The following is a 57,671-nucleotide window of genomic DNA, read 5'->3' on the forward strand; positions in this document are numbered from 1 at the left end:
CGGGATCCTCCGATGACCGCACTTGTCGAAACGGCGACGATGCCGATGCGGCGCCATCTGCGCTTCAATCACACCACGCGCTATTGGTTGCTGATCGCTCCGGCTTTGCTGCTCATGATCGTGTTTTACCTCTATCCAATCGGCCGCGTGCTGTGGATGAGCGTCACCGTGCCCGCGCCAGGCCTCGACAATTACGCGCTGCTTGCCACAAGCGCCTCGATTCAAAAGATGCTCTGGACGACCGCGCGGATCAGCGTCGTGACCACGGCCATCACCCTTATCCTCGCCTATGTGGTGTCCTACGCCCTCGTTCATGCTTCGCCGCGCACACAACGCTGGATGTTTCTCGGCGTCCTCATTCCGCTCTGGATTTCCGTCCTTGTCCGCGCTTTTGCGTGGTTCGTGCTGCTGCGGCGCGAGGGACTGATCAACACGACCCTGCACGCCTCCGGTGTCATCGACACGCCGCTCAACCTGATCTGGAATGAGGTCGGAGTCATGATCGGCATGGTCCATTACATGCTGCCCTTCGGCATTCTGCCGATCTTCGCCAACATGCGCGATATCGACCAGCGCTGCATCGCGGCTGCGCGCGGTTTGGGAGCAAAGCGGTTCGAGGCGTTCTGGCGCATCTTTCTGCCGCTTTCCCTGCCGGGCGTCGTCGGCGCCAGCATCCTGGTCTTCATCTTCTCGCTCGGTTTCTTCGTCACGCCCGCGCTGCTGGGAGGCGGCAAGACGTTGATGATCGCCGAGTACATCAAAGTCCAGATTCTCGAAGTCGTGCGCTGGGGGGTCGGGACGATGCTGGCTGCTACTCTTCTGGTGGTGATCGGCGGCCTGCTCGCCGGCCTCAGTCGCGTGGTGGACTTGCGCAAGCTTTTTGGAGCGGGTTGATCCATGACCCAGAGCGGCCTCGGCAATATCTCGATCATGACGCGATCGCTCGCGTGGGCGATCATCTGTTTCCTCGTCCTTCCCATCACGGTGGTGTTCGCGGTCTCGGTGACGGACCGGCATTATCTCTCGCTGCCTGAGAACGGAATCTCCTTTCAGTACTACCGCAACCTTCTCACCAGCGGTCCTTGGCTCACTAGCATCCTGCAAAGCTTCATTATCGCCTGTGTTTCCACCGCGATTGCAGGTGTGGCCGGAACGCTTTGCGCCATCGGCTGCTGGAGGCTCAGCAACAAGGCCAGCAATTTCATTCGCCTGCTGATGCTGGCGCCGATCATGGTGCCAACGATCGTCTACGCGCTCGGCATCTATCAGTTCTGGATCGATCTGCGGCTCATCGACTCGTATACCGGCGTCATCATCGCCCATGCGGTGACGGGGATCCCCTATGTCGTCATCACGGTCTCGACCGCGCTTGCCGGCTTCGATCCCCGGCTCGAACAGGCATCGCTCAATCTCGGCGCCAACATGGCGCAGACGCTCCGGCTGGTCATCATCCCGAACATCATGCCGGGCGTCGTCTCCGGCCTGATCTTCGCCTTCATTCACAGCTGGGACGAATTGGTCATCGTGCTCTTCATCGCGGGACGCGGGGTATTCACGCTTCCCCGCCGCATGTGGGACGGCATCAACGAAGCACTCGATCCCACCATGGCCGCCGTGGCGGCCGTGCTGATCCTCCTGACGATCTGCCTCTTGGTCGTCGACATCTACGCCCGGTCGCGGCGCGCGAGCTAAAACGCAAAGGAACCTTCACATGTCGCAAAGCAGCGAATTCGGCGCCGAGAAGAAGAGCGCGCTCGCGTGGATTGACGAGAATACCGCGCGCCTGTCGGAGGATCACCGCACGATCTGGGATCTGCACGAACCATCCTGGCGCGAGTACAAGTCCGCGGCATGGTATGTTGAACGCCTGCGCGCCGAAGGCTTCACGGTGGAAGACGGCTCGGGCAACATGCCCACGGCTTTTTGCGCCGAATGGTCGAACGGCGACGGACCGACCATCGGCGGCTATGCGGAATACGATGCGGTGCCGGGTACCTCGCAGGAGCCGGTCCCCTATCGCAAACCGCGCGAGGGCGTGAGCCGACATGCGGCCGGTCACACCGACCCGCATTCCGCCCTCGGGATGGGTTCCTTTGCGGGGTTTCTCGCCGCCAAGCACGCGATGGAACGTCATGGCATCAAAGGTCGGCTGAAGTTCTTCGGCGAGCCGGCCGAAAAGATGTGCGGTTCGAAACCGGTCCACGCCGCCAAGGGTTACTACGACGATCTCGACGCGGCGATCAGTTTTCACCCGCATTCCTTCCCGGCGCTGGCGAATAGCTGTTTCTGGGACACGCACAGCGCGCCCTATTGGAGCCGGATCTACACCTTCGAGTGCAACAATCCTGAAACTTGGCAGCAAACGGGCGCGTTCGCTGGCGTCGCGCACAGCCACTCCACGGCGCGTGCCCCTGGCGCCATCGACGCCGTCTGCCTCATGTATACCTCGTCTAAGTACATGAAGGAGGCGATGCTGCCGCATCATGGTAGCTGGAGCCTCAACGAATTCATCCTGCAGGCGGGGCAGGCTGCCGCGGACAATCTCGCGCCGGGCCTGGCGCAGATCCAATACTCGCTGCGCGCCCCGACACTCGACATGTGCGAGCGTGTGTTCGAGGTGCTGGACCGGAACGCGGAGCATTGTGCGGCCATGACCCACTGCACCTCCACCGCAAGCTGGGTGACGCGGACGCGCGCCGGCCTACCCAACCATGCGATGGCCGAAACGGCATGGCGGAATTTCGAAGCGATCGGCGCACCGAAATGGAGCGAAGAAGCGCGAGTCTTCGGTCGCGAGATCCAGAAGAACCTCGGCCTCGAGCCCATGGGCGACCCGTTCATGCCGGAGATCCAGAAGCTCACAGCCCCGTGGGACGGCGAGCAGGCGTTCCGCGCGCAGCTGCCGTCGTGGCAGAAGAACCTCGCTGCTGACGATTATGTCGACTACACGTGGCACGCACCGACCGTGCGTCTCTATGTCGGCCGGCCGACGCTCAAGGCGCCGCCCGGATATCGTTATCCCGAATGGACGCGTTACGCGATGGGCGGAATGGCCGCTTGCATCGATCCGATGTGGACGACCGCCAGCAAGGTGATCGCCGCGACGATCGTCGACCTCCTCACGGATGGGACTTCCCTCGCAAGAGCGCAGGCCGAGTTCAAGGATCGCACCGGCGGCGGCATTGGCGGCGAAAAATGGGTGGCGCCGCTCCTGCCTTCCGATTTCGAGCCACCTGTCCATTACCGCTGGCCGGAATACGTCACGACGGAGCGCGGTCGCGAATGGACGATCCCGACTGCAGCGCGCTGACGCGTCATTCAAAAGAACCACGACGACACGCCTAGGAGGAAACATGTCGATCATTTCGGAAAACGAATACCGCTACAACATGCTGATCAAGACGTTCGCATCCCGGCCGGAACCCGCTTTCCATGCCGAGCCGGAGCAGGTTGAGGTGTGGGGGCGGCATTGGGGCTGTAACAACGATGTGGGTCAGATCCGATTGGTCCTGATGCATCGTCCCGGCAATGAGCTCAACATCGTCGATCCCTCGAAACGACTGCCCGATATCGGCGCCTTCGGCGATCCCGACAAAGGGTGGTACTGGCGCGGCGATTCCGTGCCCGATCTGGTCTCCCAGCAGGAGCAGCACGACGGTCTCGCAGCGGCGCTGCGAGAGGAGGGTGCCGAAGTCGTCTATGTGGACGAATGCGCGCCCGGCAAGATGAAAACCGTCTATACGCGCGACAGTGTCATCGCCGTCGATGGCGGGGCGATCGTGACCCGCATGGGTCCGCCGATCCGGCGCGGCGAGGAACTGCCGGTCACCCGCACGCTCGGCAAGCTCGGCATGCCGATCTTGCGCACGATCAGCGGCACCGGCCTGTTGGAAGGCGGCAGCTTCGCGTTCATCACGCCGAAAGTGGCCGTCGTCGCGTTGTCGAGCCGCGGGAACGAGGAAGGTGCACGACAACTCGAGGACGTGCTGCGCACTCAGGGCGTCGAACTTCTCCGGGTCGAGTTAACCGGCTACCGGCTTCACATCGACGGCATGTTCGTCATGGTGGATGCGGAAACCGCCTTCGTGAATCCGACCCTGCTGCCGTTCTGGTTCCTGGAAAAGCTGAAGGCGCTCGGCATCCGGCAGATCGAGGTCTGCCCCGATGATCAACCTTGGGTCATCAACTGCCTCGCGGTCCGTCCAGGTCGTGTTCTCATGGCTGGCGGACTTTCCGACAGGACGATGACGAAATTCGACAAAGCCGGAATCTCGGTCCGCGTCGTGCCATACGATAAGGTCTCGTTGGGCGGCGGAGGCATCCATTGCTCGACCTCGCCACTGATCCGCGATCCTCTCTGACCCCTCGCAAAAGACCCGGATTTGCACGCGAGTCCGGGTCTTCTCCTTTACGCGCGTGTGACGCCATTGAAGGAACAATGACATGAACGGCGCCGAGAGCCTGGTCCGAACGCTGATCGCGGGCGGGATCGATACCTGCTTTGCAAATCCCGGCACCTCGGAGATGCATTTCGTCGCCGCGCTCGATCGAGTTGCGGGAATGCGCTGCATCCTCGGCTTGTTCGAAGGCGTCGTATCCGGTGCAGCCGACGGTTACGGACGAATGGCGGATAAACCCGCAGCGACGTTGCTGCATCTGGGCCCCGGCCTCGGCAATGCACTCGCCAATCTTCACAATGCTCGTAAGGCCTGCACGCCGATGGTCAACATCGTGGGCGATCACGCCACCCATCATCGCCAATATGATGCGCCGCTGACGGCGGACGTCGAAGGCGTGGCGCGCCCGATGTCGGATTGGGTGAAGACGTCCATGAGCGCGCGCGATGTCGCCCGTGACGGCGCGGAAGCGATCGCGGCCGCGCTCGCCGGCCCCGGACAGGTGGCAACCTTGATCCTGCCCGCCGACACCGCGTGGGGCGAGGCGAACGGGCCTGCGCCGTCCGTCGTGCCGCCTTCTCGCCGCAAGGTTCCGGATGAGGCCATCACGGAAGCGGTCGCGGCGCTGAGATCCGGCGAACGGACCCTCATTCTGATCGGCGGTCGGGCGTTGCGCGCCAAGCCGATCGAGATCGCCAGCCGGATCGCAAAGGCAACGAACGCCGGCCTGCTGGCGCCGACATCGAATGCCCGCATCGAACGCGGTGCCGGTCGCGTGATCCTGGATCGGATCTTCTACCCTCTCGATCAGGCACTGGAACAACTGCGCGGCTACAAACGCGTGATCCTTGTCGGCGCGGCGAATCCGGTCGCCTTTTTTGCCTACCCGGGCAAGCCAAGCCTCGTGCTGCCACCCGATTGCAAGATCCATGTTCTGGCCGAGCCCCAGGACGATCTGGGGGATGCGTTGGAACGACTCGCCGCGGAAGTTGGAGCCGACGCCCACAAGCCCCTCACGCAGAATGCCTTGCGCCCCACCCTGCCGAAGGGCGCGCTGACGGCGGAAACGATCGCCGCGGTCGTCGGCGCGCTGCTCCCCGAAAATGCCATCGTGGTGGATGAGAGCATCAATGCGGGCGGTTGGGTCTATCCCCTGACGGCGGGATCGCCGGCTCACGATTGGCTGCAACTCACCGGCGGCTCCATCGGGATCGGCCTCCCCCTTGCCACTGGCGCGGCGGTCGCGTGTCCGGATCGTCGTGTCGTTGCCCTGCAGGCCGACGGGAGCGGCATGTACACGCTGCAGGCGTTGTGGACTCAGGCCCGCGAAAAACTCAACGTCACCAACATCATCTTTTCCAACCGCGCGTATGCCAGCCTGGAAACGGAGCTGAGAAATGTGGGTGCGCTCAATCCCGGCCGCATTGCGCTCGACATGCTCGATCTCAGTCGGCCCGACCTCGACTGGGTGAAGCTTGCCGAAGGAATGGGCGTCGAAGCCGCTCGCGCGGACACGATCGAGAAGCTCATCGACCTGTTCCAGACCAGCACGCGCCGACCGGGCCCGTTCCTGATCGAAGTTCCCTGTTAGGCGATCACCATGAACCGGATGAACAACCTCGCGGTCAACGCCGATCGGCTCTGGTCCGATCTCATGGAAACCGCGCAGATCGGCGGCACGCAAAAGGGCGGTATCCGCCGGCTGACTCTAAGCGATGAGGACCGTCAGGTGCGCGACTGGTTCCGCGCCCAATGCGAGACGCTTGGATGCACGGTCGAAGTGGACGAAGTCGGCAACATGTTCGCAACCCGGCCAGGTCGCCGCGGTGACCTGCCGCCGATCGCGATGGGGAGCCATCTGGATACGCAGCCGACCGGCGGGAAATTCGACGGAGTGCTGGGCGTACTCGCAGGACTCGAATGTCTGCGGACACTTCATGATGCCGCCTACCAGACCAACGCGCCCCTCATGCTCGTCAACTGGACAAACGAGGAAGGCTCCCGTTTCGCGCCCGCCATGCTGGGATCGGGCGTCCATGCGGGCGTGTTCGATCCCGCCTTCGCGGATACGCGGGAGGATTCAGAGCATAACACCTTCGGCAGCGCGCTGGATTCAATCGGCTATCGCGGACCACTGAAGGCTGGCAGCCTTTCGATCGGCGCGATGTTCGAACTTCATATCGAGCAAGGGCCGATCCTTGAAGCCGAGGGCGACACGATCGGCATCGTCAAGGGTGTGCAGGGGATGCGGTGGTATGATGTGGAGATCACCGGGCGCGAATCCCATGCCGGATCGACGCCGATGCATCTGCGGCGGGACGCCTTGACGAGCAGCGCCGAGTTCATCTGTGCCATCGATCGTATCGCACGCGAGATGAAAGACGCGGTGGCGACAGTCGGCACAATCGCGACGCATCCCAACTCGCGCAACGTCATCCCCGGTCGCACCGTCCTGAGCATCGATTTGCGTCATCCCGACAAAGGATCGCTGGATTCGATCGAGGCCCAATTGGACGCGGCCCTCGCAGATATTGCCCGAGCGCACGGCGTCACCGCCACCATGGTGCGGATCTGGGACTCGCCGCCCGTCCCGTTCGCAGAAACCTGCCTGCAATCCATTCGTCAGGCGGCGCGCCAATGCGGCTATCGGAGCCGCGAGATGATCTCGGGAGCCGGCCACGATGCCGCCTATATCGCGCGCGTCGCTCCGACCGCCATGATCTTCGTGCCCTGTGCTGGCGGATTGAGTCATAACGAGGAGGAGGATGCCTCTTTCGAGGACTGCAAGGCTGGCGCGCAGGTTCTTCTACAGGCCGTATTGGACTATGATCGCCGGTTCGGAGATCCTGGCATCGAAACAACAGAGGCCGGCACAGGCCGCTTGAACGACAAGCAAGCGGCCAGTTCCTCATGAGGTGATGCGCGGGCCGGCAACTTCTGGCATTGAAGCTCGCCCCCGTGGCGCGGACCGCCTTCGGCCGGCTTTTGCTGGCAGGAGCGTGCGCGGCACCCGCGAAAGTAGCGTGTTGCGGAGGTGAATGGCGAGCATGGCAGCAATCATCGATAATGCCAACGTGCACCATGGTGGTTCCTATAGTGAGAAACCGCCATCGATGATGTGGATAGCTCCAGTGGTGTACTTCGACTCGTCCGACGCGAGATAAACCGCCATTGCCGCAATCTCTTTTGCGCTGCCCAGCCTCCCGAGGGGCTGGCGATCCACAAAAACCTGACGAATTTCAGCAACGCTCCTGTTCGTTGCAGCCGCCTGGGCAGCGATTCGTGCATCGAGCGACGGCGAATCGATGGTGCCGGGACAGATGACATTTGCGCGGATTCCGGCGCGAATGAAGTCGGCGGCGATCGCCTTCGTGAGACCGATCACCGCCGCTTTGCTAGCACCATAGACATAGCGGTTGGGAGCGCCGCGAATGGACGACACTGCGGACGCGACGTTGATGATGGATCCATTGCCGCGTTCCAGCATTCCTGGCAGGAAAGCGCGAACAGTGCGGTGCATCGACTTCACGTTTACGTCGAAGCTGAGATCCCAGTCCCCTTCTGCGCAATCGAGCACACTGCCATGATGAACATAGCCAGCCGCGTTCACGAGTACGTCGATGCCACCTATCTCGCGGGCCAGCGTATCAATCGCCTCGGTGGAACGAACGTCGAGCGCGCGCGCTGTTGCCGGATCGAGTCCGATCAGCTTGGTTGCATCGAGGTCGGTACTCCAGACGATTGCGCCCTCCGCGACGAAACATTCCGCGATGGCGCGACCGATACCCTGGCCGGCAGCGGTGATGAAGCAAACCTTCCCGTTTAGACGACTTGTCATGTTTAGTTTCTCCAAAGTGAAGTGCTGTTCGATGGGGGAATTCGGAGAGCGCCACGTCTGATGTAACTGAGGTCAAAGAGTTTTCGCGCTACGTCCCACGCGAACATGCGCCGGAACAGACACTCGATCGGAAGATCGTGCTCTGCTGCCGGGCTGCCCTGCCGGTTGCTGCGTCCTGGCAGGACGCTCGCCCTTCTATGAGCGCCCCCCCTTGACAGGCGTTCGATTTTGCCTTGATTTAACGATAAACCAGTTATCGAATTTGAAAAGCAGAAACAGAATGAGCGCAGTTGCTTCCATCCCAGAGCGATCCCAAACCATCACGATGTCGGACATGCGGGAGCGGTTCTTTACTGCTTTGCTCTCCGACGTGCTGGACGGGCTTGGCTGCGTCAACCAAGCGATGGCTTCCACCATCCGCCCGCTCGACGATGCGCTGGTGATGGTCGGGCGGGCGCGGACGGCCCTCTACCTCGAGGTCTTTGAGGCTCCGGAGCCCGGTGAGAACCCCTATGAGCTGGAAATTGAGCTGGTGGACAGCCTCACAGCCGATCAGATCCCAATTTTTTGCTGCGGGAAGTCAGGGCGAATTGCGCCTTGGGGAGGCCTCCTGAGCACGGCTGCGAAATTCAGGGGAGCGGCCGGTGCGGTCATGGATGGCTTCGTGCGTGACACTCGGGAAATCCGTCGCATCGAATTCCCGGTGTTCCATGGAGGCATTGCACCCTTGGACAGCAAGGGTCGTGGAAAGATTGTCGCCATCGACGTCGGTATCGAGTGCGCGGGGGTAAAGGTCCGCTCCGGGGACCTCGTGTTTGGCGATGCGGACGGTGTCATCGTCGTGCCCCAAGAAATCGAACACCAGGTCATCGTAGCCGCGCTGGAAAAATTGAAGGGTGAACGCAAGACCATGCACGCTCTCGAATCGGGGCAGTCGCTCGCGGCGGTGTTTGCGGAGTTCGGAATTCTCTAGCGTCCAAGCTTCGCGAAAGGGAGGAACTTTCCGAAGTTGACGTCGGTGTTGCGTAGGACTTTTAGGCGAAGCATCAAACAAGAGGGAACAGAGATGTTATTGTGGAGCAGAAGAATCTTCCAGCTCGCGGCTGTGGCTACCGGCGCGCTCTACGCCAATGGAGCGCTGGCGGATAGCAAAATTTGCGGGCAGAAGGGTGGCGACCTGATATTCGGCATGGAGGCTAAATTCAGCACGCTCGACCAGCATGCGAACGCAGCCCACTCGACGCGCAACATCGCCATGAATGTCTTCGAGACGTTGATGACTCGCGACGAGAATATGAGCCCGATCCTTGATCTCGCTGAATCTCTCGATATCAGCGCCGACAAAAAGACGTACACGTTCAAGCTCCGCCCCAATGTCCTCTTCCACAATGGAAAACCTTTGACATCGGCGGATGTCGCCGCTTCATTTGAGCGGTACAAGCGCGTTGGCGTCGACCGTTCGGCCCTGGATGGCATTGCTCGCTGGGAAACCCCGGATCCCCAGACCTTCACGATCGTACTCACTGCGCCGAGGGCAACGTTCCTGGAGAGCATTTCCGCCTCCACCGTCCCCATCGTCATCGTGCCTGTCGAGGAAGCCTCTGCGGCTGCCACCCACCTCAAGCCAATCGGGACAGGCCCGTTCGAGCTCGTCGAGCTCGTCCCCGACAGCCACGTCAAGCTGAAGCGCTTCGACAAATATGTGCCGAACGCGAAGCACAAGGAGATATCCGGTTTTGCCGGCCACAAGGAGGCCTGCCTCGATACGGTCACCTTCAAGGCCCTGCCAGAGCCTGGTGCACGTACAGCTGCGCTTGAAGTGGGTGAAATTCATGCTGTCGAGGACGTCCCCACGCTTTCCCAGAAGCGGCTTGCGGAGAACAAGGACATAAAACTTGTTCGGCTGAAGAATGCGGCACTGAACGTCACTTATCCAAATCAATCGGCATCCCCGACCGACAATGTCAAGGTAAGGCAGGCGATCCTTGCGGCCCTCGACATGGAAGAGATTATGGAGGCCGCAACCGATGGGGCCTTCGATCTCAACCCGTCGTTTCAGTTCCCTGGACAGGCCTATTACACGGAGGCTGGCAAAGAGCTTTACAACCAGCGCAATCCTGAGAAGTCCAAGAAGCTCCTGGCCGAGGCTGGATATAAGGGCGAGAAGGTGACCTTGCTGACGACGCGTGACATTCCGCGCGCCTACACCACCGCTTTTGTCATGTCCGAACAGATGAAGGCCGCCGGAATAAACGCCGAACTGCTGGTGCTCGATTGGCCGACGGCCTTAAGCATAAGCATGAATGAAACCAAGGGCTGGAACTTCTTCTTCACTGGCTGGATCACAGTGACCGCGCAGGGTGGGGCTCAATCCCTTCGCAATCTCGCCGATCCCTCCAATGTCCACAAGCCGAAGGATAACAAATCCGACCCCATATTCATGGAGGCGTTCCAGCGCATTGCAAACGGAGAGACCCTGGAGGAACGGAAGAAGGCGTTCGCCGATGCGCAGGCAAGGGCGCTCGATCAAGTGATGGCCTTTCCCTTTGGATCTGTACCGAAAATTCAGGCGACGCGGGCCAATGTCGAAGGATACAAACCCTTCTTCAACACCCGTGTGTCGAATGTTTGGATCAAACGCTAGAACGACAAAAATGCGGCCCGACTCGGGCCGCATTTCCCACCGACGGGGACGGCGATGAGAGCCTATGCGATAAAACGAATACTCCAGGCCATTCCGATCTTGATGCTGGTGAGTCTCATCTCATTTGGAATCATGCAACTGGTCCCCGGAGATCCGGCAAGCCTTCTCGCCGGACCCAATGCCACGCCTGCGGAGCTCGAGCAGGTGCGCATCAACCTCGGTCTCGACAAGCCGTTCCTGACTCAGCTCTTTATCTTCTACGGCAATCTCCTCAAAGGGGATCTCGGTCACTCGCTCCTGCTCGGAAAGCCGGTAACGGAGGCTGTTTTCGAGCGCTCTCCGGTCAGTATCTCGATCGCGCTATATTCCTTGGTCCTGACGGTTATTTTCGGCCTCGCAATCGGAGTCCTGGCCGCCATACGACACAATACGTGGGTCGATCAGATCGCCACCAGTTTCGCGTTGATTGGTGTGTCCCTTCCGAACTTCTGGCTTGGGTTAGTCATGATCGTGGTTTTCTCGGTGCATCTCGGCCTGCTTCCGACGGGAGGGTATGTGCCGTTCACGAGGGATCCCATGGGCTGGCTTGTCGCGGCGACGATGCCCGCCGTCTCCCTCGCCTTGATGCAGATTGGTCTGCTCGCGCGTCTGACGCGATCGACAATGCTTGAAGTGCTGAGCCAGGACTACATCCGCACAGCGCGTGCGAAAGGACTTTCGGAGATCCGTGTCATCGCCAAGCATGCATTGGCCAATGTCATGATCCCAGTCGTCACAGTACTAGGAATGATCCTTTCCGTGCTCATGTCGGGATCGGTGATTGTTGAGACCGTTTTTGCCATTCCGGGAATTGGCTCGCTGCTTGGAAACGCCATCCTCGGACGTGATTACCCCATGATCCAGGGTGGCCTTCTGTTCGTCGCGGCGGTCTTGCTGACACTCAATATCGTCGTGGACCTGTTGTATGCCTATCTCGATCCGCGGGTCCGTGTCAGATGAGTTCCAGGACAGTCTCCGAGACGCCGGCCGGTGTTGTCGCACGCAAGTATTTTTGGCGCGGACGAATTGCCCGCCGGTTGATGAAACACCGGTCATTCGTCATCGGCGCCGTGCTCTGTACGCTGGTGCTGCTCGTAGCGATCTTTGCGCCTTTGATTGCGCCGACCGATCCGAACCGGATGGCCATCCGGTTCCGGTTCCAGCCGCCGTCATGGGATTTTCCGCTTGGCACCGACAATCTCGGCCGTAATCTTGTCAGTAGGGTTGCGTACGGAGCACGGCTCAGCCTGATGATCGGGCTCGGGGTTGTCCTCCTCAATGCTGCTTTTGGCGTTCTGCTGGGTGCCCTCGCGGGCTATTTCGAGCGGCTCGACGGCTTTCTCATGCGCTTGTCCGATGCGCTGATGGCCTTTCCGTCCATTCTTCTCGCGATCGGGATCGCAGCGGCGCTCGGAGCTTCAGCGACCACGGCGGTGATCGCACTCGCCGTCGTATACATCCCCAGAACCGCTCGAATTCTTAGGGCATCAGTTCTCGTGGTCAAAGAACAGGAATTCGTCCAAGCCTCGCAAGCTGCAGGGGCAAGCCACGGCCGGATCCTTTTCCGCCGTATCCTGCCCAACTGCATGGCTCCTCTTATCGTTCAGCTCAGCTTCGTTTTTGCTTACGCTGTGCTCTCCGAAGCGGTCCTCAGCTTCCTCGGCCTCGGCGCCCCACCGACAACGCCCAGTTGGGGCATCTTGATCTCCGAGGGGCGCAGTTACATTCGTGAAGCCCCCTGGCTGACCATCGTTCCAGGGGGAGCGATAGCCGTCACCGTGCTTGGGCTGAACCTTCTGGGCGACGGGTTGCGCGATGTTCTTGATCCGCGCGTAAAGATGGACGGAGCCTGATGAGCCAGACGCCATTACTCAGTCTCCGCAATCTTCGCACGATGTTTACAGGAGAGAACGGCGAGGTCGTCGCCGTCGACAATGTCAGCTTCGACGTCAACGCGGGCGAGATCGTCGGTGTTGTCGGCGAGAGCGGCTCTGGGAAGAGTGTTACTGCGCTGTCGATCATGGGTCTTCTCCCAAAAACGGGGGCACGCATAAGTGGGGGAGAGATCCTGTTCCGTGGAAGGGATCTGCTCAAGCTCTCATCGCGCGAAATGCGCGGCTTGAGGGGGCGCGAGATCGGAATGATCTTTCAGGAGCCGATGAGTTCTCTCAATCCTGTGTTTCCGATCGGTGACCAGATTGTCGAGACTATCATCGCGCATGAGCGCATCGGTCACCGGGCGGCTTCCGCCCGCGCGGCCGACCTTTTGAATCGCGTGGGCATTTCATCTCCGGCGCGCCGGATGCTGGACTACCCACACCAGCTCTCAGGCGGCATGCGGCAACGGGTGATGATCGCGATCGCGCTTGCTTGCTCGCCCAAGCTCCTTCTTGCTGATGAGCCGACGACGGCGCTTGATGTGACCATCCAAGCGCAGCTCCTGGATCTCCTCAGGGACATCCAGGATGAGACGGGCATGGCCATCGTTCTCATCACCCACAATATGGGTGTGATCGCCGAATGTGCGGACCGCGTTGTTGTGATGTATGCCGGCCGCGTCGCAGAGGAAGCGCCTGTCGACCGGATTTTTGATGCGCCGAACCATCCCTATACGGTCGGGTTGCTGGGAAGCACGCCGGATATCACGCGCGACGAACGGCGACTCTGGACGATTCCCGGCTCGTTGCCGCGTATTGAAGCGCCGCCGAGTGGCTGTCGCTTCGCGCCTCGTTGCCAGCTCGCCATCGCGGATTGCGAGCGCGGACAGCCGCAAGCTGTCCAGATCGGCGCAGCTCACTGGGCGGCATGCTTGCGAACTCAGGACGCGTCGAGCCTCGGGAGAAAGACGTGACACAGCCATTGCTCACGGTGAAGAACCTCAGCAAGAGCTTCGCGGCGCGGGGTGCCGCGTCGGCTAAGGACAGTCGTACAATCTATGCTGTCGACGATGTTGGCTTTCACGTTGAACACGGGGAAACGCTCGGGTTGGTTGGTGAAAGCGGTTGCGGGAAATCGACGACGGGCCGCCTTATCATGAGGTTGATCGAGCCGAGCGAAGGCTCAGTCCAGTTCGAAGGGCAGGATGTCCTTTCGCTCAAGGGAACAGATCTCAAGCGGCTTCGAAAAGCCATGCAAATCGTCTTCCAGGATCCCTTCAGCTCCCTCAATCCCCGCATGTCGGTCGAAGATATCATTATCGAACCTCTCGTCGTTCAGGGCGACATGAACGGCACCGACATGAGACGGAGGGCGCGCCAGCTTCTCGACAAAGTCGGTCTTTCGTCGGCCCATGCAGGTCGATATCCGCACGAGTTTTCGGGAGGACAACGTCAACGGGTCGGGATTGCTCGCGCGTTGGCGCCCAACCCCAAATTCATCGTCTGCGACGAGGCCGTGTCAGCGCTTGACGTATCGGTTCAGGCTCAGGTGATCAATCTCCTGCAAGATCTGCAGGAGGAGTTTGGCCTGTCCTATCTTTTCATTTCCCACGATCTTTCTGTGGTTAGGCACATCTCGACGCGTGTTGCAGTGATGTACTTGGGAAAGATCGTCGAGATTGCGGATAAGAAGACACTCTATGCGTCGCCCCGTCATCCCTATACGCAAGCGCTGTTGGCATCTATTCCCGTGCCTCATCCCAGTCTTCGGCGGCAGCGTGCGAGGATTGGGGGCGAGGTCGCCAGTGCACTTGCGCCGCCCTCGGGTTGCCGGTTCAGCCAGCGCTGCCCGATGGCGGAGGATCTTTGCCGGCGGGAGGCGCCCGCCATGCGCCACCTGGCAGCAAGTCACGAGGTAGCCTGCCACTTTGCCGAGAGAAGCGGCACACGTGCGGCAAGCCCGAAAGCGCGCGCGGTCGGCTAGGCAGGCCGCATCACTTCGTGCCGTGTGGCGCCAGGCGCGGCACGGCACGACGTGAATCAGGACCTGTTGATATCGAGAACCAGAGCGCAGGCGGCGTCGCGGAACACTGCTTCGGCCTTTGGCGATACGTAGGAAGCGAGCTCGGCCTCGTAGCCGCCCTCGTCAAAGGTTTCGCGCAGGGGAAGATAGCCCTCCGTGCCGTTCGTATAGCCGCCGACGAATGTGACGGCGAAAGACGAGGCTTGCCGGATGGCTTTTCCGGTCGCGGCAAACAATTCCATTGGTGCCGTAACGAAGACCGCATCACCAATGCGGATAGCACGGATCTCGATCGGGACGGAGACCGTCCCTTGTGCACGTTTTGCCATCCCGAGGAGCATGTCGGCGCGGCGGGCGCGGAAGTGGAGATCCGCAAAGTGTTCGGGGGTCGACGTGCCACGATCGAGGCCAAGAAACTCGGAGCGTGTCTGCGCGGCCTTGCGCTCAAGGCTCTCAATCGGTTCAAAGGCTCGAACCGGCAGCGCGACAGTTACCGCACGAACCGCGACCCTGACCGGGCTGTCGGGGAGATACGTCCTGTTCCAGAGTCCCAGTGGCGCTCCGGATTCGACCACATGGCTGAAGCTTTCCTCATAGGGAGCGGGTTCGAGGGCGAGAAGCGTGCTGGCGGCATCGGCGGCAAGGCGACGCCCGATCTTCTCTGCAACCCGGACATCACCTGTCAACGCGTCGTAGGGAATTTGATCGCCTGCACATCCTTGCAGGAAGATACAGGTTCCCCCGACGAGGCTCTCAATGGAGTGTTTGAGAACTCCCGGAAAGTCGGAGCTGATCGATGAGTTCTGGTGAGCAAGCACGATAGGATGCGTACCGTATCCTACAATCGACGCGATGGTCTCGCCGTCGAGGTCGTCAAAACGCACAAGGGAGAGCGTCGTGTCTCTCTCGCCGCCTTCGTTCTTGCTGACGACCACTCTGCCCTCCGCCGTCCGATAGCGCCGATGCATCGTCACTTCGCTTTTCCCATAGGCGGCCGCCATCCGAGCGGGACGCAACGCCGAATGGGCCTTTATCGCCGCTTCTCGCACCGCATCTCGCACGCGGTTCCGGTACGCCGGCATCAGGTGCATGCCCGGTAGGTCTGCCGATGCACCGTTCGAGGTCTCGGCGTTCCAGACCGGGGCGCTGTGCGTATGGGTCGCGGCGATGCTTATATGAGTTGGCGTGATCCCTGTCGCGGATGCGATCTCAGCACGGAACTCATCAGCCACGGGTGTCGGAAAGCCGGTTACATCGACATCGACGATCATGACGGTTTGGCCGTCGCTCTCCAAGCAAAGGGCGGTTGCGAAGAGCGGAAGGTGAATGCGGTCGGCAACCTCGTGTGTCCGGGCGCCCCACAATGTATGGGCAATCCCCACCGGCGGTGTGAATTCCTCGCGGCCTGTGCCAACTCTCAGCATATCAATTTCCTCTTGATCAAACATAGTCGCGAGCAATTGCTGCGCCGCGAGATCCGGATAGGAACGCAAAGTCGCAACCCTGATCGGCCTGAAGAACATGATCGATGAAGAGACGCTCGTAGCCACCAGATGGGACCGGGGGAGCCGACCATTCGGAACGCCGACGGCTGAGCTCCTCCTCAGACACGTCGAGATGCAGCCGATTGGCGGTGACGTCGAGCTCGATCCGATCACCGTTTCGAACCAGTGCAAGCGGCCCACCGATAGCAGCCTCAGGCGTCACGTGGAGGATGACTGTGCCATAAGCGGTCCCACTCATGCGCGCATCGGAAATGCGCACCATGTCGGTGACACCGCGCTCGAGGAGAGAGCGGGGAAGCCCCATGTTTCCGACCTCCGGCATCCCGGGATAACCGCGGGGGCCACAATTTTTCAGCACGAGAACACAACTCTCATCAACATCGAGATCGGGCGAGTCGATTCGCGCGTGATAGTCATCGATATCCTCAAACACAACCGCGCGACCGCTGTGACGAAGGAGATGCTCGCTCGCCGCAGACGGTTTCAACACGGCGCCGTTCGGGCAAAGGTTGCCTCGTAGAACCGCAATTCCTCCATGCGCGGTGACCGGGCGGTCGAGGGGGCGGATAACCTCCTCGTTCTCTACCTGGGCGCCGCTATTATTCTCTCCTATCGTCCGGCCATTGACGGTGAGTGCATCCGGCTCGAATTGCCCCGCATCCAGAAGGCGTCTGATGACGGCAGGCAAGCCGCCGGCATTATAAAAGTCTTCCATCAGATAACGCCCGGACGGCATGAGGTCGACGATCGTTGGAACACGCCGTCCGATCCTATCCCAGTCGTCAAGGTTGAGGGAAACACCGACCCGTCCGGCGATTGCCTGAAGATGAAGAACGGCGTTCGTCGACCCTCCAATCGCCGCATTGATGCGGATTGCGTTTTCGAACGCCTTGCGGACGAGAATCTGTGAAGGCACGACGCCGCCGTGCACCATGTCGACGATCCGGCGGCCGCTCATAAAAGCGAGCACGCGGCGACGCGCATCCACCGACGGAATAGCCGCGTTACCGGGGAGAGTAATTCCCAAAGCTTCAGACAGGCAGGCCATGGTTGACGCCGTTCCCATGGTATTGCAAGTGCCAGGCGATCGGCTCATGGCGCTCTCGGCAGCAAGGAATTCTTCTTCCGTGATAAGCCCCGCGCGAACTTCCTCGCTGAGTCGCCAAACGTCGGTTCCCGATCCAATGACACGGCCCTTGAAGCTACCGCTGAGCATCGGGCCGGCCGAAACTAGAATCGTTGGCACGTTGCAGCTCGCCGCGCCCATGACGAGAGCGGGGGTCGTCTTGTCGCAGCCGGCAAGCAGCACGACCCCATCAATGGGATTGGCACGAATCGTCTCCTCGACTTCCATGCTGGCGAGATTGCGGAACATCATCGCAGTCGGGCGCATGTTCGATTCACCGAGGGACATGACGGGAAATTCGACCGGCAAGCCGCCTGCCTCGATTATGCCACGCCTGGTCTGCTCCGCGAGGTCTCTCAATTGTCCATTGCAGGGCGTGAGTTCCGACCAGGTGTTGCATATGCCGATTACCGGCCGGCCATCGAAAAAGTGCGGAGCCAGGCCTTGGTTCTTCATCCAGCTTCGATGGATGAAGGCGCCCTTACCGTTCCCCGCGAACCATTCTGCCGAACGCAGGCCCTGTTTCTCTTTTGTCATCGTTCCCTCGGAAATCCGCGCAGCCAGCTGGCTGACGATGCGTCATCTATATTCCGCCATTGATTTATCGTTAAATCAAGAAGATTTTAATTGGAATGAGTGGTAGCGAATGTCGATGACGGGACTTGATCCCGCAGGCGGTTTGGAGGGCGCGGATGGGCGGGAGCGATGCAACGGAGCGGATGCAGCCGCCATCTTTGCGCGACGTGGCGCGCCTCGCCAACGTTTCAGTGATGACGGTTTCGAACGTCATCAACGGACGCACGGCCCGTGTCGGAAAAGACGTGGCGCAACGTGTTCACGAGGTGATCGAGGAAATCGGTTACAGACCCCAGCGTCGCGGCCGGAGCTTGCGTCTTCAGCGGGAATTTGCGATCGGCCTCACGATCATGCACCCCGATAGGCGCTTTCTGGATGACCCCTATATCACCCAGGTTGCCGCCGGGATGAGCAACTTTCTTGCCACCATCGGCTACGGCCTTATGGTCAATGGCGTGCAGGATCTCAAGGACCTCGAAACCGCAACCCGGCGTGTGGCGAGTTTCGACGGGCTCGCAGTGATGGTATCCGGTCAACGCTCGGAACGGAATCAAGCTTATCGCATATTATCGAAGCTGCATTGCCCGATGCTCATCGTTCAGGATACGCCGCCGCGCGGGATGGGCGCCGTAAGTTCTGTCCTCCAGGATGACCGAGGCGGGGCGTTCCGGCTCGCCCGATCCCTGATCGATCTCGGGGCGCGTCGGATCCTGCTCGTTGTGCCGAGCCAGAGCTGGCCCGCGGTCGAACGCCGGCGCGATGGAATTCTCGATGCGGCTGCAGGACACGCCGAGGTTGATTGCCTGTCCTGTGATGAAGCCGATTTCGACAAGACGATTGAGACAATCGTGCGATATCTCGGCCAGGACCAAGTTCCTGATGCGATCATGGGAGCCAACGATCAGATCGGGGTCGCGGCAATTAGCGCGGCCAAGCGATGCGGCCTCTCGGTTCCCAAGGACATCATGGTGACCGGATTCAACGCATTCTGGTTTCGCAATCTGTCGTCTCCTTTGCTCACGAGCGTCACGTCCCCCGCCTATGAAATAGGACAGGAAGCGGGTCGCGCTTTGATCGCGCGTGTCGAGCAGGAGGGCGGACCTGGGCAACACCTCGTCTTGTCAGTCGAGATTGCCAATGGTGGCACGCTAAGGCGGGTCAACCGCCGCTGACAGGGGAGAGACCTTCCCGTTTGAGAAGGCGCTCCAGGCATTCGATCGCTCAGCCGACGCTCGCGAACCACCTCGCTAGGACGATTTCCGCACCGTGGAGCGAGCGCTGACCTGATGATCCAGCGTTGCTCCTCAATGTGTCAGCATCGAGCGTGTATAGTCATCAAATGCCTACGCAACCGCAGCAAATGCTGATCTGGTCGAGTTCACGCAATGGAGACGAACGGTGACGATCGCACTCCGCTTGCCTTCTCGTCAGCGATGATCTGATCCGATACCTTTTCGGCAACCATGATCACGGGGATGTTCAAGTTTGCGCGGGGAGCAGACGGCATGATGGACGCGTCGGCCACGCGCAATCCCTCGCAACCAATCACACGGGCGCTTTCGGGCGCGACCACCGCCTCCCTGTCTTGCCCCATCTTGCAGGTGCCACAGGCATGCCATTGGCCAAATGCGTTTGCTCGCACGTAATCCTCGACGGCATCCTGATCAGAAAGAAGGTTCTCCAGAGTGATTCCACCAGAAACTGCCCGTCGGAAGAATTCACGGCGAACGGGAGGAAGCAGATCGATCACCAGTGCCAACGGCGCCGTCATAAGGTAGTTGCGGACGCTCTGCCGTCCTAGCGACTTGGCGAAACCGCTGTAGCTTGACGGTCCGGGGGTCTCGACCAGGCCTGACAGCGCCGGTGTGGCGAAGACCTTTGCCATCAAGTGAACGGATGCGGACAAGCGACGCAGATCCCGAGAGTCGGACAAGTAGTTGAAACTCGCCGTCGGCTCTGCCGCGGGATCCGCGCTGACCAGTGAGACATGCCCCTTGGACTCGACAGTATTTATCCAAGAGATCAGCGTCGCAATCCGTCTCCCGAGCGGATGCCAGGCCGATTTCGCGACCATCATCATGAACATGTCGGAGGCACCGCACCCTTCTTCGCCGGAGCTGTAACGAAGCCCGAGGTGGATATGGCGTCTCGTGGTGTTTGTCAGGCGGGCGGGCGGCTTCAGGAACGCCGAAAGCGAGATGCCTGGATGTTCCTGAAGGTTCTGGCCGACCCCCGGCAAATCGATGTGACACGAGATCCCAAGCTTCCGTAGCTCGGTCGCGGGCCCAATCCCGGAGCGCATTAGAAGCGCTGGCGAATGCACCGCTCCGGACGATACGATGACCTCGCGCCCGTCGAGCCGCTCGGACTTGCCGTCCCGAATGACATTGACGCCGGTGATCCGATTGCCGTCCACGACCAGCGTCAGGACTTGCGTGTCTGTCATGATTCGGAGATTGGGCCGCTTCCTGGTTTCCGCATCGAGGTAGGCCATCGCGGCTGACACACGATGCTCGCCATTGTTCGAAAGGGTCATGGCGAAGTATCCGTCGCCATAGACTCCATTCTGATCCAAGATATTCTCGTACCCTAATTCACCGAACGCATCTTCCGCGGCGCGCGAGACAGGGGGCCAAAGGGCGTGCGGAATGCGATGAACCGGAATCGGACCATCCGATCCATGCAACGGACCTGAGAAATCGAGATCGGTCTCCAGCTTCTTGAAATAGGGAAGTACCGATGACCAATCCCACCCTGTGGCGCCCATCGCCGCCCAACCGTCGTAATCGTCCGGGGTACCGCGGTTAGCGATCTGGCCATTGATGCTCGAGCCGCCGCCAAGCAGCTTTGGCTGCTCGTATTTGCGCTGCTTTGCTACGCCGGGCCGATTGTGGAGATTCGGTTCAGTCGTAACATTCAATCCCTGCCAGTGGTTGCGCGGATCGAAGGCTGCCCGACCAGGATAGGTATCGAGGATCGCGGATCCCTCCTCACCTGGCTTTACGTCACGCCCTGCCTCGATGAGCAGCACCTTGCGCTGCTTGTCAGCCGAGAGTCGGTTTGCGAGTACGCAGCCGGCACTGCCGCCACCGACGATGATCATATCCCACATAGCAGAGATCCTTATTGTTGCCCGGGACGGCCGGATGCGAAGAAATCGGCGCCGGCCTGGGCCACGACGTGATCCTCTTGTGTCGAACCAGAGCTGACACCGATTGCCCCGACGACCACGTCTCCGAGCTTAAGAGGAATTCCTCCGGCAAGAGTGGTGAAGCGTCCGCCAAGGAGATTCTGGATGCCGAAACCTGGCTCTCCGGGGATCGTCACGGGCGCAATGTCTCGCGTCGCTTTCCGCGCGCCTGCTGCCGTGAAGGCTTTGGCCAATGCAATTTCGATGGAAATGAACTTGGCACCGTCCATCCGTCGGAACGCCACGAGATGACCCGCCTCATCAACAATAGCGATGTTTTGCGGCACACCCATTTCGGTGGCCCGGGCAGCGGCAGCGTCGACCACGGCGCCTGCTTCGGCAGCATCGATTGTTTGTAACTTACGCATTTTTATTCAACCTTTCACGGAACCCTTAGTCAAACCCGACACGATCAAGCGTCCCAGCAACGCAAACGTTATCAGGATCGGGATAATGGCGAGCATTGCCGACGCGGTTAGCGGCCCCCATTCGCGGCCGAAGAAGCCGATGAAGTTATAGATCGCGGGTTGAATCGGCCGCAGTGCCGGGCTGTCGACCATGACCGAACTCGCCACGAACTCGTTCCATGATCCGACGAAAACCAGTACGCCGGCAGCGCCAAGCGCGGGCCTGCTCAGCGGCAGGATTATATGGCGCAGGATGCCGAAATGGCTCGCACCATCGGCGATAGCTGCTTCATCAAGTTCCTTCGGGATTCCCTCAAGCGTTCCCTTGATGATCCAGATCGCCATGGGCAATTGATGAGCGGTGTAGATCAACGGAAGTGTGAACCAAGCGTTCGTCAGTCCGAGTTTCGTAAAATACAGGTAATTCGGGATCAACAACGCTGCCGCGCCAAGCGAAAGCGGGATGCTAGCCACAATCAGCAGGAAAAGCGGTTGGCGGAATGGAAAGTTGAACCGATCGAAGGCGTAGGCGGCAGGAAGCGCCAGCGCGAGAGCTGACACGACCGTGATCACACAATAAATGAGGCTTGCCTGCATGTTGCCGAGAAAGCCGCTTTCGATCACCCGCTTATAGTTGTCCAGCGTCGGCGCGAAATCGAAAATAACGGGTGGAAACCGAAACAGATCAGGCTCGGCCTTGAGCGAAGTTAACATCCCCCACACCAGGGGAAGCAGATTGAGGATCATGAGCAGGCTGAAAAGAGCCGCAATGATGATTCCCCCTACGAGGGGCAAGGCACGCCGCCGCGACGGCAATACCCTCTCATGACCGGCAGACAATCGGGCCGTGGCGACTGAGTTCGCTGACATTTTGATCCTCAGGTCTTCCATTTGGCGAGCCGGACATAGGCCAGCACCAACAAGACGTTTCCAAAAAACATTGCCAGCGCGAGAGCCGTCGCGGAACCAAGGTCGTACGTGATGAAGGCGCGGTCGAAGACATCCATCGGCAGAATGCGCGTCGCATCGCCAGGGCCCCCGCCCGTGAGGACTAGCGGTGTTTCGACGGTGTTGAGATTGGAGAGTGTCAGGACGATCGCCACGAGCAGCAGCGGCGTCTTCAGCAGCGGGAAAGTAATGCGCCTGAAAATCTGCCAAGGGGTGGCGCCATCGATCCGTGCCGCCTCCTCATAATCATCCGGAATGCCCTTCAGACCTGCGAGGAGAATGATCACCGCGTAACCGATGCGTTTCCAAACTGACACCGCGATAAGCAGCGCCATGGCGGAGTGAGGGCTGTTGAGGAGGTGGATCTCATCGAGACCCATCATCTTTACGATTGAGCCAGCAAGGCCGATGTCGTTCACAAATACCCACCGGAACAGAAGAGTCGCGACGACCGTCGAGATGATCCATGGAACGATCACGACCATCTGCACGAGAAATCCTCGCCGTTCCCCGAGCTTGTGGATCCATACCGCCAACGCAAGGGAGAGAACGATCGTGATGGAGACGGCTGCCCCAGTAAAGATGATGCTGCGTTGCAGCGTCCCGGGCAGTGTCGGATCGGCAAGAAGATCCTGATAATTCTGCACGCCCGCAAATGTAGTAGCGGCTCCGTACTGAATATGGAAAAGGCTGAACCACACGCCATAGAACACGGGGGAAAAAAGCACGAGCGTCAGCAACGCGAACGCTGGGATAATATATTGGATGCCAGTGTATTTCGGATGCATTGCGACTCTCAGTGCAGAGGGCTCTTGCTTGGAGGGCGCGACGGATTGCCGTCGCGCCCGTTCCATGTCAGCGCTTGTGCTGCCGGTTGAATTCGGCTTCCGCTCGCTCAAGCGAAGTTTTTACGTCCTCGCCGTTGACGAGAATACGCTGGCCCGCCTTGTTGAGCGCCTGGCGGTATCCACCAGCGGAGAAGTCGATCGGCGCCAGCCAGCCATAGTTGGCCGAGCCCTCCGAAGCGACGTTCAGATACGCTTTGCCGGGCTGCTTGGTAAAGTCACCGAGCCCATTCAACGTCGACTGCAGGCCGGGAGACTGACCTCCAGATGTCACCCAAAGCTTGTCGCCATCCGGCCCGAGCATGTACTCGACGAATTTACCCGCCTGTGCCTTGACCTTGCTGCCGGACCACACCCCGACGGCCCACCCCGCCATGACAGCAGGCGCGTGCTTCACGTCGCCGCTTCCAGGCCACAGCATCATCCCGACCTTGTCGTCTCCCAGCTTGGATTGGAGCGTCGATACGCGCACGCTGGCACCGAGAATCATCGCCGCCCGCCCCGACGCGAACTGCTCGTAGACATCGTCCACTGTCCAGGTCGCGGCTTGCGGCGGCGAGACCTTGTGTTCTTTTATGAGGTCTGTCTGGAACTTCATGGCGGCAACGCCAGCCGGGCTGGCGAAATTCGCGCGGCCATCCTTCTTGAAAATACCCTCGCCGCTTGCAAGAACCATAGGGATCATCAGCAAGGGGTCAGCCTGATGCTCGCTATATCCTTGGGCGAAGCCGTAGCGCACGATTTGTCCAGATGTATCGGTCACCGTGAGAGCCTTCGCGGCTTTCACGAAATCGTCCCACGTTTTAATGGTCGCAGGGTCGAGGCCGGCTTCTTTGAAGAAGTCTGGACGGTATAGGATCGAGATGTAGTTTCGCGACGTGAAGAGCGCGTACTGCTTGCCGTTCCGGTTGGTGAGGTCCCAATAGGGTCCTTTGCGATCGGCGATCTGTTCGGGTGTCCATTTCTTGATGAACAGGTCGTTGAGATCGGCGAGCGAACCCGCCCCAATTGCGTCGCCAAGAAAATCCGTCGCTGCCCAAATGATATCCGGCGCTTTCCCAGCGCCATGCGCAGCGAGAAACTTCGGTGTGAGCTGGTCGAAAGCGTGGGTTTCCGTCACGATTTCGATATCCGGATTGGCGGCCTGAAAATCGGAGACGATCTTCGCAAGCGTCACCTCGCGGGGCGTAGTTCCAGCTGGATTAAGGAAGGTCCACATTCGGACGGTCGCCTTCTGTGCCAGCGCCGGGAATGGAATCGACGCAACACTGAGCGATAACAGGCCGGCTGCGATAGACGCTTTGAATGATGGTTTCATGGTCTCCTCCAGGTGATTGTTCGTTTCGTTTGGCTACTTGCCGGCGAGCGCTTCTGAGCTACGCTTTTCTGCCAGATCGTCTAATGCTCCACGTTGCGAGCGCGTTAGATGCCGCCGTGCCGCTTTGGCATAAGCAACTTTGTCCGTCGCCCTCAGGGCATCGATGATTGCGTGATGTTCTTCGGCTTCGTACACCATGCGCTCGCGCCACGAGGTGAGGCCGCGCTGTACCCACGCACCGAGAACCTGCATCTGGATCCCACGATAGAGCGATGCGAGCATTCTGTTGCCGCTCAATTCGACGATCTTGTTGTGAAACGTCGTGTTGAGATCGAGCTTGTCGCTGTGGCTGATCGTTGCGACATGTGCGTCGAGTTGTGCCTGAATTGCCGTCATCTCTGAAAGCACATCCGGGTTCAATTCCCCGGATTTCAGACGTTCGATCAGGATCTCGCCTGCTGTGAGTTCGAGGCCGAGGCGCACCTGCCAGAGTTCGACAACCTGCTTTGCGTCGGGATGTCGTACATGAAAGCCCCGGCGCTGCACGGATTCGATGAACCCTTCCGCCGCCAAGCGCATGAGTGCCTCGCGTACGGGTGTGAGACTGACCCCGAACTGCTCCGCAAGCCGTTCCGGGTAGAGCCGGAAACCTTCTTCGAAATAGCCCGAGATGATCATCTCGAGCAGCGTGCGGAACAACGTCTCGTTCAGCGTCTCGCCGGGCTTGCCGATAAGTTCGCCCAACTGCGTTCTGTCGCGCACGGACACGGGCATCAGGCGACCTCGTTTCGACGATATTCGCCAGAACCGAGTCGGTACTTGGCGAGCTTCTCTAAGTGTGGCTCTCCCGCGTGTCCCGGCTGTGCTTCCGCGATAAGGCAGCCATTTTCCAAGCGGACGGGATGAACCCCGAGATTGTCCCGAAGCGGGTTAAGCAACCTGTTGGCTTCATAGGAATGGAAAGCCTGTGCTGCTCGGCAAGCATGGAGGGATGCTCCAACCGCTACGCAGCCACCCACGCCGTGCGGCGCCATCTTGATGCCCGATTGCTCACACAACGCGCCTACATCCAGCAATCCGGAGACGCCACCCGAACGGGTGATATTCGGCTGCAGAAAATCAACGGCCTCGGCCTCAACCAGCGCCTTGTATGCATCCATCGTGAACTCATTCTCGCCCGCCGCAATCGGGACGGGAGATGCGCGCCTCACCTGAGCAAGCGCCTGAGGATTGTCGGGCGGAATCGGCTCCTCGAACCAGCCGATATCGAAGGGTTCCAGCGCAGATGCGATCTTGATCGCCGTGGCGACATCGTATGCGCAGTTCGCATCGACGAAAAGCGGCATCGCAGATCCGACGGCCTCGCGGACTGCCGCCAAGTGCGCCACGTCGGTGTCGCGACCGCGGCCGATCTTGAGTTTGATTGCCGTGAACCCCTGCTCGACGAACGACAAGGCCGCCTGAGCCGAGGCCTCCACCGTCTCATGCATTCCAACGGGGCTCACATAGGTGGCGACAGGGCCGGGCGTCCCGCCGAGAAGCGTTGCGAGCGGAACACCTTTTGCTCTCGCCTGCAGGTCCCAGAGCGCGATGTCGACACCACTGAGCGCTTCCATCGCGGGACCGCGTGTGCTCCCCAGCGCTGCGAAATAGCGGCTGAGATCGGCCATCATTTCGGCCGGGCGACCGACTGTAGCGCCGATGAGGAAAGGTGCGACCACATGATTGACCAATGCGCTCGCCGCATACGGATGAGGGAGGCCGAACGCTTCACCATAACCGACCGATCCGTCATCGCCTTGGACGACCACCAGCGTTGTCACCTGCCCGGTGCGTTTGATCCGTCGAAAATGGCTGGCCGGCGTTGAAATGTGCGGCGGGACTTTGTCCGCGCCGCCAAAAATATCGGCGAAGGAGGCTTGGAGTGGAATTGCGGTCAGGCTCGTGATCTTCATTGCTTTTCCGATAAATTATAATTTATATAATATAAGACCCACCCGTCGGAAGCCGTCAAGAGAAAACTGACGATCCGAAAAGCGCCGCGACATCGCGCAGATGAGAAAAGGGAAGAGAATGGCAGCTATCGACGTCTCGCATGTGCGAAAGAGCTACGGCACCGTTCAGGTGGTTCACGGCGTGAGTATTGCGATTGAAGATGGAGAGTTTGTCACGCTTGTTGGCCCATCGGGCTGCGGGAAGTCGACGCTGCTCCGAATGATTGCCGGCCTAGAACCGATCAGCGGGGGAGAGATCAGTATCGGCGGTCGGGTTGTTAACAATCTGCCGCCGAAAGAGCGCGACATCGCGATGGTCTTCCAGAACTATGCACTCTACCCTCACATGACGGTCGCGGAGAACATGGGTTTCTCCTTGAGCCTGAGGGGCGCATCGCGCCAGGAATTTGATACCAGCATCAACCGTGCGGCGGAAATCCTGGGACTCGGACATTTGCTCAAGCGCTATCCAAGGGAATTATCTGGCGGCCAGCGCCAGCGCGTCGCAATGGGCCGGGCGATTGTGCGCGATCCGGCGGTGTTCCTCTTCGACGAGCCGCTTTCAAACCTCGACGCAAAGCTTCGCGTGAAGATGCGCGCCGAAGTCAAATCGCTGCATCAGCGTCTCAAGACAACAACGGTCTATGTGACCCATGACCAGATCGAAGCTATGACAATGGCAGACAAAATTGTCGTCATGCACGATGGCGTGGTAGAGCAGGCAGGCGCGCCGCTGGAATTGTACGACTATCCGGTAAACCAATTCGTTGCGGGTTTCCTCGGATCTCCGGCGATGAATTTTCTCGACGGCCAGATTGAGGAAGGCCCGGCTCCTCACTTTCGGCTAAACGGCAATACCGTCTTGCCCTTGGCAAGCCTTCCAATGAAATGCCGCGCCGAAGCCGTTCTCGGAATTCGGCCCGAGCATATCACCGTGCACCCGGATGGCGTGCCGGCTGAGATTCTCATTGTGGAGCCAACCGGCTCGGAGACGCACATTGTGGCGCGAGTTGCCGACCATGATGTCGTTGCCGTTCTGCGGGACCGGTTCGACGGAAAACCCGGAGACCGCATTTCATTGCGCCTGGATCCGGCAAGGATCCATCTTTTCGATAAGACGACTCAGATCAGGATTGCAAGTTGCTGAGAGGGACTGCGCCCTAACACCTCTGAAGGACCCGAGATCGCCAGCAACGTCGCGGCGCTGCGATTTCGCTCAAGCCGAACGGATCACGAGGGTCAAGTTCGCAGAACACGCTACGGCTGGCCTGGCGGCGGAGCCAGCCGCATGCGCCCTGTCGTATCAGTCCTCCTTCGGCTCAAAACATAGTTCAGGGAGGATCACTTGAGACACACCAGGGGAAGATGACATTGAACCTTCCCTATATCATCGGACAGAGTTGCCCCAGCCAGACACAGACTTCACGACCATAAACTCCTCCAAGCCCCAGACACCGCCTTCTCGAGCGCCGCCGGAGTGTCGAACACCGCCGAAAGGCGCTCCAGCACCCCGCGGCTGCCCGTTCATCTCAATCATGCCCGAACGCAACCGCCGTGCTACGCGATGTCGTGTCTCGCTATTCTGGCTCTGCACATAATTGGTGAGCCCATAGAGAGTGTCGTTGGCGATCTCCACTGCTTCATCCTCGGTGTCGAACGGGATGATTGACAGGACTGGTCCAAAAACCTCCTCTTGTGCGATGGTCATCCCGTTTGCGACGTCTGCGAACACAGTCGGCCGGACGAAGTAGCCCCTGTTGAACCCCGAAGGCCGCCCAGGCCCGCCCGCGATCAGCCGAGCGCCTTCGCGAACACCAATCTGGATCAAAGACTGAATCCGATCGAACTGGCGTGCCGACACCACGGGTCCGATGTGGGAGCCTGGCACATCGGGGTCCCCCACGGTGATGGTTTCTGCCACGCGTCGGGCCGTCTCGACTGCGTCTTCGTAGATCGCTCGCTCAACAAGCATCCGTGTTGGGGCATTACAGCTTTGGCCGCTGTTTGAGAAGCATTGCTTCACACCGCGCTCGATAGCCTGATCGTCCGAATCTGCAAAAACGAGGTTTGCCCCTTTTCCACCCAGTTCCAAGGCAACACGTTTGAAAGTGGCAGCAGATCCCTGGAGCACTTTGCGTCCGGCCCCTGTGGACCCTGTGAAGCTGATCATGGAGACATCAGGATGCGAGACCAGGGCAGCTCCCACTCCCTCACCGTCGCCTTGGACAAGGTTGAATACCCCGGCCGGCACTCCTGCTTCGTCGATGATTTCAGCCAAAAGCATGGAAGAAAGTGGCGCGTATTCCGAAGGTTTCAGCACCATTGTGCAGCCGGCTAAAAGCGCCGGAATGACCTTGAGAGCGACTTGATGCATTGGCCAGTTCCACGGAGTGATCAGGCCAACAACGCCGATAGGTTCCATCAGAATACGGTCGTGCGGCGCGTGATCTCCGAGAGGACGGACGAATTCGAAGGTCTCCATCGCCTTCAGAAAGTTTGTCATGTGGCGCATAGCGGCTGGCGCCTGCCGTGAAATTGCAAAATCGATCGGAGCGCCCATTTCCACGGAGATGGCTCGGGCTACCTCGTCCACCCTTGCAGAATAAATCGTGCGGATCCTCTCGACCAGGGTGATCCGCTCCACGACATTCGCCGATGACCAGGATGGCAACGCAGCCTGCGCTGCCGCAACAGCGGCATCCACGTCGCGCGCGCCACCCAAGGCAACAACACCGACGGCCTGCTCGGTTGACTGATTGATCAGGACGTGTTCGCGGCTTGAGTGCGCGCGCACCCATTGCCCGCCAACGTAAAACTTTCTTAGTTCAAGCATATCGTTTGGCTCTTTGGATATTTGTGTGGTCACCAGGCGCCGCAACACCATCGAAAGTATGAATCAGCTGGCCGGGGACGGAGAGATGAATCCTCTCGCCCGGCTGCACGGATGTCCGGCCACGAACAATAACACGAACGACGTGACCACTGATGCGGGCGGTGATTTGCGTCTCCGATCCAGTGGGCTCCACAACCGAGACCGTTGCCGGCCAGCCAGAGCTGGAAAGCTCAAAATGTTCGGGGCGGACGCCGATGGTAACTCTGGTCTGCGCAACGCGGTTTGTGAAAGGCAACTGAAGCCTGGTTCCGTCCTCCAGGATGAGTTGGGACGCGTCGCCAACATTGCCCTCGAGAAAGTTCATTGGCGGCGAGCCAATGAAGGCCGCTACAAAACGGCTGGCCGGGTTGTCGTACAGTTCGAGCGGCGGCCCCTCCTGCTCGATCACGCCGCCATTCATTACCACAACCCGGTCGGCTAAGGTCATGGCCTCAATCTGATCATGGGTTACATAGACTGTTGTGGTCTTTAGCCGCTGATGAAGCTCTTTGATTTCAGAGCGCATCTGAACTCGCAGCTTCGCATCCAGGTTCGACAACGGTTCGTCGAAAAGAAACACGTTTGGTTCACGAACGATAGCTCGTCCCATCGCTACTCTCTGGCGCTGGCCACCCGAAAGAGCTCGCGGCTTGCGATCTAAAAGATTTTCGAGTCCCAAAATGCGCGCGGCGTTGTTGACGCGGCTTTCAATCTCGGTTTTCGGGCTCCGGCGCTGGCGCAACGCGAATCCCATGTTGTCGCGGACATTCATGTGCGGATAGAGAGCGTAATTCTGGAATACCATCGCAATGTTGCGATCTTTGGGTGCGATGTGGTTGACGATCCGATCCCCGATGGCAATCTCACCATCAGTGACATCTTCCAGGCCGGCGATCATTCTCAGCAGTGTCGACTTCCCGCATCCGGATGGCCCGACCAGGGCAACGAACTCTCCTTCGTTAATATGAAGCGAAACGCCGTGTAGTACCTCGACGCTACCATATGATTTGCGGACATCGCGAATATCAACGGTTCCCATTGCAGTCCTCACATTCTGTATCAAAGCGGGTCGGACAGCGATGCTCGAGTGCTGCTGCGTCGTTGGATCAAAAAGGCTAGGCCGTCCGAGCGTTATGGCCCGATAACGCTGATTGCTCTGATAAGGAAATCACCGGTAATTCTCTCATGTTCTTTGGCCATCTCCGCAGCAGCCTTGAAGTCGCCCGCACGCAGAAGATCCCGGATCTTCCGATGCTCCTTCTGAGCCTGCTCCAAGCGCTCACGCTGCGGCGGAATACCGTGCCTTTGGCTCGACATCAGACCGAGCATGTTGCTCAGAAGCCTGTGGCACCAGGGCGACTGCGGATTATCGCATAAAAGCTCATGAAGCTCATAGTTCTTGGATGCAAACAGCTGCAAGTCTCCACTGTGCAGAGCCTGGTCCAAGGCGTCGATGACCTCGTCGATCTGATTGAGGCGCGCTTCGTTGAAATTCGGCGCGCCCAGTTCGATGGCCAACTCGCAAATACGCCCGCGCAATGCGCTGATCTCACGGATCTGGTCCCCATGCAGGCCTTTCACTACGGCTCCGACGTGACTTTGGACTTCCAGCCAGCCTTCTGACTCAAGGCTGCGGATCGCCTCGCGGATCGGAGTTTCACTGATTCCGAGCGCAGTGGACACTTCACGTGTCGTAATCCGGTCTCCCGGTCGAACAGCGCCGGATAGCACCATATTCTGGATATGGCGGCGGGCCATTTCCGTTTTCGTCACATAGATATTCGGATGTTGCATAAGCTGTTCCAGTACTGCCTCGCGAAAGGGGGCGAATTATCCCTTCGTCGCTCCATCGGCTAACCCTCGTATCAACCACTTTTGCACCAGCAAGGCGAAGATTACGACCGGCACCACTGTGATCGTCCCGACGGCTGTCAGGGCACCCCAGTTTGCACCGTTGATGGTGTCTCCCGCAATTCCGGCAATCGCAACAGGGATCGTGGAAGCAACGCGGTTTGTCAGGACCAAGGCAAAGAGGAGTTCCTCCCATGCGAGGATCATACTGAAAATCAGGGTTGAGATCAGACCCGGCAGAGAGATCGGCAAGATGATCTTGAAAAAAGCGCCGTATCGCGAGCAGCCGTCAATCATGGCCGATTCTTCGAGCTCTGGAGGTAGAGAGATAAAGAAACTCCGCATCAGCCACATGACATAGGGAATGAGGAAGGTGCTGTAGGCCAGGATCAACGTGATGTGCTTGTCGGTAAGGCCAAGCTGCCGGGCAACCAGGAACATCGGTACCGCCAATGCGATCGGAGGGACACCGCGAGAGAGAAGAATCAGGACCCCGAACGTCGCCGCGCCGCGCAGCCGGATGCGCGCGAGCGCGTAGCCCGCCATTGTGCCGACGACGATTGACAGCAATCCCGACCCTGCGGCGACGATGACGGTATTGATCAGGCGGCGCTCGATATCAGCTCGCCGGAAATACTCCACGTATGTGGCAAAAGTCGGCGTGAAGAAAAACTTGGGTGGAGTGGTAAATATGTCGACCTGATGCTTGAACGATGTCAGCACCATCCAGAAGACGGGGAACAGAAAAATCAGGGTGATCAAGACTCCCGCGAGGACGCGGATCCGATGCCCCATCCGGGTCTGCGAGCGAAGTCCAGCGGCGGTGGCGAATGTGCTCAAAACTGTTCCTCCAGCTTCCGGCTGCCGTACAGGAAGACACCAGTCAGGATCATCGTCAGAACAAGCACGATAACGGCCATGGCAGACGATTCAGCAAACCGGAGAGATCTGAACGCCTCTTCATAGATGAACAGGTTGATGACATTCGTGGCCTTCCCGGGCCCGCCATAGGTTGCCGCAAGAACAATGTCGAACATCTTCACGGCACCTAGCCAGCGGATAACGAATGTAGCGGCGATGATCGGGACGAGCAGCGGGAGCGCGACAGACCAGAGCGTTGCCCACCACCCCGCGCCGTCTATCTTCGCGGCCTCGAAGACGTCTTTCGGCAACGCCAGAAGTGCGGCCGTGGCGATGAGTACGATGAACGGCGTCCACCGCCATGTGTCGATGATGATGACCGCTGCCATCGCCAGGTGAGGATCGCCAAACCAATCCAACGGGCCGATGCCGATCGTCTGTAGTGCGTGGTTCATCAGCCCCCAAAGGGGGTCCAGGATCATGCGCCATATGCCGCCGGCCACAACTGGCGCGACAACCATTGGGATGATGAACAGCGCCCGCACCGCGCCTCGCCCCGACCACTCGGCATTGATCAAAAATGCGATCGAGAAGCCGAGAACGATTTGGAGCGGTAGCGCGATAACGAGGTACACCAAGGTCACTTGGAGCGCGTCCCAGAAGCGGTAATCGCTTAAGACTTCCTCATAGTTGGACCATCCGACCCATTCTCCGGCGCCGAAGGTTGATAGATCAAACTCCGTAAAGCTGATGTTGATGGTGTAGAAAATCGGGTAGGCGAGCGTGATCAAGAGGAGCACGATCGACGGCATCATGAACGACCATCGTGATATCAGGTCGCCTGCTCTTCCCCGTGCAACACGTCGGGTGCCGTGAATTCTCGAGTTTGCCAACACGTGCGCTCTTTCGTTCTAATCTGCGTCGCGGTAAATCTTGCCGCGCGATCGGACCGGCTCCAGCAACGACCAGTCGCCCTGTGGAACAGCAAAGCCAACAGGAAATGGTGGGCGAACTTCCATTCCGACCGACGACATGACGCGGTCATCGCGGTAGTAGCATCGCACCGTCACCGCCTCGACAACTCCGGCGAGATCGGGGCGGCCGGATCGAAACCTGGAAAGCAGCGCCCGTTGCTCGATCGAAGACAAGACAGCCAACGGGCCTCCGGCCATTTCGGTGATGGCGTGAAGAGCTTGGCGTAGCGCCGGCAGGTCTCGGCCGATGGACCTCAGGATATCGGCAAAGATGGCGGGATCCGTTGCGCCCGGAAGCCCGAGCTCCTCACTTGGCGGAATCATGTGGCTGGCAACACAATGAAGCGTCTCCTGTTCGGCAGGGGACAATTCATCGAGGGCTATCGTCTGCGATGATGCAATCATGTCGGCTCAGTTGAACAGGTCATAGATGCGGGATTTGATCTGGTCGGCAACGTACAGGGCGACGGCCTGAATCGTCGCGGTTGGGTTGACCCCGCCGGATGTGACGAAAACGCTGCCATCTACAATGAAAAGGTTCTTTACGTCGTGGCTGCGCCCCCATGCGTTCACGACAGATCGTTTCGGATCGTGGCCCATGCGTGCTGTTCCCATCAGGTGCCAACCCGCATAGGGCAAGGGCGATTTGAAAGTGATGTCACGTGCTCCCGCGGCCTTGAGGATCTCGATGCCGCGAGCAACGGAGTGATCCAGCATTCTTTGGGTGTTCTCACCGATCCTGTACGTAATTTTCGGTGCTGGAATCCCGTTGATGTCCTTCAAGTGGGGATCCAGGGTCACCCGGTTGATCTCTTCGGGAAGATCTTCGCATATGGAGACCATCCCAGCGCTCCGACAGAAGAGCCGGCGGAAAGCCGCGTGGTGCTCGTCACCCCATGGCAGGAGACCGTCGGCAAGACCCGTGGTCGCTGTGCGGACCGGCCCCAGTCCCCGCGAGAACTGATAACAGTATCCCCGCTTGAAACCTCGCGCCGGGTCCGTCTCGTAGAACTCCATGCTCCAGATGCAAATCGGGGGGCCGCGGTAACCGTCGAGCGGTTCATCGAAATGTCCCCGGATCTGGGCGTAGGGATGGAACATCAGGTTCTTCCCGACCAGACCGCTCGAGTTCGCGAGCCCGCCGGGAAAACGTTCCGAGGCTGAGTTCAGGAGGATGCGGGGCGTCCCGATTCCGTTGCAGGCCATGATAACAATCTCGGCGGGCTGGAATCTCTCCTGGCCATCCGGATCGAAATAGTAGGCGCCGGTCGCCATCTGCTCGTCGTTGGTCTCGATTCGGCTGACCCGGCACCGCGTACGAAGTTCGACGCGGGACCGCACAGCCTCGGGCCAGTAGGTGACGTCCGTGCTGGCTTTGGCACCTTGCGCGCAGCCGGCGGGGCAATGACCCAGATTGATGCAAGGCGCACGCCCTTGGTACTCTTGCGTTGAGATCGCGCTATCGGACGGCCACCAGTGCCACCCGAGCTTGTTCATCGCGCTACCCAGCTTTTCGCCCGTCCGCCCGAGCGGGATAGGAGGCATAACAGCGTCCTTGGGTGGATAGGCCGGGTCACCGGCCAGACTTGCGACGCCCATCATCTGGTCGTTCAAAGCATAAAACGGCTCCAGCGTACGATAATCGATCGGCCAATCATCGGCGACGCCATCGAGGGAGCGAACGCGAAAGTCCGAGGGGTGCAGACGGGGAAAATGCCCGGCATAGAACACTGTCCCGCCACCGACACCGTTGTAGTTGGCTATCTTGATCGAGGAGTCGTCCTCGTTAATGGGATAGTCTGCGGCCAATCCTCTGCGGTTGGGGCTTATAGAGTAGTCTTCGGACTGCCGGGCTTCCCAGTCTCGACCTGTGCTGGGAAAGTCAGACGACCGCGGCCAATCTCCCTGCTCCAGGCACAGGATCCGCATTTTTGTATCGGCCAGGCTCCAGGCAATCGCCGCCCCTGAGGCACCCGCTCCGATGATGAGGACGTCGACAGGTTCGTTTCTGGTAACACTCTGCATCTGGACTTTCCTTGCAGTCTCACATCTGCGTCAGACGGAAAGTCGCGGGATTGGTGTTTTCTTGGCAGGCCCGACAGAATCGAGAGGCGGGTGCGCGCGCAGTGCTGCCTCGATCGGCTCGGTGCCCCAGCCCGGCCGGTCGGGAACGATCAAATAGCCATCCTTGTATACCGGGAGGTGCGTAAAGAGGTCAGCGTCCCAAGCCACCCGGTCGATGTCGGTTTCCATAATCCGCATATTCGGGACGACGGCACTGAAATGCGCATTCATCATCGTGCACAGATGTCCATAGAAGTTATGGCACGCCACGTTCGTTTCGTAAGCCTCCGCGGCCGCTGCGATCTTAAGAGACTGCCAAACGCCGTTCCATGGGGTATCGATGATCGCTACGTCCACAGCCTGTTCGCGGAAGAAAGGCAAAAACTGTTGCAAGCCGATCAACGTCTCGCACGACGCGATCGGATGTCGGCTTTGCGAGCGGATGTACGCCAGCGCTTTTGGATCGAGCGTATCTAGCTCGATCCAAAAGAGATCCAGATCCTCAATTTCGCGCAAGAGCTTCAGGTAGCCCTCGGTTCTGGCATTGAAGTTGAGATCCAGCAGAATATCAACATCCGGGCCTGCTGCCTCGCGCATCACTTCGAGATGCCGGCGCAGATCCTTCAGAGTTTTACGGTCGACATTGCGGGCAGGATCATGCGGCCTGCCGAAACCCGGAGACCAACCACTAATCCTGTCATCCCCGTCATAATGGAAGATGTTCGTCTTGAGCGCTGTGAAACCTTTTTCACCAACCTCGCGTCCAATCTCTCGAACGCCATGAATATCGGTGATGCCGGGTGTATAATGCTCGGTGCGAGCGCGGTAGGATACACAATGTGACCAATAAACCCGGATCTTATCGCGGACCTTCCCTCCAAGCAGAGCATAGCAGGGCACATCAAGGGTTTTTGCCTTCACGTCGAGCAGGGCATTCTCAATGGCGCCAAGGGCCTGCCCGATGACACCTCCCGCGCCTGGCCGCGTCGAGTCACGCAAATCCTCTCGAATGTGTTCATGGTTCATAGCACTTTGGCCAATCAGCCGGTGGCCAATCTGCCCTATCACATTGGCGACACCTGGAGATCCGAAGCTTTCATCGAATTCGCTCCAGCCTACCGTTCCGTCCTCAGTCGTGATTTTTAGAAAATTATAATTGCGCCACGAATTGCTGCAGGACAGCGTCCTCACTTCGCCTACGATCGCTTTTTTTGACATTGTTTTCCTCAATTCAATCCGGCGCGATGAAACTTGTCCACTCGTGCTCTTCAGTTGACGCCAAACCGCCTCACCCGACGAAGCGATAGCGGTTGTTCAATTTTTTCGGTGGTTCGTGAGTGACGAGCCGGCTGCACGCGAGGCCACCAGGAGAGGGAAGGGTTTCACCTGCCGCTCTCACAATCAACTCGCGGGCATCTCTGGTGCCCCGGTTATGGGGCTACAATCATTTGAGCGTCGATTTGATTCTGGTGGCCGCAGCTTGAAGCGCCTCTTTCGAGCTCACCTGGCCAGCAATTGCGCGAGCAACCTCGTCGGCCAGCACCTGTTGTGCAGCATTGGATTTCGGGCTGCGGATGCGCCACATCTCTCCTTCCGCAGCAAGCTCGTACGACTGCTGAAGGGTACGATAGACAGGTTCCAGCCACTTTTCATCGGGCTTGCTTCCAAGTGTGGATTTCCGTGCCGGAAAGGACCCGAGCAATGAAGCGTTGATCTTCTCGCCTTCCTTGGATGATAGCCATTGGAGGAAGGCCCAGGACGCTGCCAGATTTTCTGTTTTGCTGCTGATTCCCGCATTCCAGACCCCGCGATGCGTACCAGCTCGATCCGTGCCAACGGGCATCACCTGGATGCCGACTTCATCCTCTTTGAGCGTCGTCGAGTTTGCGTCGATCGCTGTCGCTTTGTACACACTTCCCCAGTTGAACATGACGGCGACTTTCCCCTGGCGGAAAGCCTGAAGTGCCTCAGAGTACCCATGTCCCAGAACACCCGGTGGACCGTATTTCGCTAGATCCTTGTGCATATCGAGAGCCTTGGCCCCGACTTCATTGTTGAATGCCGGGGCTCCGGACTGGTCAAGCAGCTTGCCGCCGTTCGAATTCAGTATCGCTTGCCAGATCGTGGGCGTAAGAGAGTCGCGAACGAAGTAGGTGTCCACAGCCCAGGCGTCTTCCTTGCCGTCTCCGTTGGTATCCTGCACCAACGTTTTAGCCTGCGTAAAAAACTCGTTCCAGGTTAGTTTGGGCGTTGGTTCGGGAACGCCAGCCTTTTTGTACAACGTCCGATTATAGAACATGAGCAGCATGTTCGAGCGAACCGGCACCGCATATTGCATTCCCTTCCACTCGCCGGCCGCTAGCGGTGCTGCGTTGAAGTCCGCCCAGTCATAGTCTGCGCTCGTGATCGCAGCGACGTCTTTGTTCTTGAGGTCGGCAAGAGCCCCGATGGCTGCAAGCTGTGGCACCCAAGGGTCGTCAATAACGAGAACGTCGTACTCTGGGTCGGCATTAATCGCATCAAGCATCATCTTGGGTAACAGTTCCGCATATGGAACCCCGTCGATAACGACCTTCACATTTGGAAACCGCTTATTGAACTCCGGCACTAACTGGGTTTGCCATGTGCTGGCAAAGGCCTCGTTCGCCATAATCCTGATCTCGGCAGGGGCATTCGGACTGCCGAGGCCTTGCGCATGGAGAGTGGCGACAGGCGCCGTCACCAAGACGGCAGCGGCACTCACGCGAGCGAGCATGGATTGCCCGTGTTTCATATTTGCCTTCGATGGTTTCACAAATCTCTCCCTTGCACATTCTATATTATATAGAATATTTCCCGGGGAATGAGTCCTCTGTCAAGCGCCGATTTCTCGGCCCGCCGCAAATTTTCAGAGTTTTTGGCTACCGTGGCTCGTCAACGGTGCGCAAAGCGGCAGCCCTTGCGCCAACGCAAACCGCGCTGCGACAGGACAGGACACGATGGACGGGAGTCCGTTCGCGGACGCTAAGGGCGGCGAAATCCGCGCGATGCGAGGCCGGCGCCGCAGGGCCGGATCCGTCAGAGCTGACCACCGTCGCCCCATCGATCAAGCAATGCGCTATAGGCGACGTCCTGATAGCGGGACAGCAGAAAGGCCGGCGCGTAGGCGGGCAACGCGGCCCCTGTGATATGGCGGGCGATGAGCTCCCCGCCTGCGCACGACGCCATCACACCGAAGCCTGAGAACGCGCACGAGATGTAGGCGCCCTCAACCGCAACGGGCCCGATCAGCGGCCGGTTCTCTTGCGTCCTCATGTAGTAACCGCCGTCTATGTAGGGCCGCGGCGTCTTCCCGTTGTAGGCCTTGAGCGCCGGCACCATCGTCGACATGCCTCGAAGCGCGATCTCAGCGTAATGGGCCGGCTCGGGCAGCGGGAAGATCGGATCGACCGCATCGCCATGGTGGTTGAAGAGGATGAGCGTTGCCGATGCCCCATCAGGTCGCCCATGCACGCCCTCGGGAAATGTCCCAAGGAGCCATTGCGCCTCCTCATCCTCAGCGAGCGCGGCGTGTTCCTCATCGCTCCAGGGTAGATGCTGCTCGTCGAGCCAGATCAACATCGGCGCGTTGCGCGGTAGGGCGCCAAGCGTGTCTGAGAAACTGACCTTGTAGTGACGCTCGGCTCTGATCGGGAGATCGACGCCGATCATGCGCGCCATCTCGGCTTGCATGGGTCCCCCGGCGAGCACGACATGCGTCGCCGGGAGCGTCTGGTGTTCGTCCTGCTGTTCGACGTGAACCGCACGAACACGGCCGCCGGCCGTGTCGATGCCGACGACCCGGCCTCTCATGACTTGCACGCCCCGCGCGCGTGCCGCTTCCAGCATCACCATTCCGAGCTGCTGGGCGCTGAGCCAGCCGGCGCGCCGGGCGTGCACGACCGCGACCGTCTCCGGCGCCAGATAGGGAAACTGCCGGCGGATCAAGCTCGCATCGGTGATGACGTCTGCGCCCGTCAACGTGCTATCGAAATCGCGTTCGGACGACGGCGTATAGGCACTCTGCGCCGTATCGTGAAACCTGGCGGGGCCTCCGCCATTCGCCTCGGCCGCTTTCGCCATGGTCTCAAGAAAAGGAATCTTGCTCGCATCGGCGGTCGCGAACACGTAGCCACGACGATTGAGATTGATGCGGTTGCCGGTCGCACGCGCGATTCCCTCAATGAGATCGAGGCTGCGGTTCATGAACGCGGTCATGGCCCAATCGGGGCCGGGCCACCAATTGCGGTAGGCTTCGGTCGACTTATCCGACGTAAGTGAGAGGGGATTGCCCTCGTCGACCAACACTACATGGTCGAGACCATGTTCGACGGCAAGACTATAGGCCGCTGCCACGCCGGCGATGCCGGCGCCGCAGATGACAACTTTCGACGAATGGGACATTGCGGCCTCATGGATCAAGCCGCTCACCGCAGCCCTGAGAACGCCCTCATATACCAGACAGAGCGGAAGGCTGCTGTTCTTTTTAGGAAGAGGGTCCGAGGGTCGCGTTGTCAGGAAAATCGGGAGCGATTTCTAGTGCGTGAGGTCCGATCCAGGGAGGCCGTCCACCTTGAAATCATAAACGGGACGCGAGGAACGCAACACGGGGAAACGAGCGCTGTCATGGACTTGAACCCAGCGACGGACGGATGCGTCTCTCGTGATCGGGTTTCTATCTCGCTTTTTGGCGGAGCGACTCGAACCGCGCGAGCTGGTCCGCCTTCAGCGTGTGATCCTTATTGTAGCCGACGTAAATCGTGAACATCACCCCACCTTCTTCGTTGATGAAGCGCAACGAACAGGAGCGTGTGCCGAAATACGGTCGGTCAACGAAGTAAATGTATCTGCAGCGGTCCATCCGTAGATGGCCGCCGATCGGGCTGTCGCCATGCACATTGAAATAGCCATGGCCGAATTCTCCGGGAGAAATGGCGCCTTCGCACTCGAAGAAGCCATCGGCGGTGTACACCACGAACGTGATTTGACCCCAACTCGTCAGATCACCCCAGATCTCCTCGAACAAGCTGCCTGCGACGCGGGACGCAACGTCGGAAGACAGGCAGTCGAGGACCGCCTGCATCGACACGTCGCGCTTTTCCGCGATCATCTCGAGAACGCCATCCGGCTGTTCGGCAAGGTCCTGTCGGATCAGGTCGCCCATCTTGTTCGTCAACGGCACGCTCCGTCTTGAAATGGCAAGTGTTGAAGGATTTTGGCGACGGTTCCGTTACGAATATTCGTGACTTTCGCAGAGCACAGAAGGATCGCCGGCGCTTGCGGGTGGTCCTCTAAGCTGAAAAGCGCCAGTGGTCAAGCAATGACCTGAGAGTTTTGCGGGTAAATCTTACGATGAAAAAATAGAAACCTTCTAAAGTGCAGTTTTACATTGAACTAGTTAAAAACTAGAACGTTTGACTTTCCTTTACATGCTCTGCTAGGCGCACGTCATCGCTCGTTTTTGGGGTTGCGTCGTGAAATTTTCGCTCGCTCTGCTGGCATCATCCGCTCTGGTTCTCGTTTCAAATGACGCTCTTGCGCAGTCGAGCAGGACACGCACCATCGAGCTGGAGGAAATCGCCGTTCAAGCCCCGGGCGGGGAGCAAGGGCGCGCGATCACGGCGAACGGTTATGTCGCCACCTCCGGCCGCAGCGCCACCAAGACCGACACCCCGTTGCTCGAGACGCCGCAGTCGGTCTCGACCGTCACGCAGGAGCAACTCGAGGATCGCAAACCTCAGACGCTTCTCGACGCGGTGGCCTATACGCCCGGAATTCGCACGGGCGGCTACGGCTTCGATCCGCGTTACGATGCGTTCTCGATCCGCGGCGTCGATGTCACCTACACCGGGGTGTTCCGCGACGGATTGCGGCAGGTCAACAGCCCCAACGGCCTGTTCCGGCTCGAACCTTATGGATTGGAAGCAATCACTATTCTCAGGGGGCCGGCGGCTTCCATCTATGGCGCGAGCAGCACTGGCGGTATCGTCGACCTAATCTCCAAACGGCCGACGAAAATCCCGTTCAGGGAAGTCGAAGTGCAGACCGGGTCTTTCGGGCGCATTCAAGGCAATTTCGATTTGTCCGGCCCGGTGACGGCGGACAATACCTTGCTGTTCCGACTGACGGGTCTCGTGCGCGAAGCTGGGACCGAGATCAAGGCCGTCAAGGACGACCGGATATTCATCGCTCCGGCCTTCACATGGCAGCCTACCGATGCGACCCGCCTGACGGTCCTCGGCGAGTACATGGATTCGACGACAGGTGGCACCGCCGCGTACGTGAACGATTACGGTCCTTACGTCGACCGCCAGGGCAACATCACCTTTAAGTCGACCGGCGCTACCAAAGTGTTCGCAGGCGACAAGCGCTACAACGACTTCCGGCAGAAGCAAGGGCGGATCGGCTACGAATTCGAACATCGCTTCAACGAGATGTTCACGCTGCGCCAGAACGCGCGGTTCTCTGCGCTCGGCACCAACCAGGAATATGTCTCTGTGGGGGATGCCGGCCTCGTCCGGGAGAACAACTGGGGCCTCGTCACCGACACAAACCTCGAAACCCGACTGCGTACGGGGACAGTCGACCACACCATCCTCACCGGACTGGACGTGAGCCGTCTGAGCTATCGCTCGAAGGAAGGTTTTGGCGGCGTTCCGATCGGGATTGATCCGTCCCTCCTCTATTCGTCGCGCCAGACGCAGACGTTGACGGGAGTCTACATTCAGGACCAGCTCAAGTGGCAGAACTGGCGCCTGACGCTTGGCGGCCGCCACGATTGGCTCACCAGCAGCTTCAAGAGCGGCGGAGCACAGTACGATCGGAACGACAAGAGGTTCACGGGTCGCGCTGCCTTGGGCTATGTCACCGATTTCGGGCTGGCGCCTTATGTGAGCTACGGCACCTCCTTCACGCCGAACCCTGGCACAGTTCTCACTGGCGGCGTCGCTGAACCGACAACCGGCGAGCAGATCGAACTCGGGGTCAAATATGACCTGCCGGGCACCAACGCATCGCTCCGCGCCGCTATCTTTGATTTGCGTCAGGACAACGCGGTGGTCTATGAGGTCGTCGATGGCTTGAACCGGCAGGTGCAGCTCGACCTGCGGTCGCAGGGCTTCGAGATCGAGGGCGTCGCATCGCTGAACGATGGCCTCAACGTCCAGGCATCCTACTCCTACAACGACGCGCGCATCTTGAAACTGACGCCGGAGACGGAAGGCAACCGGCTGACGAGCGTGCCTTACCACATGGCCTCGTTCTGGCTCGACTACACCGTTCAGGAAGGACCAGCAAAAGGGCTCGGCCTCGCTGGCGGCATGCGCTATGTCGGCTCCAGCCTCGGCGACAATCTCAACCGCGCCATCCTCGACAATGAGCCGCGCACCTACCTCGATGCGGCGCTCCGCTACGACCTTGAGAACCTCAATCCCCGCTTGAAGGGCATGCGCGTTCAGGTGAACGCAACGAACCTGCTCGACGAAGTCAGCCAGGTTTGCACGTCCGGGTATTGCTACTTCGACGAAGGCCGAAAGGTCATCGCCAGCCTGCGGTACCGCTGGTGACAAGAACAATCGCGAAAGCCCCGGTCACGCAGGGCTCCGGTTATCCCACCATGGTGGTCTTGGCCATAGGTGGGTTGTATGTGGGCCAAAGCATTATCAGCGGAGTGACATTCGGCGCCCTCCCGAGCGTGCTGCGCGACCAGGGTCTTCCACTCGACCAGATCGGCCTCACCTATCTGGCGGTTCTGCCATGGGTGCTGAAGTTTCTATGGGCGCCGGCACTGGAACGTTACCGCCTGCCGCGCACGGGCGCGAGCCGATCCCGCTCAATCGTCCTCGTCGGAGGGCTCATTTCGGCGATCGGCCTCGTCGCTGCGGGGCTGATCGGCCCGACGCACTTCGTGCCGCTCATGGCGGTGCTCATGGTGATTGCCTTCGCGACTGCCACCGTCGACATCGCCTGCGACGGTCATGCGGTGGAGAGCCTGTCAGAGCGCCATCATGGCTGGGGAAATGCCGCCCAGGTCGGGGGCGCCTATCTCGGCGCGGCGATCGGCTCGGGACTATTCCTCCTGCTCGTCGCAGGCACCGACTGGACCTACGCCATGATAGTCATGGCAATCCTGCTGGTGCTGCTGGGGCTACCCTTCGTCCTGTCGCCTGTGCGGATTCCGGCCGGCGCGCGCACACATCAACCTTCGCTCCGCAGCGCGCTTGGCCGCGCAGATATGCGCAAGGGCCTCGCGCTCGCGGCCATCTACGCGGTCACCCAAAAGTGGGCCATGAGCATGCTCGGACCCTTCCTGGTCGATTCGGGTCTGGACCTCGCGTCGCTCGGCATCGTCAACGGGATCGGCGGCATGATTGTCGGCTTTGCCTTTGCGCTTCTCGGCGGCGCACTCGTGCGCCTTTGGGGCGCGCGGTCGGTCATGCTCCTTGCACTTGTGCTGCAAGCCGCCGCCCTGTCCGGCCTTGCGGCTGCGGCATGGGCGGGCGAGGCACCCCGACTGCTCCTGCTGGGCCTGGCGCTTGCAAGCTCCTCCGGCATCATGGCGCTCGGCTTCGTCGCGTTATACGCGCAGTTCATGGCGCTTTCGGACCCTCGTCAGGCCGGGATCGATTTCACGCTCCTGCAATGCATGGACGCACTTGTCAGCATGGCAGGCGGAATCGGCTCGGGTTGGCTCTCGCAGCATTTCGGGTACGGCGCCTGCTTCGGGGTTGCCGCCGCTCTCGCCATGGCCGCTGTTCCTGCCGTCATCCGGCTCACGCGCGCGGATCGAACAAGCGGGAAGATCGAAGGCGAGTTCGTTCGGCAGGCGGGAGCCTCGTCACCATGATATCCTCGCTCGCACCCTGCTTCACCGGCGCCTTCCTCTGGTACAAGGACGGCCTTGCGCTTGCGAGCGAACACGGCTCTTCAATTCGAGGATCCGACCTGCTCGACGGCCGCGTGACGAGCGAATTGATGAGCCGCTACGCGGCGACTTATCCTGGCGGCGATCGCCGAGCACTCGTCTCCATGTGGACGCAGTGGCATTTCGGTGCCCTTGTCATCCCCACGACCGCGGCCGCAACGCTGCTTGATCGCAACCTGCCGGTTGAACTGGATCGCGTCGGTATCGCGCTCCATCATGATGGACGCACGGCTTCGATTGTTCTGCCCGATGGTGGCGAGGCCTGCCGCCTCTCCGTCGCGGATCGATTCGCGCGCCTCTTCGACGGCCATATCGATCCCCTGATTGAGCACTTTGCGCATCATTTTGGCATGTCCAAACGCCTCCTTTGGACCAACGCCGCAACGGTTTTCGAGTGGACTCTCCAGCAAGCTGCGGCGTTCGACAATGCCAGCCCGGTGGCTCTCGCCGAGGGTCGCGCTCTGTTGGAAAGCCAGTTCCAGGGATGCGGCAGACGCAATCCGATGCAAGGCGCGGTGCAATGGCATCAACGCGATGAGCAGGCGGTGCGACGGCGAAAGGTTTGCTGCCTGCGCTACCTGCTGCCGGGGATGGAGGATTGCGGCGATCTCTGCCCGCTCCCGCAAGAAGCACTCCAGCGGACAAAGAAACATGAGGTTTGTAAATGAAAGATGCTCTGAACAAATTATGGTTCGTTGCAGTGATTGGCGCGACCATCACAGCCGCCCTTCCGACGTCCGCGCAGGAAACCCGCATCCGGCTTGAGCTCAACAAGCTCGAGGCCGCAGGCGAAAACTGTCGCGCCTATTTCCTCATCGACAATCGGGGAGCGGAAAGCTGGCGTTCCCTGAAGCTTGATCTGTTTGCGCTCGACACCGATGGCGTCGCAGCGAAGCGCCTCGCTGTTGAGGTCGGACCAATCTCCGAGAAGAAGACGCATATCAAAGTGTTCGATTTCGCGGGGCTCGCATGTCCCCGCTTCGGGCGCATCCTGCTCAACGAAGTGATGGCATGCGAGAGCGGTACCAATTCTCGCGAGGAGTGCCTGGCGATGATCGAAACGGCTTCCAAGGTCGCCGCCGTTCCGCTCGAAAAGTGAGGCAAAGCCATGAATGAGTTTGCAACCACTCCGCATGATCTGTCCTTTGTCGGTTTGTTTCTTCAGGCCGATCCGGTCGTCAAAGGCGTCATGATCCTGCTCGTTCTCGCATCCCTCGGCTGCTGGACGATCATTATCGACAAGCTCCTGCGCCTCGCGCTTGTGCGCCGGCAGGCGCGTGCATTCGAAAAGGCGGCACGGGCGGGCGAACGGCTTCTGCCGGGAATGCAGAGACTTGCGGGAACCCAAGAACTTGGTGGCCGGATTGTCGTTGCCGGCCAAGAAGCATGGCGTGATCAGGACCCTTCCGAGAGCCGGGCGGAGCGGCGCGAGCGCATCGAGCGCGCCATGCGCGCTGCTTTGGCTTTCGACCTGCGTGGACTTCAGTCGGGTCTGGCTTTCCTCGCGACGACGGCATCGGCCGCGCCCTTCATCGGGCTGTTCGGCACCGTATGGGGAATCATGAATTCCTTCTCAGCGATCGCCAAGAGCCAGGACACGAGCCTGTCGGTCGTGGCGCCCGGCATCGCCGAGGCCCTGTTCGCCACTGCGATCGGCCTCGTGGCCGCGATACCGGCGGTGATCGCGTACAACAAGCTGACGGCCGATCTCGGTCGCGTGCAGCAATCATTTGCAGCCGGCATCACCGCCCTCGGTGACCGCCTGGCGCGCGACCGCAAGCCCCATCTCAGAGCGGAGGCCGCCGAGTAATGGGCGTGGGACCAATCCGCTCTGGCGAGCCTGACGACGAGTTCGGCGGCGCGCCTCTGTCCGAGATCAACGTCACGCCCATGGTGGACGTCATGCTGGTGCTGCTCATCATATTCATGGTGGCGGCCCCGCTCATGATGGTCGGCGTACCGGTGCAGTTGCCGAAGACCGCGGCGGCAAAAATCGCGCAACCGAAACAGCCAGTGGTCATCAGCATTGACGAGAGCGGCGAGCCTTACCTCGGCAAGGAGCACCTAGCCCAAAACACGATCCTGCCGCGTCTCAAGGAGCTCGCCGTCCAGGATCCGACCCAGATCGTGCTCGTGCGCGGCGATCGCAGCGTTCCGTATGGCCGTGTCATCGAGATCATGGGCCAGGTCAGCGCGGCAGGCTTCAGCAAGGTCTCGCTGATCGCGCAGGCGCCGGGTGGAAATTCGGCGCCGTGAGGTCCAGCGTCATGCCGAAGGAGGCTTCGAGCGAAATGGTGGGCGCGCAACGGGGCCTGACTGCCGCGTTTCTGGTTGCGCTAACCCTCCATGCCGGGGCGTTGGCGGCCCTGGCATTCTGGCCTGCGAGGGAGGTCGAAAGCCCACCGGGCGAGCAGGAGATCACGATTGATCTCGCGCCTGCCATGGAGTTCGCCGATTCCCAAAGCCCAGCTGAAGCGTCGATGCCCGAAGTCGTTTCCGAAGCGCCGGAAGTCCGGCCGCCTGATCCAGTCATTGCCGAGACTTTGCCGCCCGAGCAAATTCAGGAGATGAACTCGGTCCAGCTCGAAGAAGCGATCGAATCTGTTTCCGTGGCCGAGATTCCGCCCACCGAGGCATCGCCTATCGCCGAAGCGGACGTCGCTCTCGCCCAGCCGCCTCCCGAGGAGCTTGTCGTCGCAAAGCCGCTGGAGGAAGAGCATCCCCCCGCGAAGCTGCCCGTGCAGAAGAAGGCCGAACGCAAAGCATCTGTCCCGCGCAGAGCAGCGGAACAGAGAGCCGCCCCTTCGGTTCCACGGGACGGGCAGAGATCATCCTCGGCCGAGAACACGGGCGGCGCTGCAGCCGCGGCCGATCCCAACGTGCTCAACCGCTATGCGGCGCAGTTGGCCTCTGCTCTAAGGCAGCGTCTTCGCTACCCGGAATCGGCCCGCCTGCAAGGGATCTCCGGCGTTGCAACCATTCGCTTCACCATGCAGCGCTCCGGCCGCATCACCGGCGCCTCACTGGTGCGCGGCACGGGTCATGCGGTCTTGGATCAGGCCGCGTTGGCGACGGCCGCTCCCGGAACCAGCCTGCCGCCAGCGCCAAACACCATTCCGCAACAGCAATTCACTTTCTCGGTTCCGCTTCGCTTCAACCTCCGATGAGGGCAGCGTACTTGTCACCACGTTCGGGCTCGCGGTTGGCTGGGTCTTTCAAAAGCTCGAGAACTTCCAGTTCAGACCGGCGCGAACAATGCTGCCATTCGTCTCGCGCGCGGCGGTCGCACCGAGGAACTCGTCATCCGAATCGGTAGACGTGCCGGCGAGGACGTAGTTGGTTTTGCCGAGATCGTAGTAGAGGTATTCGGCCCTCGCCGTCACGTTCTGGGTGATCGCGTATTCGACGCCGCCGCCAAGGACCCAGCCGGCGCGGGCATCGTTCTTGCCTCCCGTCCAGAGGCCGTCGAAAGAGCCGTCGTCGTCAAAGCCGACGGAATGGATGCTGGAATGGTCCCTCGTCCGCCCATAGGCAAGGCCGCCGGTCGCGTACAACAGGGCGCGATCGAAGGCGAAACCCGCCCGGGCGCGGACGGTGCCGAGCCAGTCAATGCTTGATCGGGCGGAGGTCGTGACGGTCGCGGTGCCGAAGGCGTCGCTCAACGTCGTTGCCTGCGAGTCGCGCTGACCAGCGTCGAGATATTGTAGGTCCGCCTCGAGGCCAAGGACCAACTGGCCCATCTGATAATTGTAGCCAATTTGGCCGCCACCGATGAAGCCGTCACTGTCACGGCCCAGACTCGGCGGCACGAGGCCGAGCGCGTCAAACTCGGCAAAATCGGCCGGGTCGGAGAGAGCATAGTCGTAGCGCGTCCGGCTCTCACTCCAGACATAGCCGGCATTGACGCCGACATAGAAGCCCGTCCAGGTGAATGCGGGCGCGACCGACGCAGGGGCGACATAGGTGCGATTTGGAAGATCGGCCGCGAGACCCGCGGCAGTCCAGGACAGGCCGGCGATAGTCGTCAGCGCAAGCAGCGTCTTCATGTTTAACCCCCAATCATCGTCAAAAAAACCGAGTCGTTGAAGTTTATATTCGACGTTGGTGAATAAATTCAATTTCTAAAGCAACGTCGATTGAACTATAGGCTGGCCGTCGACACCGCGATCTCATTCAACGAAAGCCCCGGCATGCTAGGCGACGATGGCACGTGGGCTGCTTCCAGCATGATGGCACGAGGCGGTTAGCCGTCCTGTCCCAGAAGGTCTCATGCGAGGCTATGGCGAATCGGTTGCGGGGCTTCCCGGAATCGCCCGCCGGAACACGTCGTCTGGCTGCTGGGTCAATCGGGACTAGCCACCGCCGCTAGCGAGGTTCGCCGGCAGCCCGTCGACCGGCAAATCCAGGCCTTGGTGGAGGCTGCCCAAGCTGTATTCACGGATGCGCTTATTGACCGGATCACTGACGAGGGCGCTCTCTCCCACGAGAGTTAGCGCAGGGGTTGGCGTTCTGGCGCCGGAGGCGCAGTCGAAGGCCGGGACCGCATCGAATTGCACCACCTGCTTCCACTCCGGAGCGCTGTCATAAACCCTCAGCCTGCCGTCGGCTGTAAGATTGACGACACGCTTTCCATGGGACGCCGCCTCAAACTGGCACACAGCCTGTCCGCCAGGCACTTGGAACACGTCCGCGCTCGTCAGCTCCGCAGCCTTTGGATCGATGCGGATCAGAGCATCGTACGGGCCGTTATTGGCGTAGTTGGCGATGAGATACTGGCCTTCCTTGCGAGCCTTGATCGTGGAAACCCGGCGATCGTCGGGATAACTACCCGGCGAGCCTTCCATCGACCCCCCGCAGCCCCACGACGTCAAGAGCGGGTAGTTCACATCTGATGAGGGCTCGACAGCCTCTCACCGCCGCGCCGTCCTGGACCAACTCTGTGGTTGGCCAGGTCTCTATGACGCCGCTAGTGCGTCACCGAAGCGTACTCGTCTCAGAGGATGAAATCTCCCGGTGAAACGGCCTGCATGTAACCCCGCAAAGTCACCTGGAAGTCTGCAGCCAAGTCACCGTTGACGTCGGCTTGCACTATGGTGTTGCCGGCCGAGTCCTGCTCAAACCGAAGTTGCCCAGCATCGCTGAAGCCCGCGTTCCGAATGAAAACGAAAGCTTGGTTGCCCGCGACCGTCGCATCTGCATCAATGCCGTGCAGGTCGAGGATATCGACGGTCGAAAAATCGGTAATCAGATCAGTCGCGATGCCAGCCGGACTTTCATAGGCTCGTCTAAAGACAAACACATCCGCACCAGTCCCACCCGACATCACATCCTGGCCTTGCCCACCGTCGAGAGTGTCCCTTCCAGGCCCACCCCGCATACTGTCGTTCCCGAGTCCCGCGAACAGACGGTCGTCGCCAGATCCACCGGCGACGGTGTCATCGCCTGAACCGCCGGAGAGCCGGTTATCACCACGGTTGCCGAGCAGGACGTTCCCGAGGCTATTGCCTCTCCCGGCAACGTCGCCGGTTCCGCCGAACTGCAATTTCTCCACGCCGGCGAGGTCGGATCGGGAGAGATTGACGCTGACCGTTGCGTTGATTCGATCGATTCCCGCCGCGGCGTCGATGCTCGATTCGATCACGCGATCGCCAACGTCATCGACAACATAGACATCGCTGCCCAAGCCCCCTCTCATCCGATCGGGTCCGAGGCCACCGATCATCGCATCGTTGCCTGAACCGCCGACAAGTGCGTCGACCCCAGCTTCACCGTAGAGCCGGTCATTGCCGTCCCTGCCCTCCAGGCGGTCGCTGCCGACGCCGCCAAAAATCCTGTCGGCTTGAGCACCGCCGAGAAGCAAGTCGTTGACGATCATGTCGCCGATTTTGTTGTAGAGCGGCACGTCTCGGGCGGTGATCCCCCGGGGCAGGTTTCCCGCAATGTCGATGCCGACGGTGTGCAGCGCCGATCCGATGACCGTGTTGCTGTTCACGTCGGCCCCAGGAAAGAAACCAGCGATATCCAAACTGTAGTTTAAGTCCGCCAGGTTGATATTCCGAGCGTGCTGAACCATCAGATTCCAGACCGCCTCCGGATCTCGTCCGCCAAGGTTAAGCACCCTGTGGTGACGCTGCACGAGTGTCTCATCACCGCGTGCATCGTCCGAAAGGGCTAAGGGAATGTCCGCCCGCGCGGTCAACGCGCCCCCATCGCTCGGGTTGCCGCGAATGACTCTCTCGTCGATGACGTTCCCGGCCGCATCCGTCGTTCGCTTGACGAGATAGAGATGCTCGAATGGAAACTGAATACCAAATTCTGTGACGTTCTTCGATTCGATCGCAATTATCGTTGGCATTGTCGATCCTCGCGGGGAGGCTCTGCTGCTTTGCTCCCTGATGCTGTAAAGAACCACCGATAAGTTCGCGAAGTTCCCGTTAACCGCCGGCACATTGTGCATTCTGGCTAAGATTGGCGTTTCAGTCCGTACACGGCAGTATGCGCGCAGAGATTGTTACTTCTCCACCGCGTTTCTGTGTCTTGGCTTTATCGACGATTACCAGGACATCGAAGATGGGTTCGGACATAATCGCTTTGGCGGGAGCGTTGCCGGCCTATTCTGCGACGTTGCTGATGTGAGCCGCTAACGTCGAACGCGAAAACCTCGCTTTACCGGACTGGCGAGCTTCTTCGGGATGGATGATTGAAATGCTGTTCAAGAAGACAGTCCTCGATCGGATCAAGGCTCGCGATGTGACGCTCGCGTTCCGGCGCTGGACCAGGCCACGGTCCGAGCTGGTGGGGTGTTGCGCACAGCGATCGGTGTCCTCGCCATTGATAGCGTTGTGGCCATCGAGCCAGAGGATATTTCAGGCGAGGAAGCTCGGCGAGCGGGATACGTTTCGCGCGGGGTCCCGCTTGCCGATCTTCGAAACGGAGACGGCAGGTTCTACCGGATCGAATTTCATCCGGCGGGACCGGACCCGCGTGAAATTCTCCGCCAAGACGATCACCTCGGCGTTGAAGAACTGAGCGAGTTGCGGGACCGGCTCGCCGCTCTCGACCAGAAAAGCCGTGCAGGCCCGTGGACGGTGAAGGCGCTCCGAATGTTGCCGAGCAAGACGGGCGAACCGCTGGCGAGATTGCCGACGATCTCGGGATTGAAAAGCCAGCGCTGAAACGCAAGATCGGGCAGCTCAAGGAACTGGGGCTGACCGAAAGCCTGCAAAGTGGCTATCGGCTCTCGAAGCGTGGCCGAATGATCCATAGTCAATTGTCGCGAGAACCCTGAATGAAGGGATTGCCCGCCACGCAGCGATAAAGATGGTGAGTTCCGCCGACGCCCCCTTGCCCGCGCAGTTCGCACCTAGTCCTGGCGCATCACGCCAGCATGGTTGAGCGCATCATACGCGAGGAGCGCGATCAGGCGTTGAGGAGACGGTCTGGGGAAAGGTGACGCTCCTCTATTCCTCTGTTGCGCAGTTCAAGAGGAAGCATACCCGACACGATCAAGTTGCGCGCTGCCTTGCTGAGGGCAGGAGCCATCATGATGCCGAAGCCGCCCTGCCCCGCCAGCCAGAAGAAATTCTCCGCCTGACGATCGAACCCCACAACCGGGACCTCGTCATCGACGAAGGAGCGCAAACCGGCCCAGCTATGAGCGATGCGTCGGATCGAGAGCGTCGTTCGACTTTCCAGCCAATCGACCAGAACGGCAACGTCCCATTCTTCGGGCTGTGCGTCGTGGGGGGCCGCCGGTGTCTGATCACCCGGTGACGCCATGATCTTGCCGGCATCAGGTTTGAAATAGGCTTCGCCGTCGATGAATTCGACGGCCGGCATTGTGCCGAGTTCCAGTCCCGCTGGCGAATCGATGAGGATCGCGGTGCGCCGCTTTGGAACTAGGTTCAGGCGGACGGCTCCGGCCATCGCGCCGATCTCGTCAGCCCAGGCTCCGGCGGCGTTAACGATGATCCGGCCCGAAATGGTCACATCGGCTGCTGTCAGAACCCACAATCCGCCGCGTCGCTCCAAGCGCTCGACGCGGCTGCCGCAGGTAATCGTCCCACCCCGCTGCCTCAGGCCGCGAAGGTAGCCCTGATGGAGGGCTGCAACGTCCATATCCATCACGCCGCCCTCGAGGGCGGCTGCCCCCACCTGCTCAGGACGCAGCACCGGGGCGAGCGACAACGCCTGCGCCGCCGGGATGAGCTCGATTGCGTTGCCAGGCGAAGACAGGGCAAGGACCGCCTCCAGCCGGTCCTCGTCGCCGGGCCCGGCAACCGTCAGCGACCCCCTCGGCGTCAGCAGAGGATATTCGGCGAAACCGGGGGGCGGGTTCATGAAAAAATCGTGGCTCGCCGCGTTGATGCGCTGGACAATCGGCACCCCGTAGTTGCGGGTGTAGAGCGCCGCAGAACGGCCAGTGCTGTGATAGCCTGGAACATTCTCCGCCTCGATCAGCGCCACTGAGCCGCTCGCCGCCAGTTCAAAAGCCGCTGATGCGCCAGAGACTCCCGCACCAATCACCAGATAATCAAACTGCATCGTGGACCACTCTTGAGCCGAAGCGACGACCGCGCTCCCGCAGGGCTCTGATTTCCGATTTCGCTGCGCTCGACGCTCCCTCGCGAAGTCGAACGTCTTCGCGTGCCAAGCTTGCAGCAAGCAGCGCGACTCAAGACATCATCCTTCCCGTTTTTGCAAGAAAAATAAAATAGATTGACCGAATGATAGAAATATTGCTTGCTGACTTTCGGTTTAGGAAAGGGTGCGCGTGGAAAAAACGGTTCGCCAACGGCTGACGGATTGCACGACGGCGGGATCCAAGGCCGACCGGGCACTCGCGAGCTACATGCTGGCGAAACTGAGCAGCATTCCGTTCGAGACCGCAGCCACCCTTGCGGCGAAAGTCGAAGTGAGCGAGCCGACCGTCGGGCGTTTCTGCCGAACCATCGGATATCAGAGTTTCAAGGACCTGAAGGAACAGCTCCGGCAGGATATCGGTGATCGGCCGTGGCTGATCAGTGATCGTCTGCGTGAATTTCAGCAGCGCACGTTGGCGGGAGAAGATCAGCTTGCTCGGAGTCTGCAGCTCGAAATGGCCGGGCTCGTCGCCGTTTACGAACTGGCGCGCACCGATGAGTGGAAGAGAACCGTCAAGCGGCTCGTGACCGCCAAATCAGTCTATGTGGCAGGGTTTCAGACCGAGCGCGGCATGGCGCAGTTCTTCGCCAATCAATTGCAATATCTCCGCGACCGCGTCCATCTCATGGACCTTGCGGGCGGTAACTTCTCCGAGCTTCTGCTGGCCGACAACAACGAAGTCTGCCTCGTGCTCTTCGAGGCGCGGCGCTACTCGCGAATGGCGCGGCTACTGGCCAAGGAAGCCCATGACAGTGGCATTCCGACGACGCTCATCACGGACGCGTTCTGCGATTGGGGTCGCGATTTGGTGGATGACATGCTGGTCGTACCGACCGAGTTCAATCTCTTTTGGGACTCGACCGCACAGATGGCGAGCCTGACCAACCTGCTGATGAACGGCGTCTTCATCGAGATCGGCCCAAGCGTCGAAGAGCGGATGAACAAGGTCTCGACGCTCTACAGCCGATTTACCGGATACGTTGCCGACTCGTCGGGGCCAGAAGTCTGAAAACGCAAAAAACGATCCGATCCAGAGAAAACAAAAGGGAACTGTCGACCATGAGAACTCTCATCAAAGCCGCTCTACTATCCGGATCAGCACTCCTCAGTATGGGTCTCATAACACTGCCTGGCGCTGCTCTTGCCCAGGACGCCGTGTTCGTCCTCACCGCACGCGACGTCGGAGCGCCAAGCTACGACCCGATCAAGGGAACCCGACTCAACGACGCGATCTCGCTGATCTTCGATCGACTCGTGGTTCAGGACACCGACCAGAGTTACCACGGACTTCTCGCCACCTCGTGGGAGTCCACGCCGGACGGCATGCAGTGGACATTCAAGTTGCGCCCTGGGGTCAAGTTCCACAACGGCGAGCCCTTCAACGCCAAAACCATCGCGTGGTGGATTCCAAAATTCAAGGGCACTGAAAACTCCTTCATGGTCGATTCGATCGAGAAGGTGGAGGTGGTGGATGATCTGACGGTGCGGTTCGTCATGAAGACGCCGGACCCGAACATGCTCTTCAATCTCGCCAGCACGTTCATGAGTGTGCCTGAGCCGAAGGCCTACGATAGGCTCGGGGACAAATTCGGCGTGACGGAAGCCGTCGGAACCGGCCCTTTCAAACTCGAGAAGTTTACCGTCGGCCAGCAGACGATGCTCGTTCGCAACGATGATTATAAATGGGCGTCCGATCTGTCGACAAACAAGGGTCCGGCCAAGATCAAGAATCTCGAGATCCGCGAAATCGCCGAGGATTCCACTGCCTTCCTCGAATTGCAGACCGGCGGCGTCGATCTTCTCCTCAAGGTCCCGACCGACTTCCTGCCACGCCTCAAGGGACAGAAATCCGTCAAGGTCGTGACGCTCCCGGGAACTGAAATCATCTACATGCCGATCAACACCTCGGTGGAGCCTTTCACCGACGTCAATGTTCGGCAGGCCGCCGCCTTGGCCGTCAACCAGAAAGAAATCACCACCAATCTTTTCGGAGGTGTCGGCTCGCCCGCGAACACCTTCCTGATCAGCTCCTTGCTGGAATCGAAGGTCGATCCCAAGTTCAACATCGCTTATGATCCGGAAAAGGCGAAGGCGCTGCTCGACAAGGCCGGTTGGACGATGGGCTCCGGCGGCATTCGCGCAAAGGACGGAAAACCGCTGCAGGTGAAGCTCTGGACGCAGAACGGCACCGAATTCAAGCGCGTCACCGAGGTCGTCCAGGCTCAACTGAAGGCGATCGGCATGCAGGCCGACATCACGGTCTTCGATGCCAGCACCATCAATGCTCAATACCGCAAGAAAACCGAGCACCAGCTCGCCGTTCGCACCTATTCGTGGGCGAATGCCGACATCATCGACTGGTTCTTCAGCGCGAAACGCCTCGGCTATCCGAACATCTCGATGCTGAACGACCCCAAGGCAGAGGAACTGAACAACATCGCGATGACCAAGTCGCGCACATGGGATGAGCGTGTGGCCAATTTCAAGGCCTATCATGAATACGTGCTGTCGCAGTTTCCATTCGCGCCGATCTACCAGCCGGTCGCAAACCTTGCCTACAACGACGAGAAGCTCACCTTTCCGGAGAAAGTTCGCGGCCGTTTCCAAAGCCATGTGGTCGTCGACATCGACGTGAAGAAGTAAGCCTCCTTAGCCGCAGGCGCCAATCTCAAAGAGTACCGGGATGTTCACCTTCATCATCAAGCGACTGTTGTTGCTCATCCCGGTATTCCTCGCCGTGTCGTTGATCATCTTCATGATCGTCCACCTGGTTCCTGGCGACCCGCTTGAGCACCTGATGCAGGTCGGCTCCTCGCCCGAGCAGCAGGCCGCGCTCAGCGCGAAATACGGTCTCGCTAAGCCGATCCTCGTGCAATATCTGATCTGGTTGCAGAATACGCTGTCAGGCAATTTCGGCGACGCCATCATCCTGCGCCGACCTGTGGCGGACCTCATCGCTCAGAATATGCCCTACAGTCTCGCGCTGGGCGGTCTTGCGCTGGCCTTCTCGACCCTCGTGGGCATCGGCGCCGGCGCGCTCGCCGCCATTTTCAAAAACAGCTGGCTCGATCGGTCGGTCATGCTGATCATCCTGCTCGGCTCCACCGTTCCGAGTTTCTGGCTTGGGTTGCTGATGATCCTGTTATTTGCCGTCCAACTCGGCTGGTTCCCCGTCTCCGGCGCCAGAAGCGCCAGCGCGCTGGTTCTTCCGGCTCTGACCATCGGACTCGGGGGTGTAGCACTCGTCGCCCGCGTGACACGTGCGGCAATGATCGACATCAGCCGCAAGGATTTTGTTCTGATGCTTCATGCCAAGGGCGTTTCTCGCGCCAATATTCAACTGCGCCATGTTCTGCGTCATGCGCTGCTGCCGGTCCTGACCATCCTGAGCCTCCGCATCGGCTGGATCCTCGGCGGCGCCGTCACCGTTGAGTTCGTGTTCGCGCGACCGGGTCTGGGGTCGTTGCTCATCACCTCGCTCAACCAGCGCGACTATCCGGTCGTTCAGGGCTGTCTTCTGATGCTGGCAATCGCGGTCATGCTTGGCACGTTGCTCGGCGACGTGTTGCAGGCGGCGCTCGACCCGCGGGTCCGCGAAAGGGCCACCTGAGATGAGACATGCCGGAACGCTCGTGAAGGTCCTTCGAACGACGCAAGGTGGCGTCTCCGCCGCTTTCCTCATCGCGGTCATTCTCTGCGCGGTGCTGGCTTCCTGGATCGCACCTTACGCGTACGACATCCAGAACCTGTCAGCGGCAAACCAGGAGCCATCCTGGATTCACTGGCTCGGCACCGATGAGTTCGGCCGCGATCTTCTCTCACGGATCATCTATGGCGCACGCACGTCGCTCACCGTCGGGGTCGTGTCCATCGGCATCTCGGTTCTCGTCGGCACGAGCCTCGGAGCGGCCGCAGGTTATTTCGGCGGCACATTCGATCGCGCGGTGACGGCGGTGGTCGACCTCACATGGTCATTCCCGGAAATTCTTATTGCGCTTATTTTCATCGCGATCATCGGTCCGGGACTTCACAGTACGGCGATCGCCATCAGCATCGCCTACCTGGCGCAGTTCACACGCCTGACACGCTCGCAGATCATGGCGCTGAAAACGGAAACCTATGTCGAAGCCACCATCAATCTGGGCGCGACCCATGGCCATGTTCTCTTCCGCCATCTCATCCCAAATGCCTTGACGCCGATTCTCGTCGCCGCGATGCTCGCAACCGGAGATGCGATCATCCTCGAAGCCACGCTCGGCTTCTTCGGCCTTGGGGCACAGCCTCCCACTCCCAGCTGGGGAGCGATGATGAGCAGCGGAACGGCGACAATCTTCATCGCGCCGTGGATCATCATCTTTCCAGGGCTCGCAATTGCACTGACGGTCATCGCCATCAACCTGTTCGGCGACGAGGTGATCGAAGCGCTGGATATTCGCGCCCGATTGAGGGACAGCTGATATGCCACTCCTCGCGGTCCGCGACCTCGCCGTTTCTATCAGCCGCCTTAGACCGCTGGACGGCATCTCTTTCGACCTCGACAAAGGTGAAATTCTTGGAGTCGTCGGTGAATCCGGATCCGGGAAATCGTTGACCGCCATGGCCATCATGGGCCTTCTTCCGCTCATCGGCGGCCGTGTCACCGGCGGCACGTTGCACTTTGACGGGATCGATCTCGCCGGCCTCGGTGAGAACGAGTATCGTCGTCTGCGGGGACGCCGGATCGCACTAATCACGCAAA

General features: G+C 59.9%; 52 protein-coding genes (1 of these 52 cut by a window edge). 27 read left to right on the forward strand and 25 right to left on the reverse strand.

Annotated features, from left to right (window positions below; genetic code table 11):
* From FEZ63_RS18375 to FEZ63_RS18400, 6 genes are all read left to right on the forward strand, one after another.
* Positions 1–894, forward strand: an 894-nt coding sequence (locus FEZ63_RS18375; protein ID WP_210251578.1) for an ABC transporter permease, incomplete at its 5' end; no start/stop codon positions are given.
* Positions 895–897: 3 nt separating this feature from the next.
* Positions 898–1,692: an ABC transporter permease gene (locus tag FEZ63_RS18380; protein ID WP_201274202.1), complete on the forward strand. Its 795-nt coding sequence runs from the start codon at positions 898–900 to the stop codon at positions 1,690–1,692.
* 19 nt (positions 1,693–1,711) lie between these two features.
* Entirely contained in the window at positions 1,712–3,310 is a 1,599-nt protein-coding gene (locus FEZ63_RS18385) for a zinc-binding metallopeptidase family protein (RefSeq protein ID WP_150947187.1), read from the forward strand.
* A 43-nt stretch (positions 3,311–3,353) separates the two neighbouring features.
* Positions 3,354–4,361: a dimethylarginine dimethylaminohydrolase family protein gene (locus FEZ63_RS18390; protein ID WP_150947189.1), complete on the forward strand. Its 1,008-nt coding sequence runs from the start codon at positions 3,354–3,356 to the stop codon at positions 4,359–4,361.
* 82 nt (positions 4,362–4,443) lie between these two features.
* Complete coding sequence (locus FEZ63_RS18395) at positions 4,444–5,988, forward strand: acetolactate synthase large subunit (protein ID WP_150947191.1); 1,545 nt, start codon at positions 4,444–4,446, stop codon at positions 5,986–5,988.
* A 9-nt stretch (positions 5,989–5,997) separates the two neighbouring features.
* Entirely contained in the window at positions 5,998–7,311 is a 1,314-nt protein-coding gene (locus tag FEZ63_RS18400; RefSeq protein WP_338042234.1) for a Zn-dependent hydrolase, read from the forward strand.
* A 177-nt stretch (positions 7,312–7,488) separates the two neighbouring features.
* Here the strand turns inward: FEZ63_RS18400 and FEZ63_RS18405 are convergent, their stop codons facing one another.
* Positions 7,489–8,235: an SDR family oxidoreductase gene (locus FEZ63_RS18405; protein ID WP_150947194.1), complete on the reverse strand. Its 747-nt coding sequence runs from the start codon at positions 8,233–8,235 to the stop codon at positions 7,489–7,491.
* A gap of 211 nt (positions 8,236–8,446) precedes the next feature.
* On the opposite strand from FEZ63_RS18405, the gene FEZ63_RS18410 reads away from it, so the two are divergent.
* Genes FEZ63_RS18410 through FEZ63_RS18435 form a run of 6 tightly spaced genes read left to right on the forward strand, consistent with a single transcriptional unit; the run spans position 8,447 to position 14,779 of the window.
* The gene (locus tag FEZ63_RS18410) at positions 8,447–9,208 is read left to right on the forward strand and encodes an RraA family protein (RefSeq protein ID WP_244622875.1); all 762 of its coding nucleotides are present in this window, start codon (positions 8,447–8,449) and stop codon (positions 9,206–9,208) included.
* A 45-nt stretch (positions 9,209–9,253) separates the two neighbouring features.
* A complete protein-coding gene (locus FEZ63_RS18415; RefSeq protein WP_244622884.1) occupies positions 9,254–10,879 on the forward strand; it encodes an ABC transporter substrate-binding protein in 1,626 nt (541 codons plus the stop codon).
* Between the two features lie 54 nt (positions 10,880–10,933).
* The gene (locus FEZ63_RS18420) at positions 10,934–11,878 is read left to right on the forward strand and encodes an ABC transporter permease (protein WP_150947198.1); all 945 of its coding nucleotides are present in this window, start codon (positions 10,934–10,936) and stop codon (positions 11,876–11,878) included.
* On the forward strand, positions 11,875–12,771 hold the full coding sequence (locus FEZ63_RS18425; RefSeq protein ID WP_150947199.1) for an ABC transporter permease: 897 nt from the start codon (positions 11,875–11,877) through the stop codon (positions 12,769–12,771). The genes FEZ63_RS18420 and FEZ63_RS18425 overlap by 4 nt, the downstream gene beginning before the upstream one ends.
* Complete coding sequence (locus FEZ63_RS18430; RefSeq protein ID WP_150947200.1) at positions 12,771–13,769, forward strand: ABC transporter ATP-binding protein; 999 nt, start codon at positions 12,771–12,773, stop codon at positions 13,767–13,769. Before FEZ63_RS18425 ends, FEZ63_RS18430 begins: the two co-directional genes overlap by 1 nt.
* Complete coding sequence (locus tag FEZ63_RS18435; protein ID WP_244622876.1) at positions 13,766–14,779, forward strand: ABC transporter ATP-binding protein; 1,014 nt, start codon at positions 13,766–13,768, stop codon at positions 14,777–14,779. The genes FEZ63_RS18430 and FEZ63_RS18435 overlap by 4 nt, the downstream gene beginning before the upstream one ends.
* A gap of 56 nt (positions 14,780–14,835) precedes the next feature.
* Here the strand turns inward: FEZ63_RS18435 and FEZ63_RS18440 are convergent, their stop codons facing one another.
* Positions 14,836–16,242, reverse strand: a complete 1,407-nt coding sequence (locus tag FEZ63_RS18440; protein ID WP_162419782.1) for a neutral/alkaline non-lysosomal ceramidase N-terminal domain-containing protein — start codon at positions 16,240–16,242, stop codon at positions 14,836–14,838.
* A 16-nt stretch (positions 16,243–16,258) separates the two neighbouring features.
* Positions 16,259–17,986: an IlvD/Edd family dehydratase gene (locus FEZ63_RS18445; RefSeq protein WP_150947203.1), complete on the reverse strand. Its 1,728-nt coding sequence runs from the start codon at positions 17,984–17,986 to the stop codon at positions 16,259–16,261.
* Between the two features lie 155 nt (positions 17,987–18,141).
* Between FEZ63_RS18445 and FEZ63_RS18450 the strand changes: the two genes are divergently transcribed.
* On the forward strand, positions 18,142–19,197 hold the full coding sequence (locus FEZ63_RS18450) for a LacI family DNA-binding transcriptional regulator (protein ID WP_150947204.1): 1,056 nt from the start codon (positions 18,142–18,144) through the stop codon (positions 19,195–19,197).
* Between the two features lie 206 nt (positions 19,198–19,403).
* Here FEZ63_RS18450 and FEZ63_RS18455 read toward each other — a convergent pair whose 3' ends face one another.
* The 7 genes from FEZ63_RS18455 to FEZ63_RS18485 form a co-directional block, all read right to left on the reverse strand.
* A complete protein-coding gene (locus tag FEZ63_RS18455; RefSeq protein ID WP_150947207.1) occupies positions 19,404–21,137 on the reverse strand; it encodes a GMC family oxidoreductase in 1,734 nt (577 codons plus the stop codon).
* Between the two features lie 11 nt (positions 21,138–21,148).
* Entirely contained in the window at positions 21,149–21,583 is a 435-nt protein-coding gene (locus tag FEZ63_RS18460) for a GlcG/HbpS family heme-binding protein (RefSeq protein ID WP_150947209.1), read from the reverse strand.
* Between the two features lie 6 nt (positions 21,584–21,589).
* Positions 21,590–22,492, reverse strand: a complete 903-nt coding sequence (locus tag FEZ63_RS18465; protein ID WP_162419783.1) for a carbohydrate ABC transporter permease — start codon at positions 22,490–22,492, stop codon at positions 21,590–21,592.
* Between the two features lie 8 nt (positions 22,493–22,500).
* Positions 22,501–23,358: a carbohydrate ABC transporter permease gene (locus FEZ63_RS18470; RefSeq protein ID WP_162419784.1), complete on the reverse strand. Its 858-nt coding sequence runs from the start codon at positions 23,356–23,358 to the stop codon at positions 22,501–22,503.
* A 67-nt stretch (positions 23,359–23,425) separates the two neighbouring features.
* Complete coding sequence (locus FEZ63_RS18475) at positions 23,426–24,733, reverse strand: ABC transporter substrate-binding protein (protein ID WP_150947215.1); 1,308 nt, start codon at positions 24,731–24,733, stop codon at positions 23,426–23,428.
* Positions 24,734–24,766: 33 nt separating this feature from the next.
* The gene (locus tag FEZ63_RS18480; protein ID WP_150947217.1) at positions 24,767–25,507 is read right to left on the reverse strand and encodes a GntR family transcriptional regulator; all 741 of its coding nucleotides are present in this window, start codon (positions 25,505–25,507) and stop codon (positions 24,767–24,769) included.
* On the reverse strand, positions 25,507–26,688 hold the full coding sequence (locus FEZ63_RS18485; protein ID WP_150947219.1) for a mandelate racemase/muconate lactonizing enzyme family protein: 1,182 nt from the start codon (positions 26,686–26,688) through the stop codon (positions 25,507–25,509). The genes FEZ63_RS18480 and FEZ63_RS18485 overlap by 1 nt, the downstream gene beginning before the upstream one ends.
* 118 nt (positions 26,689–26,806) lie before the next feature.
* Between FEZ63_RS18485 and FEZ63_RS18490 the strand changes: the two genes are divergently transcribed.
* Entirely contained in the window at positions 26,807–27,874 is a 1,068-nt protein-coding gene (locus FEZ63_RS18490) for an ABC transporter ATP-binding protein (protein ID WP_150947221.1), read from the forward strand.
* 240 nt (positions 27,875–28,114) lie between these two features.
* On the opposite strand, the gene FEZ63_RS18495 is transcribed toward FEZ63_RS18490, so the two are convergent.
* The 11 genes from FEZ63_RS18495 to hutX form a co-directional block, all read right to left on the reverse strand.
* Positions 28,115–29,560, reverse strand: coding sequence for an aldehyde dehydrogenase family protein (locus FEZ63_RS18495; RefSeq protein ID WP_150947286.1), 1,446 nt, complete (start codon positions 29,558–29,560; stop codon positions 28,115–28,117).
* Entirely contained in the window at positions 29,553–30,638 is a 1,086-nt protein-coding gene (locus tag FEZ63_RS18500) for an ABC transporter ATP-binding protein (RefSeq protein ID WP_150947223.1), read from the reverse strand. Before FEZ63_RS18500 ends, FEZ63_RS18495 begins: the two co-directional genes overlap by 8 nt.
* 92 nt (positions 30,639–30,730) lie before the next feature.
* On the reverse strand, positions 30,731–31,393 hold the full coding sequence (locus FEZ63_RS18505) for a GntR family transcriptional regulator (RefSeq protein WP_150947225.1): 663 nt from the start codon (positions 31,391–31,393) through the stop codon (positions 30,731–30,733).
* A 36-nt stretch (positions 31,394–31,429) separates the two neighbouring features.
* Entirely contained in the window at positions 31,430–32,290 is an 861-nt protein-coding gene (locus tag FEZ63_RS18510) for a carbohydrate ABC transporter permease (RefSeq protein WP_150947227.1), read from the reverse strand.
* Positions 32,287–33,126, reverse strand: a complete 840-nt coding sequence (locus FEZ63_RS18515; protein ID WP_150947229.1) for a carbohydrate ABC transporter permease — start codon at positions 33,124–33,126, stop codon at positions 32,287–32,289. The genes FEZ63_RS18510 and FEZ63_RS18515 overlap by 4 nt, the downstream gene beginning before the upstream one ends.
* A 96-nt stretch (positions 33,127–33,222) precedes the next feature.
* Positions 33,223–33,690: a hypothetical protein gene (locus FEZ63_RS18520; RefSeq protein ID WP_150947231.1), complete on the reverse strand. Its 468-nt coding sequence runs from the start codon at positions 33,688–33,690 to the stop codon at positions 33,223–33,225.
* 6 nt (positions 33,691–33,696) lie between these two features.
* Complete coding sequence (locus FEZ63_RS18525) at positions 33,697–35,310, reverse strand: GMC family oxidoreductase (protein ID WP_150947233.1); 1,614 nt, start codon at positions 35,308–35,310, stop codon at positions 33,697–33,699.
* 30 nt (positions 35,311–35,340) lie between these two features.
* Entirely contained in the window at positions 35,341–36,567 is a 1,227-nt protein-coding gene (locus FEZ63_RS18530; RefSeq protein ID WP_150947235.1) for a mandelate racemase/muconate lactonizing enzyme family protein, read from the reverse strand.
* Between the two features lie 226 nt (positions 36,568–36,793).
* Positions 36,794–38,143: an ABC transporter substrate-binding protein gene (locus FEZ63_RS18535; RefSeq protein WP_244622877.1), complete on the reverse strand. Its 1,350-nt coding sequence runs from the start codon at positions 38,141–38,143 to the stop codon at positions 36,794–36,796.
* A 263-nt stretch (positions 38,144–38,406) separates the two neighbouring features.
* Positions 38,407–39,771 (reverse strand): NAD(P)/FAD-dependent oxidoreductase, encoded by a 1,365-nt coding sequence (locus tag FEZ63_RS18540; protein ID WP_150947237.1) that lies wholly within the window; start codon positions 39,769–39,771, stop codon positions 38,407–38,409.
* A 271-nt stretch (positions 39,772–40,042) separates the two neighbouring features.
* Positions 40,043–40,543 carry a heme utilization cystosolic carrier protein HutX gene (gene hutX, locus FEZ63_RS18545; RefSeq protein ID WP_244622878.1) on the reverse strand — a complete coding sequence of 167 codons (501 nt, stop codon included), beginning with the start codon at positions 40,541–40,543 and terminating at the stop codon, positions 40,043–40,045.
* 298 nt (positions 40,544–40,841) lie between these two features.
* On the opposite strand from hutX, the gene FEZ63_RS18550 reads away from it, so the two are divergent.
* Genes FEZ63_RS18550 through FEZ63_RS18580 form a run of 7 tightly spaced genes read left to right on the forward strand, consistent with a single transcriptional unit; the run spans position 40,842 to position 47,457 of the window.
* Positions 40,842–42,932, forward strand: a complete 2,091-nt coding sequence (locus FEZ63_RS18550) for a TonB-dependent siderophore receptor (protein WP_244622879.1) — start codon at positions 40,842–40,844, stop codon at positions 42,930–42,932.
* Entirely contained in the window at positions 42,929–44,212 is a 1,284-nt protein-coding gene (locus tag FEZ63_RS18555; RefSeq protein ID WP_244622880.1) for an MFS transporter, read from the forward strand. Before FEZ63_RS18550 ends, FEZ63_RS18555 begins: the two co-directional genes overlap by 4 nt.
* Positions 44,209–44,958, forward strand: a complete 750-nt coding sequence (gene fhuF, locus FEZ63_RS18560) for a siderophore-iron reductase FhuF (protein ID WP_150947241.1) — start codon at positions 44,209–44,211, stop codon at positions 44,956–44,958. The genes FEZ63_RS18555 and fhuF overlap by 4 nt, the downstream gene beginning before the upstream one ends.
* Positions 44,955–45,389 carry a Tat pathway signal protein gene (locus FEZ63_RS18565; protein WP_150947244.1) on the forward strand — a complete coding sequence of 145 codons (435 nt, stop codon included), beginning with the start codon at positions 44,955–44,957 and terminating at the stop codon, positions 45,387–45,389. The genes fhuF and FEZ63_RS18565 overlap by 4 nt, the downstream gene beginning before the upstream one ends.
* A gap of 9 nt (positions 45,390–45,398) precedes the next feature.
* Complete coding sequence (locus tag FEZ63_RS18570; protein ID WP_150947246.1) at positions 45,399–46,100, forward strand: MotA/TolQ/ExbB proton channel family protein; 702 nt, start codon at positions 45,399–45,401, stop codon at positions 46,098–46,100.
* Positions 46,100–46,546: an ExbD/TolR family protein gene (locus FEZ63_RS18575; protein ID WP_150947248.1), complete on the forward strand. Its 447-nt coding sequence runs from the start codon at positions 46,100–46,102 to the stop codon at positions 46,544–46,546. The genes FEZ63_RS18570 and FEZ63_RS18575 overlap by 1 nt, the downstream gene beginning before the upstream one ends.
* A complete protein-coding gene (locus FEZ63_RS18580; protein WP_150947250.1) occupies positions 46,543–47,457 on the forward strand; it encodes a TonB family protein in 915 nt (304 codons plus the stop codon). Before FEZ63_RS18575 ends, FEZ63_RS18580 begins: the two co-directional genes overlap by 4 nt.
* Positions 47,458–47,505: 48 nt before the next feature.
* Here the strand turns inward: FEZ63_RS18580 and FEZ63_RS18585 are convergent, their stop codons facing one another.
* From FEZ63_RS18585 to FEZ63_RS18595, 3 genes are all read right to left on the reverse strand, one after another.
* Entirely contained in the window at positions 47,506–48,336 is an 831-nt protein-coding gene (locus tag FEZ63_RS18585) for an outer membrane protein (RefSeq protein ID WP_150947252.1), read from the reverse strand.
* Positions 48,337–48,642: 306 nt separating this feature from the next.
* Complete coding sequence (locus tag FEZ63_RS18590; protein ID WP_150947254.1) at positions 48,643–49,134, reverse strand: hypothetical protein; 492 nt, start codon at positions 49,132–49,134, stop codon at positions 48,643–48,645.
* Positions 49,135–49,283: 149 nt separating this feature from the next.
* Positions 49,284–50,747, reverse strand: coding sequence for a calcium-binding protein (locus tag FEZ63_RS18595; protein ID WP_150947256.1), 1,464 nt, complete (start codon positions 50,745–50,747; stop codon positions 49,284–49,286).
* Between the two features lie 343 nt (positions 50,748–51,090).
* On the opposite strand from FEZ63_RS18595, the gene FEZ63_RS18600 reads away from it, so the two are divergent.
* Positions 51,091–51,465: a YeaH/YhbH family protein gene (locus FEZ63_RS18600; protein WP_150947258.1), complete on the forward strand. Its 375-nt coding sequence runs from the start codon at positions 51,091–51,093 to the stop codon at positions 51,463–51,465.
* A 244-nt stretch (positions 51,466–51,709) separates the two neighbouring features.
* On the opposite strand, the gene FEZ63_RS18605 is transcribed toward FEZ63_RS18600, so the two are convergent.
* On the reverse strand, positions 51,710–52,834 hold the full coding sequence (locus FEZ63_RS18605; protein WP_150947260.1) for an NAD(P)/FAD-dependent oxidoreductase: 1,125 nt from the start codon (positions 52,832–52,834) through the stop codon (positions 51,710–51,712).
* 229 nt (positions 52,835–53,063) lie between these two features.
* Here FEZ63_RS18605 and FEZ63_RS18610 point away from each other — a divergent pair, with 229 nt between their 5' ends.
* The 5 genes in view from FEZ63_RS18610 to FEZ63_RS18630 are tightly spaced (at most 50 nt apart) and all read left to right on the forward strand, a layout consistent with a single transcriptional unit that may run on beyond the window.
* Positions 53,064–53,942 (forward strand): MurR/RpiR family transcriptional regulator, encoded by an 879-nt coding sequence (locus FEZ63_RS18610; protein ID WP_150947262.1) that lies wholly within the window; start codon positions 53,064–53,066, stop codon positions 53,940–53,942.
* Positions 53,943–53,992: 50 nt separating this feature from the next.
* Positions 53,993–55,576: an ABC transporter substrate-binding protein gene (locus FEZ63_RS18615; RefSeq protein WP_150947264.1), complete on the forward strand. Its 1,584-nt coding sequence runs from the start codon at positions 53,993–53,995 to the stop codon at positions 55,574–55,576.
* A gap of 40 nt (positions 55,577–55,616) precedes the next feature.
* Complete coding sequence (locus FEZ63_RS18620) at positions 55,617–56,543, forward strand: ABC transporter permease (protein ID WP_150947266.1); 927 nt, start codon at positions 55,617–55,619, stop codon at positions 56,541–56,543.
* A 22-nt stretch (positions 56,544–56,565) separates the two neighbouring features.
* The gene (locus FEZ63_RS18625) at positions 56,566–57,390 is read left to right on the forward strand and encodes an ABC transporter permease (protein WP_244622881.1); all 825 of its coding nucleotides are present in this window, start codon (positions 56,566–56,568) and stop codon (positions 57,388–57,390) included.
* 1 nt (position 57,391) lies between these two features.
* Positions 57,392–57,671 carry the start of an ABC transporter ATP-binding protein gene (locus tag FEZ63_RS18630; RefSeq protein ID WP_150947270.1) on the forward strand. The gene runs 677 nt beyond the window's last position, so only the first 280 of its 957 coding nucleotides appear in the window; the start codon lies at positions 57,392–57,394; the stop codon falls past the right edge of the window.

This window comes from Microvirga brassicacearum (assembly GCF_008757455.1).
Taxonomy (GTDB): domain Bacteria; phylum Pseudomonadota; class Alphaproteobacteria; order Rhizobiales; family Beijerinckiaceae; genus Microvirga; species Microvirga brassicacearum.

What these genes read in the sequence shown, in the direction of transcription:
- FEZ63_RS18520 (WP_150947231.1), bottom strand. Translation starts at nt 33,690, where the DNA reads ATGATTGCATCATCGCAGACGATAGCCCTCGATGAATTGTCCCCTGCC.
- FEZ63_RS18605 (WP_150947260.1), bottom strand. Translation starts at nt 52,834, where the DNA reads ATGCAGTTTGATTATCTGGTGATTGGTGCGGGAGTCTCTGGCGCATCA.
- FEZ63_RS18450 (WP_150947204.1), top strand. Translation starts at nt 18,142, where the DNA reads ATGGGCGGGAGCGATGCAACGGAGCGGATGCAGCCGCCATCTTTGCGC.
- FEZ63_RS18425 (WP_150947199.1), top strand. Translation starts at nt 11,875, where the DNA reads ATGAGTTCCAGGACAGTCTCCGAGACGCCGGCCGGTGTTGTCGCACGC.
- FEZ63_RS18590 (WP_150947254.1), bottom strand. Translation starts at nt 49,134, where the DNA reads ATGGAAGGCTCGCCGGGTAGTTATCCCGACGATCGCCGGGTTTCCACG.
- FEZ63_RS18400 (WP_338042234.1), top strand. Translation starts at nt 5,998, where the DNA reads ATGAACCGGATGAACAACCTCGCGGTCAACGCCGATCGGCTCTGGTCC.
- FEZ63_RS18565 (WP_150947244.1), top strand. Translation starts at nt 44,955, where the DNA reads ATGAAAGATGCTCTGAACAAATTATGGTTCGTTGCAGTGATTGGCGCG.
- FEZ63_RS18515 (WP_150947229.1), bottom strand. Translation starts at nt 33,126, where the DNA reads ATGATGCCGTCGATCGTGCTCCTCTTGATCACGCTCGCCTACCCGATT.
- FEZ63_RS18390 (WP_150947189.1), top strand. Translation starts at nt 3,354, where the DNA reads ATGTCGATCATTTCGGAAAACGAATACCGCTACAACATGCTGATCAAG.
- FEZ63_RS18615 (WP_150947264.1), top strand. Translation starts at nt 53,993, where the DNA reads ATGAGAACTCTCATCAAAGCCGCTCTACTATCCGGATCAGCACTCCTC.
- FEZ63_RS18525 (WP_150947233.1), bottom strand. Translation starts at nt 35,310, where the DNA reads ATGCAGAGTGTTACCAGAAACGAACCTGTCGACGTCCTCATCATCGGA.
- FEZ63_RS18480 (WP_150947217.1), bottom strand. Translation starts at nt 25,507, where the DNA reads ATGCCCGTGTCCGTGCGCGACAGAACGCAGTTGGGCGAACTTATCGGC.
- FEZ63_RS18460 (WP_150947209.1), bottom strand. Translation starts at nt 21,583, where the DNA reads ATGCGTAAGTTACAAACAATCGATGCTGCCGAAGCAGGCGCCGTGGTC.
- FEZ63_RS18495 (WP_150947286.1), bottom strand. Translation starts at nt 29,560, where the DNA reads ATGCTTGAACTAAGAAAGTTTTACGTTGGCGGGCAATGGGTGCGCGCG.
- FEZ63_RS18440 (WP_162419782.1), bottom strand. Translation starts at nt 16,242, where the DNA reads ATGCTGAGAGTTGGCACAGGCCGCGAGGAATTCACACCGCCGGTGGGG.
- FEZ63_RS18500 (WP_150947223.1), bottom strand. Translation starts at nt 30,638, where the DNA reads ATGGGAACCGTTGATATTCGCGATGTCCGCAAATCATATGGTAGCGTC.
- FEZ63_RS18620 (WP_150947266.1), top strand. Translation starts at nt 55,617, where the DNA reads ATGTTCACCTTCATCATCAAGCGACTGTTGTTGCTCATCCCGGTATTC.
- FEZ63_RS18465 (WP_162419783.1), bottom strand. Translation starts at nt 22,492, where the DNA reads ATGTCAGCGAACTCAGTCGCCACGGCCCGATTGTCTGCCGGTCATGAG.
- FEZ63_RS18540 (WP_150947237.1), bottom strand. Translation starts at nt 39,771, where the DNA reads ATGTCCCATTCGTCGAAAGTTGTCATCTGCGGCGCCGGCATCGCCGGC.
- FEZ63_RS18595 (WP_150947256.1), bottom strand. Translation starts at nt 50,747, where the DNA reads ATGCACAATGTGCCGGCGGTTAACGGGAACTTCGCGAACTTATCGGTG.
- FEZ63_RS18485 (WP_150947219.1), bottom strand. Translation starts at nt 26,688, where the DNA reads ATGAAGATCACGAGCCTGACCGCAATTCCACTCCAAGCCTCCTTCGCC.
- FEZ63_RS18405 (WP_150947194.1), bottom strand. Translation starts at nt 8,235, where the DNA reads ATGACAAGTCGTCTAAACGGGAAGGTTTGCTTCATCACCGCTGCCGGC.
- FEZ63_RS18585 (WP_150947252.1), bottom strand. Translation starts at nt 48,336, where the DNA reads ATGAAGACGCTGCTTGCGCTGACGACTATCGCCGGCCTGTCCTGGACT.
- fhuF (WP_150947241.1), top strand. Translation starts at nt 44,209, where the DNA reads ATGATATCCTCGCTCGCACCCTGCTTCACCGGCGCCTTCCTCTGGTAC.
- FEZ63_RS18385 (WP_150947187.1), top strand. Translation starts at nt 1,712, where the DNA reads ATGTCGCAAAGCAGCGAATTCGGCGCCGAGAAGAAGAGCGCGCTCGCG.
- FEZ63_RS18475 (WP_150947215.1), bottom strand. Translation starts at nt 24,733, where the DNA reads ATGAAACCATCATTCAAAGCGTCTATCGCAGCCGGCCTGTTATCGCTC.
- FEZ63_RS18570 (WP_150947246.1), top strand. Translation starts at nt 45,399, where the DNA reads ATGAATGAGTTTGCAACCACTCCGCATGATCTGTCCTTTGTCGGTTTG.
- FEZ63_RS18380 (WP_201274202.1), top strand. Translation starts at nt 898, where the DNA reads ATGACCCAGAGCGGCCTCGGCAATATCTCGATCATGACGCGATCGCTC.
- FEZ63_RS18575 (WP_150947248.1), top strand. Translation starts at nt 46,100, where the DNA reads ATGGGCGTGGGACCAATCCGCTCTGGCGAGCCTGACGACGAGTTCGGC.
- FEZ63_RS18395 (WP_150947191.1), top strand. Translation starts at nt 4,444, where the DNA reads ATGAACGGCGCCGAGAGCCTGGTCCGAACGCTGATCGCGGGCGGGATC.
- FEZ63_RS18445 (WP_150947203.1), bottom strand. Translation starts at nt 17,986, where the DNA reads ATGACAAAAGAGAAACAGGGCCTGCGTTCGGCAGAATGGTTCGCGGGG.
- FEZ63_RS18505 (WP_150947225.1), bottom strand. Translation starts at nt 31,393, where the DNA reads ATGCAACATCCGAATATCTATGTGACGAAAACGGAAATGGCCCGCCGC.
- FEZ63_RS18420 (WP_150947198.1), top strand. Translation starts at nt 10,934, where the DNA reads ATGAGAGCCTATGCGATAAAACGAATACTCCAGGCCATTCCGATCTTG.
- FEZ63_RS18470 (WP_162419784.1), bottom strand. Translation starts at nt 23,358, where the DNA reads ATGCATCCGAAATACACTGGCATCCAATATATTATCCCAGCGTTCGCG.
- FEZ63_RS18530 (WP_150947235.1), bottom strand. Translation starts at nt 36,567, where the DNA reads ATGTCAAAAAAAGCGATCGTAGGCGAAGTGAGGACGCTGTCCTGCAGC.
- FEZ63_RS18430 (WP_150947200.1), top strand. Translation starts at nt 12,771, where the DNA reads ATGAGCCAGACGCCATTACTCAGTCTCCGCAATCTTCGCACGATGTTT.
- FEZ63_RS18455 (WP_150947207.1), bottom strand. Translation starts at nt 21,137, where the DNA reads ATGTGGGATATGATCATCGTCGGTGGCGGCAGTGCCGGCTGCGTACTC.
- FEZ63_RS18490 (WP_150947221.1), top strand. Translation starts at nt 26,807, where the DNA reads ATGGCAGCTATCGACGTCTCGCATGTGCGAAAGAGCTACGGCACCGTT.